The 57,671-nt window shown below is 66.9% G+C and carries 45 protein-coding genes and 1 pseudogene (1 of these 46 running past the window's edge); 25 read left to right on the forward strand and 21 right to left on the reverse strand.

Features of this window, described 5'->3' with window-relative positions; genetic code table 11:
• Positions 1–259: 259 nt before the first annotated feature.
• The 4 genes from hydA to AC1DT6_RS33790 all read right to left on the reverse strand — a co-directional run bounded on the left by hydA (position 260) and on the right by AC1DT6_RS33790 (position 5,132).
• A complete protein-coding gene (hydA, locus tag AC1DT6_RS33775; RefSeq protein WP_441630972.1) occupies positions 260–1,675 on the reverse strand; it encodes a dihydropyrimidinase in 1,416 nt (471 codons plus the stop codon).
• A 13-nt stretch (positions 1,676–1,688) separates the two neighbouring features.
• Positions 1,689–2,417, reverse strand: coding sequence for a maleate cis-trans isomerase family protein (locus tag AC1DT6_RS33780; protein ID WP_441630974.1), 729 nt, complete (start codon positions 2,415–2,417; stop codon positions 1,689–1,691).
• Between the two features lie 62 nt (positions 2,418–2,479).
• Complete coding sequence (locus AC1DT6_RS33785; protein WP_441630976.1) at positions 2,480–3,703, reverse strand: serine hydrolase domain-containing protein; 1,224 nt, start codon at positions 3,701–3,703, stop codon at positions 2,480–2,482.
• Between the two features lie 130 nt (positions 3,704–3,833).
• Positions 3,834–5,132, reverse strand: a complete 1,299-nt coding sequence (locus AC1DT6_RS33790) for an MFS transporter (protein WP_035865749.1) — start codon at positions 5,130–5,132, stop codon at positions 3,834–3,836.
• Between the two features lie 181 nt (positions 5,133–5,313).
• Between AC1DT6_RS33790 and AC1DT6_RS33795 the strand changes: the two genes are divergently transcribed.
• The 3 genes from AC1DT6_RS33795 to AC1DT6_RS33805 all read left to right on the forward strand — a co-directional run bounded on the left by AC1DT6_RS33795 (position 5,314) and on the right by AC1DT6_RS33805 (position 8,453).
• On the forward strand, positions 5,314–6,042 hold the full coding sequence (locus AC1DT6_RS33795) for a GntR family transcriptional regulator (RefSeq protein WP_441630980.1): 729 nt from the start codon (positions 5,314–5,316) through the stop codon (positions 6,040–6,042).
• Positions 6,039–6,881 carry a fumarylacetoacetate hydrolase family protein gene (locus AC1DT6_RS33800; RefSeq protein ID WP_441630982.1) on the forward strand — a complete coding sequence of 281 codons (843 nt, stop codon included), beginning with the start codon at positions 6,039–6,041 and terminating at the stop codon, positions 6,879–6,881. Before AC1DT6_RS33795 ends, AC1DT6_RS33800 begins: the two co-directional genes overlap by 4 nt.
• A gap of 303 nt (positions 6,882–7,184) precedes the next feature.
• Positions 7,185–8,453, forward strand: coding sequence for a M20 aminoacylase family protein (locus AC1DT6_RS33805; protein WP_441630984.1), 1,269 nt, complete (start codon positions 7,185–7,187; stop codon positions 8,451–8,453).
• 1,053 nt (positions 8,454–9,506) lie between these two features.
• On the opposite strand, the gene AC1DT6_RS33810 is transcribed toward AC1DT6_RS33805, so the two are convergent.
• The gene (locus tag AC1DT6_RS33810; protein ID WP_441630986.1) at positions 9,507–10,403 is read right to left on the reverse strand and encodes an AraC family transcriptional regulator; all 897 of its coding nucleotides are present in this window, start codon (positions 10,401–10,403) and stop codon (positions 9,507–9,509) included.
• Between the two features lie 110 nt (positions 10,404–10,513).
• On the opposite strand from AC1DT6_RS33810, the gene AC1DT6_RS33815 reads away from it, so the two are divergent.
• A complete protein-coding gene (locus AC1DT6_RS33815; RefSeq protein WP_441630988.1) occupies positions 10,514–11,773 on the forward strand; it encodes an MFS transporter in 1,260 nt (419 codons plus the stop codon).
• 169 nt (positions 11,774–11,942) lie between these two features.
• Here AC1DT6_RS33815 and AC1DT6_RS33820 read toward each other — a convergent pair whose 3' ends face one another.
• Both AC1DT6_RS33820 and AC1DT6_RS33825 read right to left on the reverse strand, forming a co-directional pair.
• Complete coding sequence (locus AC1DT6_RS33820) at positions 11,943–13,256, reverse strand: M20/M25/M40 family metallo-hydrolase (protein WP_477115313.1); 1,314 nt, start codon at positions 13,254–13,256, stop codon at positions 11,943–11,945.
• Positions 13,257–13,359: 103 nt separating this feature from the next.
• Complete coding sequence (locus AC1DT6_RS33825; protein ID WP_441630992.1) at positions 13,360–13,965, reverse strand: MarR family winged helix-turn-helix transcriptional regulator; 606 nt, start codon at positions 13,963–13,965, stop codon at positions 13,360–13,362.
• A gap of 122 nt (positions 13,966–14,087) precedes the next feature.
• Here AC1DT6_RS33825 and AC1DT6_RS33830 point away from each other — a divergent pair, with 122 nt between their 5' ends.
• The 3 genes from AC1DT6_RS33830 (at position 14,088) to AC1DT6_RS33840 (ending at position 16,510) form a co-directional block, all read left to right on the forward strand.
• Positions 14,088–15,071, forward strand: coding sequence for an EamA family transporter (locus tag AC1DT6_RS33830; protein WP_441630994.1), 984 nt, complete (start codon positions 14,088–14,090; stop codon positions 15,069–15,071).
• Positions 15,072–15,095: 24 nt separating this feature from the next.
• Complete coding sequence (locus AC1DT6_RS33835; RefSeq protein WP_441630996.1) at positions 15,096–15,419, forward strand: hypothetical protein; 324 nt, start codon at positions 15,096–15,098, stop codon at positions 15,417–15,419.
• A 101-nt stretch (positions 15,420–15,520) separates the two neighbouring features.
• Entirely contained in the window at positions 15,521–16,510 is a 990-nt protein-coding gene (locus tag AC1DT6_RS33840) for a Bug family tripartite tricarboxylate transporter substrate binding protein (RefSeq protein ID WP_441630998.1), read from the forward strand.
• Here the strand turns inward: AC1DT6_RS33840 and AC1DT6_RS33845 are convergent.
• Positions 16,497–17,273, reverse strand: a complete 777-nt coding sequence (locus tag AC1DT6_RS33845; RefSeq protein ID WP_477115314.1) for a response regulator transcription factor — start codon at positions 17,271–17,273, stop codon at positions 16,497–16,499. The two genes, AC1DT6_RS33840 and AC1DT6_RS33845, sit on opposite strands and share 14 nt — an antisense overlap.
• A 297-nt stretch (positions 17,274–17,570) precedes the next feature.
• Between AC1DT6_RS33845 and AC1DT6_RS33850 the strand changes: the two genes are divergently transcribed.
• Together AC1DT6_RS33850 and AC1DT6_RS33855 are read left to right on the forward strand one after the other, a co-directional pair.
• A complete protein-coding gene (locus tag AC1DT6_RS33850; protein ID WP_441631002.1) occupies positions 17,571–18,269 on the forward strand; it encodes a response regulator transcription factor in 699 nt (232 codons plus the stop codon).
• A complete protein-coding gene (locus AC1DT6_RS33855; protein ID WP_477115315.1) occupies positions 18,266–19,117 on the forward strand; it encodes a histidine kinase in 852 nt (283 codons plus the stop codon). Before AC1DT6_RS33850 ends, AC1DT6_RS33855 begins: the two co-directional genes overlap by 4 nt.
• An 81-nt stretch (positions 19,118–19,198) precedes the next feature.
• Here the strand turns inward: AC1DT6_RS33855 and AC1DT6_RS33860 are convergent, their stop codons facing one another.
• From AC1DT6_RS33860 to minC, 4 genes are all read right to left on the reverse strand, one after another.
• The gene (locus AC1DT6_RS33860) at positions 19,199–20,281 is read right to left on the reverse strand and encodes a porin (RefSeq protein ID WP_441631006.1); all 1,083 of its coding nucleotides are present in this window, start codon (positions 20,279–20,281) and stop codon (positions 19,199–19,201) included.
• A gap of 339 nt (positions 20,282–20,620) precedes the next feature.
• Positions 20,621–20,875 carry a cell division topological specificity factor MinE gene (gene minE / locus AC1DT6_RS33865; RefSeq protein WP_006164360.1) on the reverse strand — a complete coding sequence of 85 codons (255 nt, stop codon included), beginning with the start codon at positions 20,873–20,875 and terminating at the stop codon, positions 20,621–20,623.
• 15 nt (positions 20,876–20,890) lie between these two features.
• Positions 20,891–21,706: a septum site-determining protein MinD gene (gene minD, locus AC1DT6_RS33870; RefSeq protein WP_477115316.1), complete on the reverse strand. Its 816-nt coding sequence runs from the start codon at positions 21,704–21,706 to the stop codon at positions 20,891–20,893.
• Positions 21,707–21,768: 62 nt separating this feature from the next.
• Positions 21,769–22,587, reverse strand: a complete 819-nt coding sequence (gene minC, locus AC1DT6_RS33875) for a septum site-determining protein MinC (protein ID WP_441631010.1) — start codon at positions 22,585–22,587, stop codon at positions 21,769–21,771.
• Between the two features lie 219 nt (positions 22,588–22,806).
• Between minC and AC1DT6_RS33880 the strand changes: the two genes are divergently transcribed.
• The 10 genes from AC1DT6_RS33880 to AC1DT6_RS33925 all read left to right on the forward strand — a co-directional run bounded on the left by AC1DT6_RS33880 (position 22,807) and on the right by AC1DT6_RS33925 (position 37,459).
• Positions 22,807–23,778, forward strand: a complete 972-nt coding sequence (locus AC1DT6_RS33880) for a magnesium and cobalt transport protein CorA (RefSeq protein WP_441631012.1) — start codon at positions 22,807–22,809, stop codon at positions 23,776–23,778.
• A 301-nt stretch (positions 23,779–24,079) separates the two neighbouring features.
• Entirely contained in the window at positions 24,080–26,173 is a 2,094-nt protein-coding gene (locus tag AC1DT6_RS33885; protein WP_477103968.1) for a hypothetical protein, read from the forward strand.
• 263 nt (positions 26,174–26,436) lie between these two features.
• Positions 26,437–26,604 carry a hypothetical protein gene (locus AC1DT6_RS33890; RefSeq protein WP_200876704.1) on the forward strand — a complete coding sequence of 56 codons (168 nt, stop codon included), beginning with the start codon at positions 26,437–26,439 and terminating at the stop codon, positions 26,602–26,604.
• Entirely contained in the window at positions 26,604–26,693 is a 90-nt protein-coding gene (gene kdpF, locus AC1DT6_RS33895; protein WP_477115317.1) for a K(+)-transporting ATPase subunit F, read from the forward strand. Before AC1DT6_RS33890 ends, kdpF begins: the two co-directional genes overlap by 1 nt.
• A complete protein-coding gene (gene kdpA / locus AC1DT6_RS33900) occupies positions 26,693–28,513 on the forward strand; it encodes a potassium-transporting ATPase subunit KdpA (protein ID WP_441631016.1) in 1,821 nt (606 codons plus the stop codon). The genes kdpF and kdpA overlap by 1 nt, the downstream gene beginning before the upstream one ends.
• Positions 28,514–28,642: 129 nt before the next feature.
• Positions 28,643–30,865 (forward strand): potassium-transporting ATPase subunit KdpB, encoded by a 2,223-nt coding sequence (gene kdpB, locus AC1DT6_RS33905; RefSeq protein ID WP_477115318.1) that lies wholly within the window; start codon positions 28,643–28,645, stop codon positions 30,863–30,865.
• 36 nt (positions 30,866–30,901) lie between these two features.
• Positions 30,902–31,519: a potassium-transporting ATPase subunit KdpC gene (gene kdpC, locus AC1DT6_RS33910; protein WP_441631020.1), complete on the forward strand. Its 618-nt coding sequence runs from the start codon at positions 30,902–30,904 to the stop codon at positions 31,517–31,519.
• A gap of 159 nt (positions 31,520–31,678) precedes the next feature.
• Positions 31,679–34,582: a DUF4118 domain-containing protein gene (locus tag AC1DT6_RS33915; RefSeq protein WP_477115319.1), complete on the forward strand. Its 2,904-nt coding sequence runs from the start codon at positions 31,679–31,681 to the stop codon at positions 34,580–34,582.
• A 1-nt stretch (position 34,583) separates the two neighbouring features.
• Complete coding sequence (gene kdpE / locus AC1DT6_RS33920) at positions 34,584–35,279, forward strand: two-component system response regulator KdpE (RefSeq protein ID WP_441631024.1); 696 nt, start codon at positions 34,584–34,586, stop codon at positions 35,277–35,279.
• 137 nt (positions 35,280–35,416) lie between these two features.
• Positions 35,417–37,459, forward strand: coding sequence for a sensor histidine kinase (locus AC1DT6_RS33925; protein ID WP_477115320.1), 2,043 nt, complete (start codon positions 35,417–35,419; stop codon positions 37,457–37,459).
• On the opposite strand, the gene AC1DT6_RS33930 is transcribed toward AC1DT6_RS33925, so the two are convergent.
• From AC1DT6_RS33930 to AC1DT6_RS33940, 3 genes are all read right to left on the reverse strand, one after another.
• Positions 37,426–38,085, reverse strand: coding sequence for a response regulator transcription factor (locus tag AC1DT6_RS33930; protein ID WP_441631028.1), 660 nt, complete (start codon positions 38,083–38,085; stop codon positions 37,426–37,428). The genes AC1DT6_RS33925 and AC1DT6_RS33930 overlap by 34 nt on opposite strands.
• A 161-nt stretch (positions 38,086–38,246) precedes the next feature.
• On the reverse strand, positions 38,247–39,806 hold the full coding sequence (locus AC1DT6_RS33935) for a sulfatase-like hydrolase/transferase (RefSeq protein ID WP_477115321.1): 1,560 nt from the start codon (positions 39,804–39,806) through the stop codon (positions 38,247–38,249).
• A 158-nt stretch (positions 39,807–39,964) separates the two neighbouring features.
• Positions 39,965–40,912, reverse strand: a complete 948-nt coding sequence (locus tag AC1DT6_RS33940) for a tripartite tricarboxylate transporter substrate-binding protein (protein WP_051648081.1) — start codon at positions 40,910–40,912, stop codon at positions 39,965–39,967.
• Between the two features lie 283 nt (positions 40,913–41,195).
• Between AC1DT6_RS33940 and AC1DT6_RS33945 the strand changes: the two genes are divergently transcribed.
• The 6 genes from AC1DT6_RS33945 to AC1DT6_RS33970 all read left to right on the forward strand — a co-directional run bounded on the left by AC1DT6_RS33945 (position 41,196) and on the right by AC1DT6_RS33970 (position 50,991).
• The gene (locus AC1DT6_RS33945) at positions 41,196–41,795 is read left to right on the forward strand and encodes a MarR family winged helix-turn-helix transcriptional regulator (RefSeq protein ID WP_441631032.1); all 600 of its coding nucleotides are present in this window, start codon (positions 41,196–41,198) and stop codon (positions 41,793–41,795) included.
• Positions 41,796–41,887: 92 nt separating this feature from the next.
• Positions 41,888–42,628, forward strand: coding sequence for a tetratricopeptide repeat protein (locus AC1DT6_RS33950; protein ID WP_441631034.1), 741 nt, complete (start codon positions 41,888–41,890; stop codon positions 42,626–42,628).
• A gap of 168 nt (positions 42,629–42,796) precedes the next feature.
• Complete coding sequence (locus AC1DT6_RS33955; RefSeq protein WP_441631036.1) at positions 42,797–46,342, forward strand: transglutaminase family protein; 3,546 nt, start codon at positions 42,797–42,799, stop codon at positions 46,340–46,342.
• Positions 46,343–46,369: 27 nt separating this feature from the next.
• On the forward strand, positions 46,370–49,033 hold the full coding sequence (locus AC1DT6_RS33960; protein ID WP_477115322.1) for a circularly permuted type 2 ATP-grasp protein: 2,664 nt from the start codon (positions 46,370–46,372) through the stop codon (positions 49,031–49,033).
• Between the two features lie 8 nt (positions 49,034–49,041).
• Positions 49,042–49,980 carry a transglutaminase family protein gene (locus AC1DT6_RS33965; protein WP_441631040.1) on the forward strand — a complete coding sequence of 313 codons (939 nt, stop codon included), beginning with the start codon at positions 49,042–49,044 and terminating at the stop codon, positions 49,978–49,980.
• A gap of 78 nt (positions 49,981–50,058) precedes the next feature.
• Positions 50,059–50,991, forward strand: coding sequence for an alpha-E domain-containing protein (locus AC1DT6_RS33970; protein ID WP_441631042.1), 933 nt, complete (start codon positions 50,059–50,061; stop codon positions 50,989–50,991).
• A 116-nt stretch (positions 50,992–51,107) separates the two neighbouring features.
• Here the strand turns inward: AC1DT6_RS33970 and AC1DT6_RS33975 are convergent.
• The 6 genes and pseudogenes from AC1DT6_RS33975 to AC1DT6_RS34000 all read right to left on the reverse strand — a co-directional run.
• A pseudogene (locus AC1DT6_RS33975) lies at positions 51,108–51,866 on the reverse strand (ParA family protein); the annotation flags it as partial.
• A gap of 82 nt (positions 51,867–51,948) precedes the next feature.
• Complete coding sequence (gene rodA, locus AC1DT6_RS33980) at positions 51,949–53,091, reverse strand: rod shape-determining protein RodA (RefSeq protein WP_441631045.1); 1,143 nt, start codon at positions 53,089–53,091, stop codon at positions 51,949–51,951.
• 12 nt (positions 53,092–53,103) lie between these two features.
• The gene (mrdA, locus tag AC1DT6_RS33985; protein ID WP_477115323.1) at positions 53,104–55,428 is read right to left on the reverse strand and encodes a penicillin-binding protein 2; all 2,325 of its coding nucleotides are present in this window, start codon (positions 55,426–55,428) and stop codon (positions 53,104–53,106) included.
• Positions 55,429–55,500: 72 nt separating this feature from the next.
• On the reverse strand, positions 55,501–56,013 hold the full coding sequence (gene mreD / locus AC1DT6_RS33990; protein WP_035859668.1) for a rod shape-determining protein MreD: 513 nt from the start codon (positions 56,011–56,013) through the stop codon (positions 55,501–55,503).
• On the reverse strand, positions 56,010–57,050 hold the full coding sequence (gene mreC, locus AC1DT6_RS33995; RefSeq protein WP_045238331.1) for a rod shape-determining protein MreC: 1,041 nt from the start codon (positions 57,048–57,050) through the stop codon (positions 56,010–56,012). The genes mreD and mreC overlap by 4 nt, the downstream gene beginning before the upstream one ends.
• Positions 57,051–57,252: 202 nt before the next feature.
• On the reverse strand, positions 57,253–57,671 hold the 3' end of the coding sequence (locus AC1DT6_RS34000) for a rod shape-determining protein (protein WP_035859663.1). The gene runs 625 nt beyond the window's last position; only the last 419 of its 1,044 coding nucleotides appear in the window; its start codon lies off the right edge, out of view; its stop codon occupies positions 57,253–57,255.

The raw sequence follows: 57,671 nt of genomic DNA on the forward strand, positions 1-57,671 counted from the left end.
CAGGCAAAAAGAGCGGAAAAGAGGGGGCCATGTTTGAGTATCGCCTTAAGGCGATGCGAGTTTGGCCCCCGGCCGCTCTTTTTGCCTGACGACGAGGGGAAGTCGCCCCATCCGGCGCGCCTTCTTTGCCTACTTTCTTGGCAAGACAAGAAAGTAGGTCGCCCCCCGCAGGGGGGTGAAACCGCCTTTGGCTTTAAGCCTTTGACGTTGACTTTGAAGTTAGGCAGTTGAAGTTTGAAATCAAAACCACCACCAAACCTCAAACCAACGAAGGCGCCCCCGCCGGCAAGAACCGCCCCCGCCCCGGAACCGGCTCCAGATACCTCCCATCCTCCACCAGCAACTCCCCCCGCGAGAAGCAATGCACCGGCCACCCGGTCACCTCGATCCCCTCATAAGGCGTGTAATCCACCGCATGATGCAGATCGCTATTGGCAATCCGCACCTTCCGCGAAGGATCCCACAACGCAATATCCGCATCAGCGCCAACAGCGATCGTCCCCTTGCGCGGATACAACCCATACAGCCGCGCCGGCCGGTACGAAGTCAGCTCGACAAACTGATGCAGCGAAAGCCTGCCCTTGGCAATCCCATCGAACAACAGCGGCAGCCGCGTCTCGATCCCGGGCACGCCATTGGGAATGTGGTCAAACGGCTGCGCCGTGCCACCCAGCTTCTTCCCTTCCGGATCGTCATAGTTGAACGGCGCATGATCCGAAGAAAACACACTGAACACGCCGTTGGTAAGCGCACGCCACACCGCAGCCTGATTCTCCGGATCCCTCGGCGGCGGGCTGCAGACGCACTTCGCGCCTTCATACCCATCGTCGCCAGGCAATCCCATATCCTCGGCGGTGAGATACAGATACTGCGGACAAGTCTCCGCCAGAATCGGCAACCCCCTGCCCTGCGCCCACCGGATCTGCTCGATCGCTTCCTTGCCCGACACATGCACGATCAGGATCGGCACATCGACCAGCTCCGCAAAGGTAATCGCGCGATGCGTGGCTTCACGTTCCACCAGAGCCGGACGCGCCATGCCGTGGAAACGTGGCGAGATGCGTCCTTCCCCAACCAGCTTCTCGGTCAGCCACGAGATGCAATCCGCATTCTCCGCATGCACCATCACCAGCGCATCGTTGCGCTTGGCCACATCGAGCACGTCCAGCATCTCGCGATCCGACAGCTTCAGATCGTCGTAGGTCATATAGACTTTGAACGAGGTATAGCCCTTGCGGATCAACTCGGGCAATTCATGCTGCAACACTTCCGGCGTCGGATCGGCCACGATCAGGTGGAACCCGTAATCCGCCACCGCACGGCCCTCCGCGCGGCGATGGTAGTCCGCCACCGCAGCCTTGAGCGAGCCGCCCTTCTCCTGCGCCGCAAACGGAATCACCGTGGTCGTGCCACCGCAAACCGCGGCGCGCGTGCCGGTGAAGAAGTCATCCGCCATGCGCATGCCGTCCGGCATCGGCTGGTCGAGGTGGACGTGGCCATCCACGCCGCCGGGCAGCGCCAGCAGGCCGGTGGCATCCATTTCGCGCGTGCCGCGCGGCAGGTCATCGCCCAACATGGCGATACGGCCATCGCGCACGCCGATGTCGCAGGTGAAGCGGTCGGAGGCGGTGACCACTTCGGCGTTGCGGATGACGAGATCGAGTTCGGTGTTCATGCGCCCTGCTCCTTCATTCCACTTCGGCAAACAAGCGGCCCCAGCCGCGCAGCTCGCGCGTATCCACCCCAGCCAGCCGCAGCGATTTCCACACCACGGTGGAGATCGTGTCGTAGACGGGGATGCCCGTCTCGGCTTCCAGTTCTTCCACCAGGTGCGCCGCGCGCAGGTTGGTGCAGAAGGTCGTGATGGCTGCCGGCTTGTGCTGCGCCACTTCGCGCACCATGCGGCGGATGGTGTCTTCTTCCACTTCGGCGAAGCTGTAGTTCACATGCAGGTCGAGGTGGCGCTCCGCCGCGCAGCCAAAGCCGTTGCGCTTGTAGTTCTGCACGATGCGTTGCTGCACATCGTCGAGATAGGGCGTGACCAGGCCGAAGTCGCGCGCGCCGGTCTTTTCCAGGATTTCGTTCAGCGCCAGCACCGAGGTGGTGGCGGGGATGCCGGTGGCCTCGGTGATCTGGCGGCACAGCGCCTGGTCTTTCTCGAAGCCGAGCCAGCCGGACGAGGTGCCGTTCCACGCGATCACGTCCACGCGCGCGTCGGCCAGCAATTTGGCCGCGCCGATGATCTTGTCGAGATCGAACTGGCCCAGCGCCTGGTCGCGCAGCGAGATCTCGGTAACGGTGAAGCGCGAGAAATGCGCGCTGACGTTCGGCAGGCCGCTCACCATGGCGCTGGTGATGGGTTCCAGCGCGGTATTGGACGACGGCGTGAGCATGCCGAGAAGGGTGCGTTTGGTCATGGGAGTAAAGCTCTCAGGAAATGGCATGGCCCGGTGCGATGCGGTGCCCGGGGCCCTGCTCGTTATTGTTCGGGTTTGTCGTTGAAGGCGAGGGCGGTGCCGGGCTTGCCGTGGCTGGCGTGCGCCAGCGCAAGCTCTTGACGGAGAGCGGCTTGCCGCTCGGCGTCCGGCCTGACCTTGTTGCCGGCTTGCAGCGCAGGCAGCACGTAGTCGTTGACCATCTTGCGGTAGAGGTCCAGGTAGGCCGCATCACGCAGGCCGCCGGAGGTGGACATGATGCTGTTCATCACCACCACGGCGTTCTGCTGCGGCAGCACGGTGATGAACTGGCCCTTGAAGCCCATCGCGCTGAACTCGCGCTCGCTCTTGACGATGTTGTTGACCCAGCAGTAGTAGCCGTAGTCCGCGGCCGGCCCGGCGGGCGTGGTCATGCGCGCCACCCAGTCAGCGGGCACGATCTGCCGGCCCTGCCATTTGCCCTGGTTGAGCATCAGCAGGCCGAGCTTGGCCATGTCGATGGAGCGCAGGCGCAGCCCCCAGCCGCCCGAGACCGCGCCCTTGCCGTCGGCGCCGTCCCAGCGGTAATGCGACATGCCGAGCGGCTTGAACAGGCGCGCCTCGGCATAGCGTTGCTCCGGCTGGCCGCTGACCTGCGTGATGGTGGCGCCCACCAGCACGGGGTTGACGTCGATGTAGTCGAATTCGGTGCCGGCCTTGGTGCGCACGGCGGCGGACGCGGCGACTTTCAGCCGGTCCGGCACGCCGTAATAGAGCGTGTCGGTGCCTTCCACCAGCTTGTACGACAGGCCGCTGGACATCGACATCAGGTGGCGCAGTTCGATGTCCTGCTTGTCGGCCAGCGCCGGCGCCAGGTCCGGGCGCGCGGCGGCCAGCAGCGGGGCGGGCTTGTCTTGCGCGGTGAGCTTGCCGTCGCCCACCAGCGTGCCGACCAGCAACGCGCTGATGAACTTGGTGACGGAGTAAAGCTCATGGTTGTAGTCGCGGGCGAGTTCGTCGCCGTAGCGCTCGAAGACCAGCTTGCCGTCCTTGATGACGATCAGGCTGCGCACGTCGAGCTGGTCGCGGCGGATCCATTGCGACAGTTCGACCAGCTTGCGCGAATCGACGCCGACGGCTTCGGGCTGTGCCGTGGGCAGGTCCGCGGTGGGTTGCGTCGCCTTGGCCGCGTGTTGCGCGGCGGCGGGGGGCTGCGCGTGCGCGGTCCCGAGCAGCAGCAGGGCGGCTGCCGTGGCGGCGCCGGCCAGTTTGCGTGGGCTTGCTTTCATGAAGTGTCTCCTCCACCGCCCGGCGCGCGTGGCGCGGCCGGGACGGGAGCGGTTCAGGCCGTGCCGCTGCCGGCTTGTGCCGGCGCGGCGCGTACGGGGGGCAAGACTTGGTGTCGAGATCGGGCTGCGCTCAGACCGGCAGCTTCTTCTCGTAGTCGATCGCGGTCGATGCGAGGAACAGGCCCACGCCGGCGGCGGCGAAGAACATCAGGGCCAGGAAGTAGGAGCCGGTGAACTGCACGATCATGCCGACGATGATGGGCACGGTGATGCCGCCGATATTGCCGCCCAGGTTCATGATGCCGCCCAGCACGCCTACCTTGTTGCGGGTGCCGAGGATGGACGGGATGCACCAGAACAGGCCGCACCAGCGCAGGAAGAACAGCGTGCACGAGAGCAGGATCACTACCACTACCGGATCCTTCACATAGGCCACCGAGAAGATCGACACGGTGGCGACCACGGCGGCGATACCGAACAGGGTACGCATCACCAGGTTGGGCCTGCCGCCCGCGGCCTTCCACTTGTCCGCGATCCAGCCGCCGACCAGTTCACCCACGAAGCCGGAGAAGAAGATGATGAAGCTGGCGCCGCCCATCTGCTTGATGTCGAAGCCGTGCACCTTGTTCAGGTAGTTGGGCATCCAGGTCAGCAGGCCGTAGAAGACGCTGTTGAAGCACATCCAGCCGATCGCCATGCACCACACCGAGCGGTACTTGAGGAAATCGAGCGAGCGTCCGGACAGGTTTGCCGGCTCGGCGCGATGTTCGGTGGCTTGCGCGGCTTCGATATAGCTGGCTTCGAGCTCATTGACGCCACGGTGCTCGCGCGGGGAGTTGCGCACGTAGTACCACGCCGCCAGGCCTGCCAGCACGGTGCCCACGCCGGCCACCACGAAGGCGAGGCGCCAGGAGCCCAGCGCGGTGATCAGCCAAGTGATGATGATGGCGCCAAGCGCCGCGCCCAGCGGCGCGCCGCCGTCGAGCAGGGTGGCGCCGCGGCCGCGTTCGTTCTGCGTCATCCAGATCGCGTTGAGCTTGCCGCCGGCCGGGTAGATCGGCGCTTCGGCCGCGCCCAGGCCAAGCCGGGTCAGCAGCAGGGCGCCGGCGCTGGTGCATACCGCCGCCAGCGCCTGGAAGGCGCCCCAGAAGATGGTAGCGGTGGCGATCACGATACGCGGCTTGTACTTGTCCGCCAGCATGCCGCCGGGGATCTGCATGACCGCGTAGGTCCAGAAGAATGAACTCAGGATCAGGCCCTGCATGGTGGGGCTGAGGTCGAATTCCTTGGCGATCAGGGGCATCGCCACCGACAGCGACGCGCGGTCGATGTAGTTGATGGCGATGAGGAACAACATCATCAGGAAAATCTTCCAGCGTACGGAGCTCTTCGTCTCCGTTAGCGCCGCAGCCCGGCTTGTCGTTTGCATGACGCGTGTCTCCTTTGAGGAATGGTAGGGCGGTTTGTGTTTTGTGTCGCGCAACTGGAACGGAGTATAGGATACGTAATCTGTAATTACAACTCTCGTAAGTCATTGATTTTATTGTTAGGCAAACGCACAATTTCAGGGTGTGATAGCCTTCTTGTGGTGCATGTTCCCCATCTCGGTGATGTCTGTGACTCAAACGCTTCCTAAATCCACGCGCCTGCGCACGCTCGGCATGTCCGCCGAGATCGCCTCCCGTCTGCGCACCATGATCGAAGAGGGCGAACTGCCCCCCGGCGCGCGCATCGACGAACGCGCCTTCTGCGAAATGTTCGATGTGTCCAAGACGCCGTTGCGCGAGGCGCTCAAGGTGCTGGTGTCCGAAGGGCTGGTACTGCATCGGCAGTACATCGGCTACCGCGTGGCGCCGCTCGATCTGGACGAATTGCGTTCCACCTTCGAAACCCTGCACGGGCTGGAAGCCACCGCCGGCGAACTGGCCGCGGCGCGGCTGTCCGAGGTGTCGATGGCGCGGCTGGAGCGCAAGCACCAGGCCATGCTGGATGCCCACGCCGCGGGGCGGCGCACCGAGTACTTCCGCATTAACCAGGAAATCCACCAGCTCATCATCGACGGCGCCGCCAACCCGGTGCTGGCCGGCATCTACGCCACGCTGATGAGCAAGGTGCACCGTGCGCGCGGCGCCGCCAACGCGGATATGCTGCGCTGGCAGGAATCGCACGAGGAACACGAGGCCATCATGGCTGCACTGCGCGAACCGGGCCGCCCGCGGCTGCCACAGGTGCTGCGCCAGCATTCCGAGAACACCGCCAAAGAAGTCCTGACCGTGGTCGCGCGGACCCTGTCCGAGCCCGCCGGCCGCACTGTCACCGAAGCCAAGGGGAAACGATGAAACTAGTACGTGTGGGTAAGCCGGGCGCGGAACGCCCGGGACTGATCGATGCCGAAGGCCGCGTGCGCGACCTGTCCGGCGTGCTGGACGGACTGGGGCCGCAAGCGCTGTCCGACGAAGCGCTGGCACGGCTGGCCAAAGTGGACCCGGCCACGCTGCCGGTGGTGCAGGCCGACCGCTTCGGCGTGCCCTGGACCGGCATCGGCAAGATCGTGGCGATCGGCCTGAACTACGCCGACCACGCCGCCGAGGCTGGCATGCCGCTGCCGGCCGAGCCCATTGTCTTCCTCAAGGCCAACAGCTCGCTTAACGGCCCCTACGATGCGGTGATGCTGCCGCGCGGCTCGGAAAAGACGGATTGGGAAGTGGAACTCGGCGTGGTGATCGGCAAGGTGGCACGCGATGTCTCGCGCGACGAAGCGCTTTCCCACGTTGCCGGCTACTGCGTGGTCAACGATGTGTCCGAGCGCGAATTCCAGATCGAGCGCGGCGGCACCTGGGACAAGGGCAAGGGCTGCGATACATTCTGCCCGGTCGGCCCGTGGCTGGTCACGCGCGACGAAGTCGCCGACCCGCAGGCGCTGGCGCTCTGGCTGGACGTCAACGGCGAGCGCGTGCAGAAGGGCAGCACCGCCACCATGGTGTTCGACGTGGCCACGCTGGTGAGCTACGTCAGCCGCTTCATGACGCTGCACCCCGGCGACCTGATCTGCACCGGCACCCCGCCGGGCGTGGGCATGGGCTTCAAGCCGCCGCGCTTTCTCAAGGCGGGCGACACGATGCGCCTGGGCATCGACGGCCTGGGCGAGCAGGGCCAGACGGTGGTGGCCTACGCATAGGGCTGTTTGGTCAGGTTGAACGCCAGAAAGAGGGCGGCCAGCGATGGCCGCCCTTTCTGCTTCATGCGCCCTGCTTGTACCGCCAGCCGCACCTGCCGGCATCCGTGGCGCACTGAAGAAGGCAGGGCGTGTGATGCCCGCGCGGGAGTTCAGGCTTCCTCGATGACCCCTCGGGCGGAGGGATCGTCCCCCGTTCGCAACAGTTGTTCCCCTGATTTCGCTACAAAGGGTTAAACCGTTTGCGCTCTGCGCCCAGCGTGAAATACTGTTTTCTATACGCCTCGAAAAAACGAGCACACCGCCATGTCAGAACACGCACCCGAATTCATTGAGTCTCTTCTCGCCGACTCACCCGCGACCCCACCCGCTGTATCACCATCGGCACGCCCGCTGCGCATCTCCCACTTCTGCGAACTGTCCGACACGCTCGACAGCCGTGCCGAGCTGGAAGCCATCCGCCACAGCATCCACCAGCATCCCGAACTCGCCTTTGACGAAGTGCGTACCGCCGAGCTCGTCGCCAGCCAGCTTGAAGGCTGGGGCTACGAAGTGACGCGCGGCGTTGGTGGTACCGGCGTGGTCGGCACGCTGCGCCAGGGCGGCTCACGCCGCAGCATCGGCGTGCGCGCCGACATGGACGCGCTGCCCATTCACGAACGCACAGGCCTGCCATACGCCAGCATCCATGCCGGCAAGATGCACGCCTGCGGCCACGACGGCCACACCACCGTGCTGCTCGGCGCCGCGCGGCAACTGGCGCGCACGCGCCATTTCAACGGCACCGTCCACCTGATCTTCCAGCCCGCCGAAGAGATCGGCGCCGGCGGCGGCGCCGAACGCATGCTGGCCGACGGCTTGTTCGAACGCTTCCCGTGCGATGCGATTTTCGGGCTGCACAACCATCCTGGCGTGGAAGCCGGCATGTTCATGTTCCGCGCGGGCCCGTTCATGGCGGCTTGCGATACGGTGGCCATCACCATCCGCGGCAAGGGCGGCCACGCGGCGCGGCCGCACCAGTCGATCGACCCGATCCTGGTGGCGGGCAGCCTGGTGATGGCGCTGCAGAGCATCGTGTCGCGCAACATCGACCCGAACGAGACCGCGGTAGTGACGATCGGTACGTTGCATGCGGGGCATGCGCCTAATGTGATCCCCGAAAGCGCGAAGCTGGAACTGAGCGTGCGGTCGTTTAGTCCCGATGTGCGGCGCACGCTGGAGAACCGTATCCGGCAGTTGGTGACTTCACATGTGGAAGGCTATGGGGCTAGTGTGGAGATCGATTACATCCGCGGTTATCCGGTGCTGATCAATAGCGAGCGTGAGACGGAGTTTGCCCGGCAGGTGGCCGAGGAACTGGTGGGGCCGGAGAGGGTAGTGGCGAATTTTCCGCTGATCGCGGGGAGTGAGGATTTTGCTTACTTCCTGCAGCAGCGGCCTGGGTGCTTTGTCAGGATGGGGAATGGGGCGGGGCAGCCGTTGCTGCATAACGCTGGGTATGATTTTAATGATGAGAATTTGACGGTGGGGGCGGCTTATTGGGCTAGGTTGGTGGAGAGGTATTTGGAGGGGTAGGGGGGCTATAGGGACGTTGGTGCGCGGGGGGTGATGGGGTTGTTTTTGGGCGGTGTTGGTTGTTGGACCCAACAGCGTACGACATCCCCCTGCGGGGGACGCCGGTCACTTTTCTTTGCGTTCGGCAAAGAAAACTAACGAAAAGAAAGCCGACCCTGCCGGGAGCAGAGCAATCAGGCTATTTGGTGGCAGTGATTGCGTCGTGCGGGTGGTGGCTTCGGCTGGCATGCCCTACCGGCTTCAACAGCTGCTCCCCTGCGTACCACACGGGTTTCGTGGTGCGGCCCCTAGTGGCGGGCGCCGTGCCCATTCGGCCATCTGCCGTTCGCGATGCAACGGGCCACGATTCTTCGAGTCCTACTGGTTTCGTGGTTTTGTCTCTGACGGCAAGCGCGGTGATTGTTCGGTCCCTGCCGTTCTTGGGGGGTGGGCGCCGCGCAACTTTGCATTGATGGGTTTCGTGGTGGGCGCGGTGGCCCGTGCTCAGCCCCCATGCGGCTTCGTTCACGGATTGGTCGAGAACCGCGCACAACACCATCGTCAGATCCCTCCGTGTTCGCTGACCGGGCCACGGCGCCCACCACGTAACGAAGACGGCCGTATGCAGTCACGGCTAGCGCCGGTACGGCAGGGTGTAAATTTGCAGGGTATTCGCCGTCAGAGACAAAACCACGAAACCGGCAAATCCCGAAGATTCGTGGCCCGTTGCATCGCGAACGGCAGATGGCCGAATGGGCGGGGCGCCCACTATCAGGGGCCGCACCACGAAACCACTGGGTAATGCTATTGCGCTGCCCTTCGAGCCGGTAAGGCACGCCAGCCAAGACCTTGTGCCTGACGACGAAACCACCAACGTGCAATAGCCTGATTGTTCTGCTCCCGGCAGGGTCGGCTTTCTTTTCGTTAGTTTTCTTTGCCGAACGCAAAGAAAAGTGACCGGCGTCCCCCGCAGGGGGATGTCGTACGCTGTTGGGTGCAACAACCAACACCGCCCAAAAATAACCCCCCACCCCCCGCACACCAACGTTGTATGCCTTTCAACGCCCAAAAACCTCACCGAAAAAACCCACTAGGCGGCACCCCAAACTGCCTCCTGAACATAGTAGAAAACGCACTAGGACTCTCATACCCAAGATCCAGCGCCACATCCACCACCTTAGCCCCGGCGGCCAGCCCCTCCAACCCCGCCAGCAACCTCGCCTGCTGCCTCCACTGCCCAAACGTCATCCCGGTCTCCCGCGCAAACCGCCGCTGGATCGTCTTGGGATCCACGCCCAGCCGCTCCCCCCATTCAGCCAGCGTCAGCGCCGTATCCGGCGCACCGACAATCGCATCGCAGATCTGCCGCAACCCGGCATCGGCGGGACGTGGCAAGTGCAGGGGCAGCGTTGGCACCAGCATCACTTCATCCAGCAGCAACCGCATCAACCGTCCGTCGCGCGATTCGGCGGCGTAAGGCGTGGGAATGTCGATCGCGGCGAGGATGAGTTCGCGCAGCAGCGGCGTGATGCCGAGCACGGTGCAGCGCGTAGGCAGGTTGGCGGCGGCGTCCGGGCGGATATAGGCGGTGCGCATGCGCACGTGGCCAACCATGCGGATCCAGTGCACGGTGCCGCCGGGCATCCACATGCCGCGCGTGGGCGGGACGATCCATTGGCCTTCTGCGGTGGCTACCACCATCACGCCATGCACGGCGTGGATCAACTGGGCGTTCGGATGCTGGTGCGGCTTGGTGACATGGCCCGACACGTAGTCGGCTGCCATGGCGGTGACCGGCATCAGGCTGCGGTCGTAGCTGAGATAGGCGGGCACCGCCGCGTAGCTGTCGGCGCGGTCGGTGCCGGGAATATCGGCGGGATAGCGCGCGGCCGAGGGCGGGGCGATGGCGCCGTGTGGCGCGGACGGCGCAGCATCCACACCGGCGTTGCGGCGAGTCACGGGACGGGGCATGTCCTTTTCTCCAAGGTTGCGGCCCTATTCTCGCAGGACAGGCGGAATTGCGCCATTTACGATGGGCGCCAGGATTCCCCTCTTGTTTTCTCTCAGCCCCCGTTTCCATCATGAGCAGCCGCATCGATACCGCGCCAGGCGGCGCGAACGCCTCGCCGCAGGGCCCGGCCCCGAGTCTTCACACTACGCAGGCCGCCGCCGAGCGGACCGGTTTCCGCGTGCTGGGGGCGATCAGTTTTTCGCATTTCCTCAACGACATGATCCAGTCGCTGATCCTGGCCATCTACCCGATGCTCAAGGGCGGYTTCAATCTCAGCTTCACCCAGATCGGGCTGCTTACGCTGACCTACCAGATCACGGCTTCGCTGCTGCAGCCGGTGGTGGGGCTGTACACCGACAAGCATCCCAAGCCGCAGTCGCTGTCGATCGGCATGGGCTTCACGCTGTGCGGCCTGCTGCTGCTGTCGGTGGCGCCGACCTATGGCGTGCTGCTGGTGGCGGCCGCGCTGGTGGGCACCGGTTCGTCGATCTTCCATCCGGAGTCGTCGCGCGTGGCGCGCATGGCTTCGGGCGGCCAGCACGGGCTGGCGCAGTCGATCTTCCAGGTCGGCGGCAACGCGGGTAGCGCCACGGGGCCGCTGCTGGCGGCATGGATCGTGCACCAGCAGAGCAGCGTGGCCTGGTTCTCGCTCGCGGCCTTGCTGGCCATCGCCGTGCTGTGGCAGATCGGTATCTGGTACGGCCGCGAGCTGGCGCATACCACGCGCAAGCGCAAGGCGGTCGCCGCGCACGCACCGCTGCCGCGCAGCACCGTGGTGCGCGCCATGCTGGTGTTGATGGCGCTGGTGTTCTCCAAGTATTTCTACATGGCGAGCCTGAACACCTATTACACCTTCTACCTGATGGAGCGTTTCGGCCTGACGCGGCAGAGTTCGCAGCTCTACCTGTTCGTGTTCCTGTTCGCGGTGGCGGCCGGCACCATCCTGGGTGGTCCCATCGGCGACCGCATCGGCCGCAAGCGCGTGATCTGGGCGTCGATCCTGGGCGTGGCGCCGTTCACGCTGATGCTGCCGCACGCCAACCTGTTCTGGACCGGCGTGCTGTCGTTCATCATCGGCTTTATCCTGGCGTCCGCCTTCTCGGCCATCCTGGTGTTCGCGCAGGAACTGATCCCTGGCAAGGTGGGCATGGTGTCGGGCCTGTTCTTCGGCTTTGCCTTCGGCATGGGCGGCATCGGCGCCGCGGTGCTGGGCAAGCTGGCGGACACGCATGGCATCCAGTCGGTCTACGCGTTGTGCGCGTTCCTGCCGCTGCTTGGGCTGCTGGCCATCTTCCTGCCCGACCTCGGCGGGCGCAAAAAGCTGGCCTGAGCCCGCGTGCGGTGGCACGCGGCCGTACCGGTGTTCAATTCCATGCACCCTCGCGGTGCTTGTGCGCCACATTGCAGCAACCCCACGCGGTGCCCGGAGCACCTGTGGGGCTGCCATGTCAGCGCATCAGGCGTGTCCTGCCGGATGCCTGCCGCCGGCCGCGAGCAGATCAGCGGCCAGTCTTGTCCTGCGACACGTCCATGATCATGCGCGTGAGCAGGTACAGGCGCGGCGTGACCGAGTTGAGGTCGACATACTCGGCGTCGTTGGAGTGCGCGCCAAAGCCGCGCAGGCCGAAGCGCTCGATCACCGGCGCCTTGGTGGCGGCCGCGGCAAAGGCCGCATCGGTGCCGCCGCCTTCGGCGGTGTCGTACACGGCCAGCTTCTCGCCGATCTCGGCATATACGCCTTGCGCGTGCGCGGCGAGCTTGCGCGCGGCATCGGTGGCTTCCAGCGGCGGGCGGCGGCGCTCGAACTTCACTTCCACCCTGGTGTCCGGGATCAGCTGCTTCTTCACGCGCTCCTGCAGCGTGCGCTCCAGGTTGTCGTAGTCGGCGGTGCGCAGCACGCGCACATCGGCCTGTGCCGTGGCGGTAGCCGGGATCACGTTGCGGTTGGTGCCGGCCGACGAGATCGTCCAGTTCACCTTGAGCCCGCTGTCCGGGTTGGACAGGTCGCGCATCTGCAGGATCTGGTGCGAGAGTTCATACAGCGCGTTGCGGCCCTGTTCGGGCGAGCTGCCCGCGTGCGAGGCCTTGCCATGCACGGTCAGCGAGATCGCACCGATGCCGCTGGTGGCGAGCGACAGGCGGTCGCCGGTCACGCGCGTGGCTTCGCAGGAGAACACCGCGTCCTGCTGGCTGCCCATCTTGCTCAGCATGGCGCGCGCGCCGGGCGAGCTGATCTCCTCGTCTCCGTTGATCAGCACGGTCAGCGTCCCGTAGTCCTTGAAGCCCATCTTCTGCAGGATGGCTACCGTGTGCAGGATCACCGCCACGCCGTTCTTGTCGTCGGCGATGCCCAGGCCGTAGGCGCGTTCGCCGTCGATGCGGAACGGCTGCTGCGCCAGCATGCCGCGCAGGTAGACCGTGTCCATATGGGCGATCAGCATGATGTTGCGCTTGCCCGTGCCCTTGAACTGCGCCATCACCATCTTGCCGACCTGCCTGGGCGTGTCTTCCATGCGGTAGACCTCGGTGGGCTCGATCAGCTTCGCGTCGCCGCCCATGGCGGCCAGCCGGTCGCGGATCAGCGCGGCGATGCGGTCCAGCCCTTCGATGTCCTTGCTGCCCGATTCAATCGACACCAGGTCCTTGAGGGTGGCGATGAGCGCGGGCTTTTCCTGCTGGGAGAGCTGGTAGGCGGGCTCCACCGGCGCCGCCTGCGCCGCGGCGGCGCAGAGCAAAGCGGCAAGCGTGGCGGCGGCCTTCAGTGACGGGCGGCGGGAAAGGGCGCTGGCGCGCGGGCGAAGGTTCAAAAGCATGCGATAGTCTCCGGGATGCGGTGGGGGGCGTAATCGGCGCGGTCGAAGGGGTAACAGGCCGGGGGCCGGGAGCCCCGAAGCCGCGCCGGTGTATGGGACAGCGTTATTCGTCAGCCGGCTCGAAACCCTGCAGCCAGCGCCGCAGCAGTCCTGCCAGCTGCTTGCGCTCAGCGGCCGTCAGCGGCTCCAGCAGGCGATGCTCATTGGCCACGTGCACCTCCAGCGCGTGGTCGACGCGGTCGCGGCCGGGCTGCGTCAGCTCGATCAGCAGCCCGCGCCGGTCATCCGGATTGGGGCAGCGGCGCACCAGCCCGGCGCGTTCGAGATGGTCGAGCCGGTTGGTCATGGTGCCCGAGGTAATCATCAGCGAATCGATCAGCGCACCCGGCGACAGCGCATAGGGCGGCCCCGAGCGGCGCAGCGTGGCCAGCACGTCGAACTCCCAGCTATTCAGGCCGGCCGGCGCCAACGCCGCCTCCACCGCGCGATCGGTGTGGCGCGCCAGGCGCCAGACGCGGCCGATGATGCCCATCGGCGCGGCATCGAGGTCCGGGCGCTCGCGCGCCCACTGGGCCAGGATGCGGTCGACGCGATCGCCTTGCGCTTCGGCAGGTTGGGCCGGCTGGCTGGCTTGGGGAGACGCGCCGCCGCCGGCTTCGTCGGTGGGCGCCGTTGCGCCGTGTGCCTTGGGTTTGCCGCGGGTGGCCATGATGTACGCTGCGATTTGACTGAGTGACAAGAATCTTGACATCAAGCCTTTCACTTCGTAAAGTGGATTTTAAATCTTGATATCAAGATTCTTTTCATGAAGAAAAATAAAGGCATGACGACATGAAGCCCGACGCCCAGTCCGCCCTCCCGCTGTCATCCCGGCAGGTTGCTCCGGTCCCGCAGGCGCAGGTACGCGCGGCGGATATCCTGCTGACCGCCTCCGCCCCGCTGATCTGGGGCAGCACCTACCTGATCACCAGCCAGTGGCTGCCGCCGGGCCAGCCGCTGCTGTCCGGCGTGATCCGCGCGCTGCCCGCCGGGCTGGCGATGCTGGCCTGGGGCCGGCAACTGCCGCGCGGCAGTTGGTGGTGGAAGGCGGCGTTGCTGGGCGTGCTGAATATCGGCTTGTTCCAGGCCATGCTGTTTATTGCCGCTTACCGCCTGCCGGGCGGGGTCGCGGCCACCGTGGGGGCCATCCAGCCGTTGCTGGTGGTCTTGCTGGCCTGGCTGCTGCTGGGCGCGCGGCCGCATCTTGCCGCCTGGCTGGCCGGCCTTGGGGGCATCGGCGGCGTGGCTTTGCTGGTGCTGGGGCCTGCCGCGCGGCTGGATGCCGTGGGCGTGGCCGCCGCCGCGGCCGGCGCGGTATCGATGGCCTTGGGCACGGTGCTGGCCAAGCGCTGGCGCCCGCCGGTCTCGCCGCTGGTGCTCACGGCCTGGCAGCTCACCGCCGGCGCCCTGTTCCTGCTGCCGTTCGCGCTGGCCTTCGAAACCCTGCCGGCGCGCCTGACGCTGCCCAATGTACTTGGCTACACGTGGCTGTGCGTGGCCGGCGCCGGCGTCAGCTACGCATTCTGGTTTCGCGGCATCGGCCGCCTGCCGACCGCGGCGGTGTCCGCGCTGGGCTTGCTGAGCCCGGTGAGCGCCACGGTGCTGGGTTTCCTGGTGCTCGGCCAGACCCTGAGCACGGCACAAATGGCGGGGGCTTTGCTAGTGCTGGCAAGCGTGTGGCTGGGCCAGCGCGCGCCGGTGGCTGCGGTGCAGCCTGGGCAGGGGCCGCAGGCAGCCGATGGCGCGCGATTGCCGTTGCCGCACCGACAGGGGTGAAAGGCGCGCCGTTTTTACGGCATCATGGCGGGCATGACGTCTGCCGTGCCTCCCCCCAACGCGCCGCGGCCCGCCCGGCCTGCCTGTGACCACTGCCTCGCGCTCGCGGCGGATTCCCGCCGGCGTGAGCCGCATGCGCGCCTGGCGCTCAAGCACACCGCCCCGCTGGTGAGCCAGAGTGCGGCCGGCGTGCCGTTCAGCATGCTCACCTTCACTTGCCGCGAGTGCGGCACCGTATGGCGGCTGTACGACCGTGCCAATGAACTGTTCGTATCGTGGGTACCTGAGTGTCCGCTGGCTCCCCGCGGCCCGGCGGCGCCGGGAGGCGTGGCCGATCGGATAAAATAGCGCCCGTTCCTGCATTGAGGCCGGCACCCGTCCCGGGCCGCCCAGCGGCGCCAGCGCGGCCGGTCCCGTCTCCAACCGTCGTCTTCGCCGTTCCCCCATTCATGTCCGCTTCCCGCCGAATTCCCTTGCTGGCTGCTGTGCCGGTGGCTGCCGCCGCCCTGGCCAGCCCGCTCGCCGCCACTGCCGCCGACGCGTATCCCGCGCGCCCGATCCGCCTGATCGTCGCCTATCCGACCGGCGGCATCAGCGATGCCGTGGCGCGCGCGCTCGGCGAGCGCCTGTCGGCCCAGACCGGCGCCTCGGTGGTGGTGGAAAACAAGGCGGGCGCGGGTGGCAGCATCGGCATGGACGCCGTGGCCAAGGCCGCGCCGGACGGCTATACGCTGGGCTTCTCCTCGACCAGCCCGCTCACGCTCAACCCGCACGTCGGACACGTCAACTACGATCCGCAGCGCGATATCGCGCCGGTCATGAGCGTGATGTACTCGCCGGTGCTGGTGATCGCCACGTCAAGCTTCGGTGGCAAATCGTTCCAGGACCTGCTCGCACAGGCCAAGGCCCGGCCCGGCTCGGTGCGCTGGGCCACGTCGGGCCTGGGCACGGTCGGCCATGTCATGCTGGAGCAGGTCAAGGCGAAGTCCGGGGCCGACCTGACGCTGATTCCCTACAAAGGCGCCGGGCAACAGATGAACGACGCGCTTGGCGGCCAGTTCGAGGTGATGAGCACGAATGCCAGTCCCATGCTGACGCAGCACATGCAGGCCGGACGGCTGCGCGCGCTCGCGGTGGGGGCGCCCAGGCGCATCGAGTCGCTCCCCAATGTGCCGACCTTCGCCGAGCTGGGATACCCCAAGGCCAACCTGACTTCCACTTTCGGCATCTTCGCGCCGGCGCGCACGCCGGCGGCCATCGTCACGAAGCTGAATGCCGAACTGAACAAGGCCCTGGCCGAGCCCGAGGTGCGCGAGCGCCTGCTCAAGGGTGGCGAGGTGCCCACCGGCGGCACCGCCGCGCAGTTCGCCGCGGCGATCCGCGCGGAGTATGACGACAACGCCCGCATCGTGAAAGACGCGGGCATCAAGGCGGACTGAGCCGCCGGCTGGCTGGCCACTGGCGGCAACTGCCGCCGTTGCCGGCGCCGTGCGGGGGCCCTGATGGCCGGTCCGGCTGGTCGAGCAGATCGAGCCGGCAACCGCTCGCGTATACCGAGGACAGCAGCACGCCGTTGCGCGGACCCAGCGCGAGCTTGGTGCGCACGCGCGAGAGATGGCTGTCCACCGTGCGCGATGCCGGCGGCACGTCGCGCTGCCAGATTTCTTCCTCGATGGTCTGGCGCAGCAGCAACTGGCCGGCATGTCGGAACAGCAGCACGGCCAGTTCGTACTCCTTGGGCGCCAGCTTGACCGGGTGGTCGTTGACATAGGCGCGCCGCTCGCCGAGGACAAAGCGGTAGGCACCAAGCGTGAGTTCGCCGCAGGCCTGCGCCACCGGCACCATGCGCCGCAGCAGCGCCTCCACCCGCGCAGCCAGTTCGGCGTGGCGGATCGGGGCAGCCTGGAAGGCATCCGCGCCATGCGCGAAGCACTGGGCGATGTGGTCGTCGTCGCCGCTCTGGCTCAGCAGCATGACCGGCAGTTCGTCGCCGAGGGTGCGGCGTATCCACTGCAATATGTCCGGTGCCGGGATGCCGGGAATCTCCCAGGCCATTAGCAGCAGCTCGTAAGGCTCGTTGCGCAGGGCCTGCATCAGCGCGCCGCCTTCGCGAAAGCGCACCGAGTCGTGGCCGCTGAGGCTGAGTGCCTGCTCCAGCAGCATGGCACGGGCCGGGTTGTCCTCCAGTACAGCGATTCGCATGAAGTCTCTCCTCGCGCGCGGGCTTCGGCGCGCCTGCCTCCCGGGTCTGGTCGCCGCGCTGCGCATGGCGGCGCCGGGATGGCGCGGCACTGCTAGAGCATCTTAGCTTTGTGCCGCGCGCAGCGGAAAGCAAAAAGGCATCGCTAGCGAAATTTGAGAAAATTCCCATCCGAAAGCGTCTTCGCGCGGTTTTTAATAGCGGATAGCCCCGCAGCGTCGGGCCCCACTGGCGCCAGCGGCGCCAATCACAGCGAGACCGGCGGGCCACCAAGCCGTACCGGCCAACCAAGCATGGGAATGAAGATCGCTTCTCTCGAAGACGAACCGGCCGAGGCGGCCCTGATCCGGCAGATACTCGGCGAGGCCGGGCATGTCTGCATGACCTTCAGGCGCAGCCGCGAACTGCTGCTGCACCTGCGCGAAGAAAACTTCGACCTGCTGCTGCTCGACTGGCAGATGCCGGATCTTTCCGGCAAGGAGGTGCTGATGTGGGTGCGCACCAACCTGGACCGGCGCGTGCCCGTGATGTTCCTGACCTGCCGCAATGCCGAGGAAGACGTCATCGAAGGCCTCGCCGCGGGCGCCGACGACTACATGCTCAAGCCGGTGCGGCGCGGCGAGCTGCTGGCGCGCACGCAGTCCCTGCTGCGGCGCGCCTACCCGGACCCGGCCGCGGGCGGCGAGCACGTCAAGCTGGCCGACTATGTCATCGACTGCGCCGCGCGCACGGTGGCCCACCGGGCCCGGCCGCTCAGGCTGACCCCCAAGGAATTCGACCTGGCCGTGCTGCTGTTCCGCAACGAAGGACGCATCGTGTCGCGGGACCATATCGTGGCGGCCGTGTGGGGGCGCGAGCTTTCGCAGCTGTCGCGCACAATCGATACGCATATATCGCGGGTGCGCAGCAAGCTGGCCCTGCATCCCGAGCATGGGCTGCGGCTGCAGCCCGTCTACACGCTCGGCTACCGGCTCGAACTGACCGGAGGCGAGCGATGAGGGCGTGGCTTGGTAACGGGCTTGCGCGGCTGGCGGCGTGCCTGCGCGCGGCGGAGCAACGTATCGGGCGTCTCGCTGTCGACATGGGGGCGGGGCGGGAGGAGCGGGAGGAGCGGGAGGAGCGGGAGGAGCGGGAGGAGCGGGAGGCCGACGCACGCGCCGCCGTCATGCGCCTCCTGCCGGCCAGCGCCGGCGCCATCGATGTGGCGGCGTATGACAGCGAGGCGCTGGCGTCCTGGCAAACCGGCCTGCGCGCCCTGTCGCACGACTTGCGCGCGCCGCAGAGTGCCATCCTGGCACTGGCCGAGCTGCAACTGTTCGCACCCGAGGCGCTTGCGCACGATGTGTTCGCGGCGCAGGCGGCAGGCCATGCGCAGGCTTCGCTGCGTCTCACCGACGGCATTGCGCGGCTGTTGCGCGAGCTGGTCCACGGTTATCGCATGGAGGTGCTTGACCTGACCGCGCTGCTGCGCGAGGCCGCCGACGCGCTGTGGCAGGCGGCCAGGCCCGGCACCGAACTCCATCTGGCGGGGGCCAGGGTCTGGATACGGGGTGACACGGCGATGCTGTCCGAAGCCCTGCGCGTGCTGCTGGCCCTGGCACTGGACGCCGCCGGGGACACGCGGCCGCTGGTGCGCCAGCAAGTCGACGGACGCATCTGCCGCTTGTCCGTCGCCTTCGTGCCCGGAGCCGAGTCCGCGCAGGCGGCGGAGCCGGTTGCGACGCAGTTCTGCCGCCGCGTGCTGTTGCGCCATGGCGGCACACTCGACATCGGCGGCAGCGCGGATGCGGACGACCATGCCGGCCGGCCGGTCACCTGGCAGCTGCGCCTGCCCGTGCTGTCATGAAAAACAAAAAAGCACCCGAAGGTGCTTTTTTGTCGTTTGGCGTCACCCCCGCGCGAGCAGAGGTCAAGCCTGAAAGGACAATCAGAAAATGTGGCGGATACCTGCGGCCACACCGGTCTGGTTGTTCTTGCCCGGCAGTTCGGTCTTCGTGCCGCCAGTCAGCTTGTTGTAGTCCACGGTGCCGTAGACCTGGGTGCGCTTGGACAGCGAGTACTCGGCCAGCAGCACGCCGGTGTAGCGGTTGCCCTGGTTGTTGGACACGCCGTTCGTGTTCTGGACGTGGTCGCCGTAGAACACGCCGGTCAGGGCCAGCGCCGGGGTGACCTGGTAGGTCAGGCCCAGGTAGCCGGTCATGTCCTTGCGCGGGTTTGCCGCGAAGTTGCCGGTCGGGACCGGATTGGCGGTACCGGCTGCCAGTGCGTCGCCGTTCAGGCTGGCGTCGACGCTGCCGGTGCGGTCCAGGCCGCCGATGTAGCCCAGGAAGATCTTTGCCGGGCCGATGCTGTACTTACCTGCCGCGCCCCACATTTGCTGCTTGTTGCCAGCCGTGTCGCGGGTGAGTTGGTATACGCCACCGAAGCCGAACGGGCCAACGGTGTATGCAGCGCGGAAGCCATAGTATTGCGACGAGGTGAAGGAGCCGGCCTTTTCGCCGAAGCCATAGCTGCCGCCCACGTTCAGGCCGCCGAACTTGCCGTCGTAGCTGACTACGTTGTCATTGCGGAAGTTCGTCAGGAAGAACGGCCAGGCGTTGGCGGTGTAGTTACCGATGGTCAGCGGATCGAAGTCGCCGAAGAAAGTAAAGCCCTCGGTGTACTGGCGGCCCAGCTTCACGGTACCGAAGTCGCCGGACAGACCCACATATGCCTGACGGCCGAACAGACGGCCACCCTGGTTTGCCCTGCCGGTATCCGGATCGAAGCCGTTTTCCAACTGGAAGATTGCCTTCAGGTTGTTGCCCAGGGCTTCGCTGCCCTTGATGCCCCAGCGGCTGTTGGTGATCGCGCCGTTGGTCAACTGGTACAGGCTGTCGTTGTTGGCGTTCGAGTTGTTGGTGTAGCGCAGGCTCTGGTCGACGATGCCGTACAGGGTCACCGACGATTGAGCGTAGGCGCTGCCGGCCAGCAGCGTACCAATGGCAAGGGTGAGGGCTGATCTCTTCATGTGGCTCCTTTTCTGTTCTGTATTTGTCTGCGGCCGGATCACGGCGGCGAACGAGGTTTACGTTTCGTGTAAACGCTCGCGGAAATTTAACAAAACAGAAAAGATTTAGACACTAATGCACACTGTTGACGGGCCCTTTGCCGGCAATTGGTGCAAAAGCGTTGCGACGCCGCGACAGAACCATTAAATGGTGCATAGCGAGATGGCGTCGGCGTCATCTCGCTTTCCCCGCGGTCGTGGGGCGCACCGGTGGCGCGCAGGCGTGTGGCTGGCCACGGTATGGCCAGGGAGCTGCGGCATGACGGCCCGCCGCCCGGACTTCGGGCGAGGGGGCGCGGCTTAACCCTGCGGGATCTCGATCTTGACCTCGAGCACCTCGAGGTTGTCCTGGCGCTCCAGGCTCACGCGCAGATCCTGGTCGCTGATCTTCACGTACTTGGAAATCACCGCGACCAGTTCACGCTGCAGGGCGGGGAGATAGTCGGCCGGCGCGGAATGGCCGGTGCGTTCATGGGCGAGGATGATCTGCAGCCGCTCCTTGGCAACCGAGGCGGACTTTTTCTTCTCGCCGAGCAGGAAGGACAGAATCGACATGATGGTGGACCCTCCTTACTTGTTGCCGAAGATGCGCGAAAGCAGCCCCGGCTTCTGGTAGTCGGTGAAGCGCATCGGCTTGTCCTTGCCCAGGAAGCGGTCCACCACGTCGCCATAGGCATCGGCTACGTCGGAGCCTTCCAGGTGGATGGCGGGCGTGCCCTGGTTGGATGCGTGCAGCACCGCCTCGGATTCCGGCACCACGCCGATCAGCTTGATGCGCAGGATTTCCTGGATGTCGGTCAGCGACAGCATTTCGCCGCCATGCACGCGCTTGGGGTTGTAGCGGGTGATCAGCAGGTGTTCCTTGACCGGATCGCCACCGTCCACGGCCCGCTTGGTCTTGGACGAGAGGATGCCGAGGATGCGGTCCGAGTCGCGCACCGAGGACACCTCGGGGTTGGTCACGACCAGTGCCTCGTCGGCGAAATACATCGCCAGCAAGGCGCCGGATTCAATGCCTGCCGGCGAGTCGCAGACGATGTACTCGAAGCCCATCTCGACCAGGCCATTGATGACCTTCTCCACGCCTTCCTTGGTCAGCGCGTCCTTGTYGCGGGTCTGCGAGGCCGGCAGGATGAACAGGTTCTCGCACTTCTTGTCCTTGATGAGGGCCTGGTTCAGGTTGGCCTCGCCTTGCACCACGTTGACCAGGTCATACACGACGCGGCGCTCGCAACCCATGATCAGGTCGAGGTTGCGCAGGCCGACGTCGAAGTCGATCACGGCAGTCTTGTGGCCACGCAAGGCCAGGCCGGCGGAAAAGCTGGCGCTGGTGGTGGTCTTGCCTACGCCTCCCTTGCCGGAGGTCACAACGATGATTTTTGCCATGGCTCTTGGATCCAGTAATGGTTGAAGCTTGCGCTGCTGTGGTTTGGGCTCTGCGGCGGGTGTTACTTCATCCGGAGCGGTTCTAGTATCAGTTTCTCGCCGGCCAGCCGCACCTGGGCCGATTTGCCCAGCACATCGGCGGGCAACGGCAGTTCGGCGGTGCGGTAGATGCCGGCGATCGACAGCAGTTCGGGCTCCAGGCAGGTGCAGAAGATGCGCGCCTGCGCGTTGCCCTTGACGCCCGCCAGCGCGCGGCCGCGCAGCGGGGCATAAATATGGATATTGCCTTCGGCGATCACCTCGGCGCCGTAGCTGACCAGGTCGAGTATCACGACGTCGCCGGCGGCGTAGATCTGCTGGCCGGAGCGCAGCGGCTTGTCGATCAACATGGTGGCCATGCCGCGCGAAGCGGCTTCGGCCAGCGCGGCGGCGGCCGCGGCTTCCACCTCCGCTGCCGCGGCTTTGGCTTCGGCATGCGCCTTCGCTTCGGCCTGTGCCTCGGCCTGGGCTTCGATCCCGGCCGGTGCCGCTACGGCCTGCGGCGCTTCGTCGCGTCCGCCGCGCCGGCTCTGGCTGTCCAGCAGGGGCAGGCCGAACGACTCGGCCCAGCCGCGCTGCGCCTCGCGCGCAACCACGCCGATGGCGCGGGCCTTGAGCAGGGCCAGGGTTTCGATCACGGTGTCCAGTGCGACCCTGTCGTCGCCTTCCAGGCGGCGCAGGTCCAGGGCGACCACATCATTGGAGAAGAAATCGGGGGTCGATTCGAAGCGGGACAGAAGATCGTCCCGCAGCGCTGCGATGTCAGCGGTCTTGAGAGCGAGTAGGAGGGCGTCGACATTGCCACTGCGCAGCTCGAAGCGTGGCGATTTCTTCTGGGACATAGTCGGTGACCGTGGAAATGGGACATTCTAACTTCGTCTGGGTGCAGAACTGTAACAAATGACCGATGCAGGCAGGCCAGTGCCGGATGCGGCGCGTTGATGGCCCGTTTTCCCGGGCGGATGCATTGTCTTCGGCGCCGCGCGCAGGCGGCGGCACACCGGCGCGCCGTTCCGCCGTCGCTCTTGTTACGATTGCGCCATCTGAACAACGGAGTGCTCATGGGCGCGATCGTCAATAGTGTGGCCTACCGGGGCGGCAAGCGGGTGGGCGACGTGGCCGTGGACGAAATCAGCGAGTCACTCGCCGTGCCCGGCACCTTTGTGTGGCTGGGACTGCACGAACCGGACCTGGCGCTGCTGCGCAAGGTGCAGCAGGAGTTCGGCCTGCACGACCTGGCGGTGGAGGATGCCCTGGACGCGCACCAGCGGCCCAAGCTGGAAACCTACGGCGACTCCATCTTCATCGTGCTCAACACCGCCCAGCTGGTGGACGAGGAAGTGGTGGTGGGCGAGACCCACCTGTTCGTCGGTCCCAACTATGTGATATCGGTCCGCCACGGCGTGAGCAGCAGCTACGCGCCGGTGCGCGAGCGCTGCGAGAGCGATCCGCGCGCGCTGGCCAACGGCCCGGGCTATGTGCTCTACGCACTGATGGATTTCGTGGTCGATCACTACATGCCCATCGTCACCCGGCTCGAGGACGCCTTCGAGCGGCTTGAGGAAGGCATTTTCCGCGACGAGTTCGACCGCGCCGCGATCGAACGCCTGTACCACATCAAGCGCCAGGTGCTGCGCCTGCGCAATGCGGTTTACCCGATCGAGGAAATCTGCGGGCAACTGATCCGCTTGCACGAGGAGCTGGTGCCCAAGGAACTGCGCGCGTACTTCCGCGATATCGCGGACCATGCCAGCCGCCTGGTGCGCACCCTCGACGTGGTGCGCGAGATGCTGACCACCGCGGTGCAGGTGAATCTGGCGCTGGTCACCGTGGGCCAGAACGAGGTGGTCAAGCGCCTTGCCGGCTGGGGCGCCATCCTGGCCATTCCCACGGTGGTGTTCAGCCTGTACGGCATGAACTTCAGCTTCATGCCTGAGCTGCAGTTCCACTATGCGTATCCGGTGGTGGTCGGTGTGACGGTGCTGGCCTGCGGCGGCCTCTGGCGCAAGCTGCACAAGTCGGGCTGGATCTGAGGCGCGTGGCGCGGCCGCCCGGCCGCCGGCACCACGCCGGCCGGCAGCCCACGGGGGCCGCCGCGACTCCGGTCACACCGCCTTCCTCCCTTCCCCCTCCCGCGTCCCGATGCTTTGGCGGCACGCCATGCCATGTTTATGGGATTCCCTCCTTCCGGCGCGCTGGATAGTCTGGCCCCCGGTCCGCGCCCGTGCGTGGGCCGGGTTGGCGTGGGTCGCGCCACCGGACGCGCCATGGCGCGGCAAACAAGGTCACTAGAACACAAGAAGTGCAGCATCCATTCTCAGGGGGAGAAATCCAATGAAGCTTCAATTTCAGACATTCGGGGTCGCGCTGAGCGGCGCGGCGCTGCTGGCGCTGGCCGCCTGCGGCGGCGGAAGCAGCGATAGCGCCAGCAGCGGTTCCACCAGCGACAAGCCGGTCGTGGCCGTGGCCGCGTCCGCGGTGACTGGCACGGCCGCCACCGGCGCCGCCCTCGCCAACGCCAAGGTGGCCATTACCGACAGCGCGGGCGCCTCGCCCTGCCAGGAAGCCGCGGTCACCACCAGCGCGCTGGGCACCTACACCTGCACCCTGAAGACGGGCGTGGTGGCGCCGTTCTTCGTGGTCGTCACGGACCCCACCGGCAACACCGCCCCGCTGGTCAGTGTGAGCACCGTCACGCCGGCCGCCGGCGCCAAGCTGACGCTCAACGCCACGCCGTTGACCACGGCCATCGTGGCGCAACTCGCCGCCGACGGCAATCCGCTGACTGTCGTCAGTGGCAAGACGGTGGACGCCGCCGCCTTGCAAAAGGTCACCGCCAATGTGGTCGCGCAGCTCGCCAGCGTGCTCGCCGCCATCGGCGCGCCCGCCAGCTACGATCCGTTCTCGACCGCCATTACCGCTGCCACGGCGGCTGGCGTGGGCAATACCGCCGACCAGGTGCTCGACATCGTCAAGGTGGTCACGGACCCGGCCACCGGCAAGCTGGCGCTGACCACCGTCGACAACCCGACGCCCATAGCCATTGCTACCGCCACCAGCACCGGCGGCACGCTCGCCGCGCCGCCCGCCGCCGTCGCGGCCCTGCCGCAGGCCGCACAGGCCGTGGCCAAGGGGCTCTCGGCCTGCTTCGCGCTGCCCGTCGCGCAGCGCGTGACGTCCTCCAATGCCAACCTGAGCGCGTCGCAGGGCGGCCCGGAGGTCGACGGGGTGGCGTCCGCATGCCAGAACATCGCTGCCGACAGCAGCAACGCAGCCGGTATCGATTTCCTGCAAAACGGCTTCTACTTCGGGCAATTGCTCTACGGCATCCTGACCAGCGATACCATGACGGGCGCACAGTTCAGCGTGCCGGAAATCATGGCGTTCTATCCCGCCGCGTCGACGGCCTCGGGGCGTGACGAAGCCATCTTCAACATCCGGTACCTGGACGCCGGCGGCAACCCCGGCAACATCATCACGACGGCACGCAATATCGCCAACGGCGCGACCAGCGCGCATCCGTCGAACTGGTGGCTGGTCGGCAACCAGCAGCCTGTCGATGTGACCGTCAAGCTCCAGATCCGGCGTGTCGAACAGCTCAACCCCGGCTTCAGCAAGAACAACAATAACTACAGCCACTTCCAGAGCGGCATACAGTTCATGATCAACGCCACGGGCCCGGGCAGCGTCGTCAACAACGCCCCCCTGAGCTATGCGCGCGTGACCGGGCCCGGCTTGCCGAGCAATGGCATTGTCTATATTGCGCCGGTCCCGGCCGAAGTAGGCCAGACCTACATGGACGTGAGCAACAAGACCGGTACGGTGCCCGTCACCGCCCAGTGCGGCAACGAGTTCAGCCCGCCCTCGCCGTCGTACAACTGCCCGAACTTCTGGTTCTCGCGGACTGCGGGCCTCAGCGGCAGCGCGGCCAGCACGCTGGCGGGCAATCCCGCCGGCCTGGCGTGGGCGCAAGCAGCGGACAACGCCGATGCCTCCAAGGTGGTCAAGGGTGCGAAGTACCGCATCGAGCTGTTCCATGGCACCAACACCACGCCGACCTACAGCTACAACAAGACCCTGCTGAGCGACCTCGTGCCGGCCACCCAAGGGGTGAACCTGCCGTGGAACACGCTGGGCAGTCAGTCGCTGGCCGCGCTGGACCCGTCCAACGCCAGCCTGGCTGGCGCGCAGACGTCGCTGACGGCGGACTGGGTGCAGAATGTCTCCGCCCAGCAGATCGGCAGCGTTGCCGTCTCGGTCGACAGCAACGGCACCTGGAGCACATCCATGCCAGCGCCCAAGGGCGCGACCTCGATCGTGGTCAATGCGGCGGTGCCGGCCTTCTCGGCCAATACCACGCGCGGCCTGCTGTTCGGGTACCGGATGCTGGACAACAGCAACAAGTCGGTGGTCTACACCTACAACTGATTCCAGGAATCAGGCGCTCCTGACGCGGCCGGCGCCACAGCCGGCTTCGGCGTCCTGCATAGCCCCGCAAGGTCAAAAGGCCTGCGGGGCCTTTTTTTCGCCCCGGCACGCCGCGCCACGGCCGCGGAGGAGGCTGCAGCGCACTTGCGCGCCGTCTTTACGCGATCTTTATATCTTCTTTACACCCCCGCCTCCCCTCTCTACCCCGTTTTTACCGCGCCATCCCTAATCTGCCATCTGTGAATCACTCACGGTGTGTTGCCATGGACGGGATCTATTTCATTGGTTTGTTGCTGTTCGGTGCGCTGACTGGCGCACTGCTGGCCTTATGCGCCGCGCTGGGAAGCAAACCGCCCGGCGCGGCCGAGGGGCCGGGCGCGGAGGGTGCCGAAGTGCGCCGCAAGGACAGCGCCACCGACAGGAGGCTGTGATGGGCTGGGCTGACCTGCTGGGCGGCGTGCTCGCCGTCGCTGTTTTTATCTACCTCCTGATCGCCCTGTTCCGGCCGGAGAAATTCTGATGTCAACCGAATTCCTGGGACTTCTGGTCCTCTACCTGGCTATCCTGCTGGCGCTCGCGCCCTTCGTGGGGCGCTATATCCGCCGCGCGATGGAGGACGAGCGCTACCTCGCCACAGCCTGGGGCCGACCGCTGGAGCGCGTGCTGTACCGCGTGGCCGGCGTGCGCGCCAATGCCGAGATGGGCTGGAAGCAGTACGCCGTCGCGGTCATCGCCTTCAATATGCTGGGCGTGGTGGCCGTCTACGTGCTGCAGCGCGTGCAGGTCTGGCTGCCGCTCAACCCGCAAGGCTTTGGCGCCGTCACGCCGGACTCCGCCTTCAACACAGCCGTCAGCTTCGTCTCCAACACGAACTGGCAGGGCTATGCGGGCGAATCCACCATGAGCTACCTGACGCAGATGCTGGCGCTCACGGTGCAGAACTTCTTCTCGGCGGCCACCGGCATCGCCGTGGTATTCGCGCTGATCCGCGGCTTCGCGCGGCAGAGTGCAACCACCATCGGCAACTTCTGGGTGGACATGACGCGCTGCACGCTCTACGTGCTGGTGCCGATCTCCGCCGCCATCGCGCTGGCGCTGGTCAGCCAGGGCGTGATCCAGAATTTCGACAGCTATAAGGAAGTCACGCTGGTGACGCCGGTCGAGTACAGCCAGCCCAAGGTGGACGCAGCTGGCCAGCCCGTGCTCGACGCCAAGGGCGCGCCCGTGACGGAGGCCATGAAGACCGACAAGCAGACGCTGGCAATGGGGCCGGTGGCTTCGCAGGAAGCCATCAAGATGCTCGGCACCAATGGCGGCGGCTTCTTCAACGCCAACTCGGCCCATCCCTACGAGAACCCGACGGAGCTCGCCAACCTGATCCAGATGCTGGCCATCTTCCTGATTCCGGCGGCCTTGTGCTTCACCTTCGGCGAGATGGTCAAGGACCGCCGCCAGGGCGTTGCGATCCTGGCCTCGATGGCGGTGATCTTTATCGTCATGGCGTGCGTGGCGGCGCTCTCCGAGCAGATGGCCAACGCCGCGCTGGCGGGATTGCCGATCGACCACGCGGCCAGCGCGTTGCAGGCCGGCGGCAATATGGAAGGCAAGGAAACGCGCTTCGGCATTGCCGCCACCGCGTTGTTCGCCACCATCACCACGGCGGCATCGTGCGGCGCGGTCAACGCCATGCATGACTCCTTCACCGCCATCGGCGGCCTGGTGCCGATGCTGCTGATGCAGCTTGGCGAGGTGGTGTTCGGCGGCGTCGGCTCGGGCCTGTACGGCATGCTGGTGTACGCGGTGCTGGCGGTGTTCATCGCAGGATTGATGATCGGCCGCACGCCGGAGTACCTGGGCAAGAAGATCGAGACCTACGAGATGAAGATGACTGCCGTGGCGATCCTCGTCACGCCCTTGCTGGTGCTCCTGGGCACGGCGGTGGCGGTGATGGTGGAGCCGGGCCGCGCCGGTGTGTTCAACCCTGGCACGCACGGCTTCTCGGAAATCCTCTATGCGTTCTCGTCGGCCGCCAACAACAACGGCAGCGCCTTTGGCGGCTTATCGGCCAACACGCCCTTCTACAACGTGGCGCTGGCCGCGGCGATGTGGTTCGGGCGCTTCTGGATCATCGTGCCGATTCTCGCCATGGCGGGTTCGCTGGCGGCCAAGCGCCGGCTTCCGGTCACCGGCGGCACCATGCCCACGCACGGTCCCCTGTTTGTGGTGCTGCTGGTTGGCTCGGTGCTGATGGTGGGCGCGCTGACCTATATCCCGGCGCTCGCGCTGGGTCCGGTGGCGGAGCAATTGCAGCCCCCCGCGGTGACGGCGGCGGGCAAGTGACGGAGCGCCTGCCGCGCGGCGACCCGCGCGGCATGGCGAGGCAGCAAACCAGCAAGCAATGAGGGCTGCCGTCCGCGCAGGCGGCGCCGGCCCTCAAGAAAAGCGTATCAGCGTATTGCGGAGAAACGCATGCAACAAGAATCCATGGTGACGCGCGGCAAGACTGCCGGCGCGGCACCGGCAAACACGACGCCGGCGACCAGCGTGGCCACGCCGGCCCACGGATCCGGCAAGGGCGGCGGCCATCATCGTCCGGCGCGCGGCGGCATGTTCGCGCCCGAGCTGGTCAAGCCGGCCCTGCTCGACTCGGTGAAGAAGCTCTCGCCGCGCGACCAGTTGCGCAACCCGGTGATGTTCGTGGTCTACGCGGGCAGCATCCTGACCACTATCCTGTTTTTCCGTGCCTTGTTCGCGCCAGCTACGGCGGGCGGCGAGAGCGCCGGCTTCATCCTTGCGGTATCGGTGTGGCTGTGGTTCACCGTGCTGTTCGCCAACTTTGCCGAAGCGCTGGCCGAAGGGCGCAGCAAGCAGCAGGCCGAGGCGCTGCGCGGGCTCAAGACCACGGTCACCGCCAAGCTGATCAAGGAAGGCCGGCGCGACTACCGCGCCGCCGGCGCCACGGAGCCGCGCGGCGCCGCCGCGCTGCGCCGTGGCGACGTGGTGCTGGTCGAGGCCGGCGACATGGTGCCTGGCGACGGCGATGTGATCGAAGGCGTGGCCTCGGTGGACGAGAGCGCCATCACCGGCGAATCGGCGCCGGTGATCCGCGAGTCGGGCGGAGATTTCTCTTCAGTCACGGGCGGCACGCGCGTGCTGTCCGACTGGATCGTGGTGCGCATCACCACCAATCCGGGCGAGAGCTTTATCGACCGCATGATCACCATGGTCGAAGGCGCCAAGCGCCAGAAGACGCCCAACGAACTGGCGCTGACCATCCTGCTGGTCGGGCTGACCATCGTGCTGCTGCTGGCCACCGCCACGCTGCAGCCGTTCTCGGTGTTCAGCGTACTCGTGGCCAAGGCCGGCATGCCGGTCACCATCACCGTGCTGATCGCGCTGTTGGTGTGCCTGATCCCGACCACCATCGGTGGCCTGCTGTCGGCCATCGGCGTGGCGGGCATGAGCCGCATGATGGAAGCCAATGTGATCGCCACCTCGGGCCGCGCGGTGGAAGCCGCGGGCGACGTGGACGTGCTGCTGCTCGACAAGACCGGCACCATCACGCACGGCAACCGCCAGGCCTCGCGCTTTATCGCCGCGCCCGGCGTGTCGGCGCAGCAACTGGCCGAAGCCGCCTGGCTGTCGTCGCTGGCCGACGAAACGCCGGAAGGCCGCAGCATCGTGACGCTGGCGCGCCAGCAGGTCGGCGCGGCTACGCCCGATATCAGCGCGCTGCGCCCGATCTTCGTGCCGTTCACCGCGCAGACCCGCATGAGCGGCGTGGATGCCGGTGGCCGCAGCGTGCGCAAGGGCGCCGCCGATGCCGTGCGCAAGTATGTGACCGAGCGCGCCGGCAAGTTCCCCGACGCGGTGATGCAGGCCGTGGATGATGTGGCGCGCGCCGGCAGCACGCCGCTGGTGGTGGCGGAATCCAGCGCCGATGGCGAGAACGTGCGCGTGCTCGGCGTGGTCGAGCTCAAGGACATCGTCAAGGCCGGCATCCGCGAGCGCTTCGGCGAGCTGCGCAAGATGGGCATCAAGACCGTGATGATCACCGGCGACAACCGCCTGACCGCGGCGTCGATCGCCGCCGAGGCCGGCGTCGATGACTTCCTTGCCGAAGCCACGCCCGAAGCCAAGCTCAAGCTGATCCGCGACTACCAGGCCGAAGGCCGCCTGGTGGCGATGACCGGCGACGGCACCAACGACGCCCCCGCGCTGGCGCAGGCCGATGTGGCCGTGGCGATGAACAGCGGCACGCAGGCGGCCAAGGAAGCCGGCAATATGGTCGACCTCGACAGCAATCCGACCAAGCTGATCGAGATCGTCGAGATCGGCAAGCAGATGCTGATGACGCGCGGCTCGCTGACCACCTTCAGCGTGGCCAACGACGTGGCGAAGTATTTCGCCATTATCCCGGCCGCCTTCGCCACCACGTATCCGCAGCTCAACCAGCTCAACGTGATGGGTTTGTCGACGCCGGCCTCGGCCATCTTGTCGGCGGTGATCTTCAACGCGCTGATCATCGTGGTGCTGATTCCGCTGGCCTTGCGCGGCGTGGTGTACCGCCCGCTCGGCGCCGCCGTGCTGCTGCGGCGCAACCTGCTGGTGTATGGGCTGGGCGGCATCCTGGTTCCGTTCGTCGGCATCAAGGTGATCGACATGATCCTGGCGCTGTTCGGCTGGGTCTGAGCGCGTCGAACGCGTGGCATGTTAACGGAGCAATCAATGAATACGAAAGTCCAGACCGCGCAGCCTGTTGCGCCCATCCAGGGTGGCCTGCTGCGGCCCTTGCTGACGGTGTTTGTCGTGCTGTCGGCCGTCACCGGGCTGTTGTATCCCGGCGTGATCACCGGCATTTCGAGTGCGGTGTTTCCGCATGAGGCGGCAGGCTCGCTGATCGTCAAGGACGGCAAGGCCGTTGGTTCGGAACTGATCGGCCAGCCGTTCTCTGACCCCAGGTACTTCTGGGGCCGCTTGTCGGCTACCGCGCCCATGCCGTATAACGCGGCTGCATCCGCCGGCTCCAACCTCGGCCCGAGCAATCCTGCGCTGACCGATGCGGCGCGCGGCCGCATCGAAGCGCTGCGCGAGGCCGATCCCGGCAACCAGGCGCCGGTACCGGTGGATCTGGTGACCGCTTCAGGCAGCGGGCTCGATCCGCACATCAGCCCGGCCGCGGCGCAGTATCAGGCGCCACGCGTGGCCCGGCTGCGCGGCCTGCCCCTGGAGCGCGTGCAGGCGCTGATTGCGGCGAACACGGACGGGCCGCTGCTGGCGGTGATGGGCGATCCGGTGGTGAATGTGCTGAAGCTGAATCTCGCGCTGGATGGCGAGAAGCGGTGAGGTTGGGGGGCCATTGGCGCGCTGGCAATGCCCGCTGGTTTGCGCCCCTCTCCAGGAGGGGAGAGCGAGTGACAGCCGTCGGCATGGCAAACGGTTCTTGCGCACCAGGCGTGGCACAATCGTTTGTATCCATCCCTCTCCCGGGCAATGACCCCCACCATGCCTGACACCGCCACGCGCGACGCCCCCGGCCGGCCCGATCCCGATGCCTTGCTGCAACGCATGCAGGAGGAGGGCGAGCGCGCCGCACGCGGCAAGCTGCGTGTGTATTTCGGCGCTTCCGCCGGCGTCGGCAAGACCTTCGCCATGCTGACCGCCGCGCGGGCGCTGCGCGAGCAAGGCAGCGACGTGGTGATCGGCGTGGTGGAAACCCACGGTCGCGCCGAGACCGAGGTGCTGATCGTGGGGCTGGAGCGGCTGCCGATGAAGGCCATGCCGCATCACAAGCTCGACGACCACGTGCTGCAGGAGTTCGACCTGGACGGCGCCCTGGCCCGGCGCCCGGCGCTGATCCTGGTCGACGAGCTGGCGCATTCCAACGCGCCCGGCAGCCGTCACCCCAAGCGCTGGCAGGACATCGAGGAACTGCTGTCGGCCGGCATCGATGTCTGGACCACCGTCAATGTCCAGCATCTGGACAGCCTCAACGAGGCGGTGGGCGGCATCACCGGCATCCGCGTGTGGGAGACCGTGCCCGACACGGTGTTCGACGACGCCGACGAAGTCATCCTGGTGGACCTGCCCGCCGACGAACTGCTGCGGCGGCTGCGCGACGGCAAGGTCTACCTGCCGGAACAGGCCCGGACCGCGGCCAGCAACTTCTTCCGCAAGGGCAACCTGATCGCGCTGCGCGAACTGGCGCTGCGCCGCACCGCCGACCGCGTCGACGACGATGTGCGCGCCTACCGGCACGCCGAATCGATCCGCCCGGTGTGGCGCACGCGCGAAGCGGTGCTGGCCTGCATCGGCACCGGCGACGATGCGGCGCAGGTGGTCAAGAGCGCGCGCCGGCTGGCCGGGCAGCTCGATTGCGACTGGCATGTGGTGACGGTGGCCACGCCGCGGCTGGCGCGGTTCGCCGAACAGGAGCGCGCGAACATCGAGGAGGCGATGCGGCTGGCCGAAGAGCTCGGCGCCCGCACCGAGACCCTGGCCGGCAGCGATATCGTGCAGGCGGTGGCGGGCTATGTGCGGCGCCACAATCTCACCAAGGTAGTGGTCGGACGTGCGCCAGGAACCTGGCACCATAGTGGCGGCAGCCCGCTGGCGCGCGCAAGGGAGCTGCTGGCACTGGGCCTGTCGCCGTTCCTGGGCGCGCGCGCCTGGCTGTTCGGGCGCCATAGCTTTGCCGATTCGCTGGCGCTCGGCTGCCCGGAGATCGATGTGATCCGTGTCGCCGCCGATGCCATGGGCGCCGACACGCGCGGCCGTGCGCAACCGGTGTCCGGGCGCGCCGACGTGCGCGAGGATCCGGCGCGCAATGACGACAGCAGCGCGGTGGCGCGCCGCATCGACTACCTGTGGGCGGTTGCGTGGTGCGGCGGCGCCAGCTTGTTGTCGGCGCTGACGCGGCCTTGGTTCGACCTGGTCAATATCGCGATGTTGTTCCTCGCGGCGGTGGTCGGCGTGGCGCTGCGCCACGGCCGCGGCCCTGCCGCGCTGGCCTCGGTGCTATCGGTGGCGGCTTTCGATTTCTTCTTCGTGCCGCCGCGCATGTCCTTCGCGGTCAGCGACGTGCAGTACCTGGTGACGTTCGTGGTGATGCTGGCGGTGGGCCTGGTGATCGGCCAGCTGACAGCCGGGCTGCGTGAGCAGGCCCAGGTTTCGGTTGAGCGCGAGACCGATGCCCGCACCCTCTACGAGCTGGCGCGCGAGTTGTCCGCCGCGCTGATGCCAGAGCAGATCATCGAGATCAGCGGCCGCTTCCTGCACGCCGCGCTGGGGGCGCGTTCGGCGTTCTTCCTGGTGTCGCCCAAGGGGCGGCTGATGCCGCCGGTAATCGATCCGGCGCAGCGCGGCAGCGACGCCATCGACCCGGTGCTGGCGCAATGGGTATTCGATCATGGCCAGCCCGCAGGCACCGGCACCCACACGCTGCCGGGCAGCACCGTGCTCTACCTGCCGCTCAAGGCGCCGATGCAGACGCGCGGCGTGCTGGCGGTGGAGCCGCAGGAGTGGCGCGCCTTCGCGCGGCCCGAGCGGCGCCGGCAGATCGATGTGTTCGCCACGCTGATCGCGATCGCCATCGAGCGCCTGCACTATGTGGAGGTGGCGCAGCAGGCGCTGGTGTCGATGGAGTCGGAGCGGCTGCGCAGCTCGCTGCTGGCCGCCGTCTCGCACGATCTGCGCACGCCGCTGACCAGCCTGATCGGCATGGCCGAAACCATGCAGCGCACCGAACCGCCGCTGCCTCCGCCGCTGTCCGAAACCGTGGACGCGATGCGCGAGCAGGCCCTGCGCATGCGTACCATGGTGGTCAACCTGCTCGACATGGCGCGCCTGCAAAGCCGCGATGTACGCATGCAGAAGGAGTGGCAATCGCTTGAAGAGCTGGTGGGCGCGGCGCTGGCCGGCATGCGCGACGCGCTCTCGCGGCACCGCGTGTCGGTGGCCGATCTGTCGGCGTTGCCGCTGGTGGAGTGCGACGCGGTGCTGATGGAGCGGGTGCTGTGCAACCTGCTGGAGAATGCCGCCAAGTACACGCCGCCGGGCACCGGCATCCGCATCGCCGGCGAGGTGGCTGACGCGGAGGTGCGGCTCGTGGTGGAGGACGACGGCCCCGGCGTGCCGCGCGGACAGGAGCTGTCGATCTTCCAGAAATTCACGCGCGGCGAGCGCGAGTCGGCCACCGCCGGCGTGGGCCTGGGGCTCGCCGTTTGCGAAGCCATCGTGCAGGCGCACGGCGGGCGCATCTGGGTGGAAAGCGCCGGCGTGGCGCGTGCCGGTGGCACGCAGGGTACCGGCGCGCGATTCGTGGTGGCGCTGCCGCGCGGCAATCCGCCGGCGATCGAGCCGGAGCCGCCCGAGCTCGCGCACGAAGCAGCAAACAAGGAATCCAACTGAAATGACGTTTGAATTTTCGCCCACGGTATTGCTGGTCGAAGACGAGCCGCATATCCGGCGTTTCGTGCGCGAGGCATTGCAGGCGGAGGGCTGCACCGTGCATGAGGCCGAGACGCTCAAGCGCGGCCTGATCGATGCCGGCACGCGCCAGCCCGACGTGGTGATCCTCGACCTGGGCCTGCCCGACGGCGACGGCATGACGCTGATCCGCGAGATGCGCACCTGGACCGAAGTGCCGGTGCTGGTGCTGTCGGCGCGCACCGGCGAAGCCGACAAGATCGCCGCGCTCGATGCCGGCGCCGACGACTACCTGACCAAGCCCTTCGGCGTGGGCGAGCTGATCGCGCGCGTGCGCGTGCTGCTGCGCCGGCATGCCAAGATCAATCCGCAAGGCACGCCGCTGGTTACCTTTGGCGAAGTGCGGATCGACCTGGCCAACCGGGTAGTCACGCGCGCCGGCGACGACGTGCATCTCACGCCGATCGAATACCGCCTGCTGGCCGTACTGATCGCGCATCGCGGCAAGGTGATGACGCATCGCGAGCTGCTGCGTGAAGTGTGGGGGCCCGCGCATTCCGAGAGCAGCCATTACTTGCGGGTGTACATGGGGCACCTGCGGCATAAGCTGGAAACCGATCCCGCGCAGCCTTCGCATCTGATGACGGAGGTGGGGGTGGGGTACCGGTTCGTGGGGTGACAGGGCGGCCGTACGCAACAGGTTTGAAATCACTGAAAAAAACTGACAAAAGCTGACATGGCCCGGGGAAGCGAAAAAGCCCGGTCGGCGGTGGGATATAGTCATGCCCTTTCCGCCAAACGCCAGCTGAGGGGGCAATGGTTCGGCTCTTCCTGATTGTTCTCTTGTGCTGGGTGGGCCAGTCCGCGGCATGGGCGGAAGTGCGTTTGCCGCAGTCGGGGGAGGTCTCCCTTGGCCAGCATTGGGAACTGCTGCGCGATCCGCAGGATGCGCTGACCGTGGCGCAGCTATCCCGGCCCGAGACCGCGGCCGCCTTCCAGCCCCAGGACTCGCCTCCCGCCCTTGGTTACGTGAAGGGGACCGTCTGGCTGCGCATCACCCTGACGCGGCCGGCGCAAGCCGCACCGATATGGCTGCTGCAGTTGCGCTCGGCGCTGCTGGACGACGTCACCCTGTTCCTGCCGCAGCGTGGGGGCGGGTACGAGCAGCGGGTGGCTGGCGACAGGCAGCCGGTCGCGGGGCGTGACGTGAATTACCGCAGCCCGGTGTTCCGGCTCGACCTGCCGGCGGACCAGCCGGTCACCCTGTATCTGCGCGTGCGCAGTACCAGCACACTGAGCTTTCCCCTGGTGGTGTGGTCGCCAGAAGCGTTCATTTCCTTTATCGGCACCGAACTGCTTCTGTTTGGCTTGTTCTACGCGGCGCACCTGGTCTTGCTGATCACCAGCGTCTGGTTCTATTGGGTGACCCGCAATATTTCCTTCGGGCTGTTCAGTCTTACCGTGCTGGCCAATCTGTTTATTTCGCTGGGCGCCGAAGGTTTCACCTATCAGTATCTGCTGCGCGAATGGCCGCTTGCGAGCGAAACCCTTTACGTGCTGAGCTGGTTTTCCGTGACGCCACTTGGCGTCATGTTCACGGCGCACTATCACGGCCTGTTCGAGGCGCCCTGGCGGCGTTGGGCGGTCGGCTTCTCCCTGCTGACCTGGGGTGTGGCCCTGGTTTCGGCATCCTGGCTGCTCCTGGGCAATGTCTGGTGGATACGTCCACTGGCCCTGCTGTGGGGTATCGCCATCATGGTGATACAGCTGATCGTTGCCACGGTGATGGCCTGGCGCGGCCAGAAGGCCGCGCGGGTGCTGGTGTTTGTCCTGGTTCTCCTGCTGGGCGGCACGGTGTTGCGCCTGGCGCGCAATGTCGGCTGGATCGATCCCGGCTCGTTCGTCGACAACGCCAACTACCTGGGCATGGTGGCTTTCCTGCTTATCATGAATTCGGCCATCAGCTGGCGATACACGGATATGCGGGCCGAAAAAGAAGCCGCGCAGGCCGAAGCCTTGCGCGTGGCCCATCAGGCCGAGCGCGATCTGGAACTCAAGGTTGCCCTGCGCACGCAGGCGCTCAGAGATGCCATGGCGCAGGTGGAGGCGTCCCTGTCGCTGGAGCGCCGGGCGCAGGAAGAGCAGCGGCAGTTCCTGTCCACGGTGTCGCATGAACTGCGCACGCCGCTGGCCGTGATCGATGCGACGGCCCAGAACCTGGACCTGGACGATGCCCACGATGATCCGCGGACCTCGGCCCGGTACCAGAAGATCCTGCGTGCCACGCAGCGCCTGACCATGCTGCTGAATGACTCGTTGCATGAGGATGGCTTCGAGCTGCTGCGGCATGGCTCCCGGCCTTCGCGCACCAGTCTGCCGGACTTGCTGGAGGATGCCGCGGCGGCAGCCCGTTTGCTTTCGGAGGGGCACCAGCTGGAGGTTGACGGGAGCCGCTTGCCGGAGGCCTTCCTGTGCGATGCCAGCCTGTTGCGGCTGGCGTTGCGCACGCTGGCCGACAATGCGGTGAAGTACACACCCGTGGGCAGCCGGGTGGTCCTGGGCGGCAGGTTGGTGGCCGCAGGCGTGGAGCTGGAGGTGCGGGACAACGGGCCGGGCATCGATCCGGCGGACCTGCCGCGCATATTCGATCGCTTTTATCGCGGCCAGAATGCCGGGCAGAAGCCCGGGACCGGGCTAGGCTTGTCGCTGGCCCGGCGCATGGTGGAAATGCAGGGCGGCACATTGGCTTTGGAAAGCATGCCGGGGCAGGGCTGTCGCGCGAGGATTTTCCTGCCGTCGGCGCAGCCGGGCCTGCAGGCCGGCAATCAGGCCAGCGAGATGGGCGCGGTGAACGTGTAGCCTTTCCGGTGGGCGGTCCTGAGCGGCAACTCGGTTCCCGATTCGCTCCGCCAGCGCTGCCGGAGACGGCTGACCATGGTTTCCAGCCGGCGTTCGTCGTAGCTCAGCCAGTCGAAGCCGAAGCCTTCGGCGATCTGGCGGCGATTGACGGGCTGGGCCGGGTTGCGTGCCAGCATCTCGAGCAATTTGCTCTCATTGGAGGAGACGGCCAGGCGGTCTCCGGCCGGCGCGACCAGCGTGCAGGCCTGGCGGTCGAGCCGCCAGTTGGCAATCACCCGGCGGCTCAGGGCGCGAAGGATGGCGTCGAATTCCAGCAGTTTGACGGGCTTGACCAGATAGTGGTCCGCCCCGCCGTTCAGGCCGTGGATCTTGTCCTGCGATTCGCCGCGGGCCGTGAGCATGACGATGCCGCAGCCGGGCCGTTCCTGTCTTAGCCGGCTTGCCGCATCAAAACCGGTTCCGTCGGGCAGCATGACATCGATGACGGCAATTTCCGCCTGCGCGGCCAGCGGCAGGAATTCCGCCAGGCTGCCTGCCTGGCTTACCATCCAGCCGCGCTTTTGCAGGAAAGCCGCCAGTTCCTCGCGTAGCTCGATCTCATCCTCGAGCAAGATGACATTGCCCATCCCAATACCTTGCAGCGGTTACCTTAAATGATCGTGGCCAGGGCAGGTTTCAGCCTGCTCCTGCGATATTACGGTAAGAATGGGTGGAATCTTAACCCCTGGGCTGCATCTCTGCCTAATCGACCCTGCCCCCGCTGCGAGGCCCGCTTACAACTGACCGCTCACCACACGCCAAAGAACACGCCCGCCTGCTTATACACATTGGTCTTCGCCGCCACTTCCGCACTGCTGACCGTGGTGCGTGGCTTCAGCGTGCAGAACCATTCCAGCAGATGCCCCCGCATGGCCGAGCGGATCGGCTCATGGCCGGCATCCCCGCCCAGGTCGAAGAACTCATCGGGGTCGCGCTCCAGGTCGAACAGCTGCGGGCGGAAGCCCTGCCAGTGAACATACTTCCAGCGGGCGTTGCGGACCATCCAGGCTCGGCATTCGCCCGGGTGCCGGCCCAGCGCCACGCGCGCGCCGCGATAGGCGTAGTCCAGCTCCGACACCACGAAATCGCGCCACGGACCGGCGCTGCGCGCGCGCGTGAGATCCAGCAGCGAGCGGCCTTCGACGCGATGGTCGGCCGGCGGCAGGCCCAGGGCGTCCAGCACGGTCGGCACCACGTCCACGGCGGAGACCATGCGCGCATCGACGCTGCCGCGCGTGGCATCGGCGTCGGGCGATGGGTCGTAGACGATCAGCGGGATATTCTGCACGGTGTCGTAGAACTGCTCCTTCTCGCCGAGCCAGTGATCGCCGAGGAAGTCGCCGTGATCGGCGGTGAAGACGATCAGCGTATCTTCCCAGCGGCCCAGGCGTTCGAGCTGCTCCCACAGCTCGCCAAGCCGGTCGTCGATCTGCTGCACCAGCCCCTGATAGGCGGGGCGAACCGTGTCCGAGACTTCGCTGCGCATGAAGTTGGCGCATTCCTCCTGCGTGCGGTATGCGTCCAGCACCGGGTGCGGGTCCTCCAGCTCCGCGTCGTGGCGCTTGAGCGGCAGGCAGTCGTCCAGCGAGTAAGCCGCGTGGTAAGGCGCCGGTGCCATATAGGGCCAGTGCGGCTTGACCAGCGAGAGATGCAGTACCCACGGATCGGCGCCACGCGTGGCGATGTACTGCATGGCCTGGCCTACCGTATAGGCCGTCTCCGAATGCGGCTCCGCCACGCGCGCCGGCAGGCCTGCATTGCGCATCTGCCAGCCCGACACGATCTCGCCCTGCGCGTTCTCCGCGCTGATCACGTAATCGGTCCAGGGATCGGCGCTGTCGTAGCCCTGCTGGCGCAGCCAGTCGGCATAGGCGCCGCGGGGCTCGGCATGATGGCCGTCATGACGGTCGACTTCGACAAAATGCCCGCTGCGCAGCAGCGTTTCCAGCTCGCTGCCGCCGTCGAGGTGCAGGCGTTTCATGTTGGCGTTGTCGGGCATGACGTGGGTCTTGCCGGCGAGCGCCAGTGAGCGGTGACTGTCCTTCAGGTACTCGCCCAGCGTTACTTCGCCGACCGACAGCGGCACGCGATTCCAGGTGGCGCCGTGGCTGCTGGGGTAGCGGCCGGTGTAGAAGCTCATGCGGCTCGGGCCGCACACGCCGGAGGTGACGAAGGCCTTGGTGAAGCGCACGCCGCGCGCGGCGAGGGCGTCGATGTTCCTGGTGCGCAGGGTGGGGTGGCCGTAGCAGGTCAGGTGGTCCTGACGCAACTGGTCGCACATGATGAAGAGGGTGTTTCTCGTGGACATGGCTTTCCTGACGATCTGCCTGGGGTCGGACGATTGCCGCCCGACCCGGATTCCATCAACTCAACAAATAACAGAATGGGATTCGACGATGACTACATCAGTCAAGAAGATGATATTGATCTGATGAATAATCATGGCGATATTTTCTGGGGGAATTTTCAGTCCCCCGTATAACCGGATGCCTTGACCACCGGCCCCCAGCGCCCGGCGTCCGCCGCCAGCACCTTCCCGAACTGCTCCGCGCTCCCGGTCAGCGGCTCCAGTCCCAGCTTCAGGAAGCGCTCCTTCAGGTCCCCTGACTGCACCGCGTGCACAATCGCCGCGTTCAGCCGGTCGATGGCCGCCTTCGGCAAGCCAGCCGGCGCCAGGAAGCCGTACCTGCCTACGCCCTCGATATCCTTATAGCCAAGCTCGGTAAACGTGGGCACATCCGGCAGCGCCACCGACCGCTGCGTTCCCGAACTCGCCAGCACGCGAATCTTTCCGGCCCGGTGCATCTCGGTCAGGTCGGCCAGCGTATCGACCGACGCCGGCACCTGCCCGCCCACCAGCGCATTCATCAGCGGTGCCGAGCCATTGAACGGCACATGCAGCATCTCGACGCCCACCTGCCTGCCGACCAGCAAGCCAAAGAAGTGCGGGATGCTGCCAAGCGCCGGCGACGCGTACGAGTTGTTCTTCGCAGGATTGGCCTTGAGCCAGTCGATGTACTCCTTCAGCGTCTTCGCCGTCGTGCCGGGGCCGGCGGCCAGCGCCAGCTGGAAGTTGGCGGCCTGCGCCACCGGGGTGAAGTCGCGCTGGATGTCGTAATTGAGCTTGCGGTAGACCAGCGGGGCGATGGTCATTACCGCCGAGTTGGCGATTACCAGCGTGTTGCCGTCGGCGGGCAGCGTGCGGGCGTAGTCCATCACCAGGCGGCCGCCGGCGCCGGGCTTGTTCTCGATGACCACGGTCTGCCTGAGCTCGTCGCGCAGCTTGTCGCCGATCAGGCGCGCGGCCAGGTCGGCGGTGCCGCCGGCGGGGTAGCCCACGAGGATGCGCAGAGGACGGTCGTTCTGGGCGCTGGCCGGTGCGCTGGGCAGGCAGGTGGCGGCCAGCACGGTCATGGTGGCGAGGGTGGGAACTAGCGCGCGCAGCAGTTTGGCGGGTTTCACGGATTCTCCTGTTGGTTCGGCATCGGCGGGAAGCCGGCCAATTTATCGATACGGTCGTGGTGAGCCAAAGAAGGGTTTCGCGGATCGATCCGCGCGTTTCGTTCCTTGTCGCCGGGTGCCCGGCCGTACCCCGGCGGCTGCGTTGTCCATGCGGCTCGCCAGTTCTTGTGCAGCGGCACAGACGCTAACACCCACCCATATAATTGACAAAATCAACTAAATTTGCGGGTGCGGCATGAGCGCTGACGAAACGGGCAGGCAGGGCAGCGGGAACGCCGGGGAGCTGGCGGACGAACGGGAACGGGATGCCGGCGAGACGCTGCAGCATCCCGCCCGGCTGGCCGACTTCCTGAACTACCGCCTCTATCACCTGAGCCGTGTCGCCCTGCAAGCCAGCGGGCATCACCTGCGCGTCGCGGTCGGGGTGAGCCGGCGCGAGTGGCGCATGCTGTCCTTCCTCGGCGAGCAGCCGGGCACGCGCCTGACGGAGCTGGCGCAAAGCGCCGGGCTGGACAAGGTGCTGGCCAGCCGCGCCGTGCATGCCTTGATGGCGCGTGGTCTGGTGCTGCGCGCCACGCGCGAGACGGACCGGCGGGCGGCGGCGTTCGTGCTGAGCGAGGAGGGCGAGGCGGTCTACCGGCAGGCCTTTGCGCAGGCGCAGGCCTTCAACGCGCGCCTGGCCGCCTGCCTGGCTCCGGAGGAGGCGCGGGTGCTGGGGCGTTGCCTGTCCCGCCTGCAAGCCGAGGCCGAAACCTTGCTGGCGCAGGCGCAAGCGCTGCCCGACACCGTACCCGCGCCTGCGCAGTTGCCCCAGGATTGGTGGCGCCAGCCGTAAGGTCCGGCCGCTGGCTTCCGACTGCACCCTGCGACTTCCTGCTCCTACACTTGTAGACTTGGAGTCAGCGCGTGCACTGCCTGGAGCCTGCCATGCCGCTTGTTCGTCTCTTTTCGCCCCGGCTGCGCGCCGCCACCGCCGCGGCGCTGGTGCCCGCCTGCCTGCTCGCTGCCCCGCTTGCCCTTGCCGCGCCCCAGCCTCCCGCACCGGCGCAAGCGCTGACGCGCCAGGCGGTGGCCGCCTACGACGCAGGCGCCTTCGATGCGGCCTTGCGCGACTTTGCCAAGGCGGCCGAGCAGGGCAACCGGCTGGCCCAGTTCAATTACGCGATGATGATGCTGCGCGGCGAGGGCACGCCGGTGCGCCCGCAGGAGGCGCTGGTCTGGCTGCGCCGCGCCGCCGACAACGACATGACCCACGCCCAGTTCACTTTTGGCGAGCTGTACGAGCACGGCGAACTGGTGCCGCGCTCGCTGGAATCCGCCAACGAGTGGTACCGCCGCGCGGCGGAAGGCGGCCATGTGCAGGCCCAGGTCGAGCTGGCGACGAACTACTTTACCGGGCGCGGCGTGGCGCGCGACTACGGCAAGGCATTCCAGTGGTACAGCCGCGCCGCCAGCGCCGGCGACGGCGGCGCGCAATACATCGTCGGCAGCTACTACGAGCGTGGCGAGCCCGGCGTGGTGGAAAAAGACATCGAGCAGGCCAAGATCTGGTACGCCCGCTCCGCCTCGCACGGAGACCCCGGCGCGCTGGCCAAGCTGCGCTCGCTGCTGGAGCAGGGGCTGAAAGACAAGGCGAAAGCCAATCCCAAAGGAGCCGGCGCCATGTAATGCCCCGGTCGCATTGCCATGGTGCCATATCAGGTGGAGTAGCCGCGGCCAGGCTGACGCCGGCCGGAGCAGAGCGTAATCAAGGGGGAAGCCGCGCCTCGTCGAGCCCGGGGCGGTACAACTCTTGCTTGTAAGCACAACACAAAACCTGCGCAATGGGAGGCCCGAGTGGCAACGCACGTCGCACTGAACCACGTCACCCACTACCGGTATGACCGGCCGGTGAAACTCTCGCCGCAAGTGGTACGGCTCCGGCCCGCCCCACACTGCCGCACCCCCATTCTTTCGTATTCGCTGCGCATCGAGCCCGAGCAGCATTTCATCAACTGGCAGCAGGACCCGTTCGCCAACTACCTGGCCCGGCTGGTGATCCCCGAGCCCACGACCGGGTTCAAGATCACCGTCGACCTGGTGGTCGAGATGGCGGTCTACAACCCGTTCGACTTCTTCCTGGAACCCTACGCCGAGCGTTTCCCCTTCAGTTACGAGGCGGGCCTGGCGCACGAACTGGCGCCCTATATGGTCAAGGGCGAGCCGACGCCGCGCTTTGCCGCCTTCGTGGAGAGCATCCCGCGCACGCCGCAGGTCACCATCGATTTCCTGGTGGGCCTGAACCAGCGCCTGCAGGAGGACATCCGCTACCTGATCCGCATGGAGCCCGGCGTGCAGACGCCCGAGCAGACGCTGGAATCCGGCGCGGGCTCCTGCCGCGATTCGGGCTGGCTGCTGGTGCAGACGCTGCGCCACCTGGGTCTGGCGGCGCGCTTCGTATCCGGCTACCTGCTGCAACTGGCGCCCGACGTGAAATCCATCGACGGCCCCAGCGGCACCGAGGTGGACTTCACCGACCTGCACGCCTGGTGCGAGGTGTACCTGCCCGGCGCGGGCTGGGTCGGCCTGGATCCCACCTCCGGCCTGCTGGCCGGCGAGGGCCATATCCCGGTGGCGTGCACGCCCGAGCCCAGCAGCGCGGCGCCGGTCAGCGGCGCGGTGGACGAGAGCGAGGTGAGCTTTCACCACGAGATGTCGATCACCCGCATCTATGAATCGCCGCGGGTGACCAAGCCCTATACCGAGGAGCAGTGGCAGGCCGTGGCCGCCACCGGCGCCGAGGTCGATCGCTTGCTCAACGCGCAGGACGTGCGCCTGACCATGGGCGGCGAGCCTACCTTTGTCGCGGTCAGGGACCGCGACGGCGCGGAGTGGAACACGGACGCGCTCGGTCCCACCAAGCGCGCCTATGCCACCGAACTGGTGCATAAACTGCGCGGCCGATACGGCGAGGGTGGTTTCCTGCACTTCGGCCAGGGCAAGTGGTACCCCGGCGAGCAACTGCCGCGCTGGGCCTTGTCGATCTGCTGGCGCGCCGATGGCCAGCCTTGCTGGCAGGATCCGTCGCTGTTCGCCGACGAGCGCGAGCCGGGCGACTACACGGAGGCCGACGCGCAGCGTTTCCTCGACAGCCTGGCCGGCCGGCTCGGCCTCAATCCGGACTTTGTGCAGCCCGGCTATGAAGACACCTGGTATTACCTCTGGCGCGAGCGCCGGCTGCCGGTCAACGTCGACCCCATGGACGCGCGGCTGGACGACGAGATGGAGCGCATGCGCCTGCGCCGCGTGTTCGATGGCGGGCTGTCGCGGCCGACCGGCTACGTGCTGCCGCTGCGCCGCACCGGCGAGGAGGATGGCCCTGCCTTGTCCGGCCAGCGCTGGATCAGCGGACCGTGGTTCTTCCGCGACGACCGCATGTACCTGCTGCCCGGCGATTCGCCGATGGGCTATCGCCTGCCGCTCGATGCCCTGCCCTGGGTCAGCGAGGCGGACTACCCCTGGCAGTTCGACCAGGACCCGTTCGCGGTACGCTCGCCGCTACCCACCGGCGCACAGCTGCGCACGCAGTTGCCGGGCCTTGCCGGCTCGGGCGCCGAGACTGGCCAGGGTCACGGGATTCGCGCCAGCACCGCGGCTTTCCCGGCACCCGGCTCCGCGATGGCAAGGAGCGCAGTTGCCGGTGCCGGCAGGGCCGCGGGCATTGCCGTCGGTGCCGGCACGCCCGGCGGCCAGGCGGCCGACCTGGCGCGCGTGCCCGGACGCGGCGAATCCGCGGGCTGGATCACCCGCACCGCGCTCTGCGTGGAGGTGCGCCACCCCAGCCGCGCCGCGGGCCCCAAGGCCGAGAGCAAGGCTGCTGGCGACAAGCGCGGCATGCTCTATGTTTTCATGCCGCCGCTGACCGTGCTGGAGGATTACCTGGAACTGCTGGCGGCGGTGGAAGCCACCGCCGCCGGGCTGGGCGTGAAGATCGTGCTCGAAGGCTACCCGCCCCCGCGCGACGTGCGCCTGAAGGTGCTGCAGGTCACGCCCGATCCCGGCGTGATCGAGGTCAATATCCATCCCGCGGCCAACTGGGACGAACTGGTCGACCATACCGAGTTTCTCTACCAGGCCGCCCACGAAACCTACCTCAGCACCGAGAAGTTCATGCTCGACGGCCGCCACACCGGGACCGGCGGCGGCAACCACTTCGTGCTGGGCGGCGCCACGCCGGCCGACAGTCCCTTCCTGCGCCGCCCCGATGTGCTGTCCAGCCTGATCGCGTACTGGCACAACCATCCCTCGCTGTCCTACCTGTTCTCGGGCATGTTCATCGGCCCCACCAGCCAGGCGCCGCGTGTGGACGAGGCACGCAACGACCAGCTGTACGAACTCGAGATCGCCTTTGCCGAACTGCAGCACCAGCTCGACCGCCTGAGCGGCACGCAAGGGGCGGCGGGCGCCAATGGCGCGCACGTGCCGCCGTGGCTGGTCGACCGCGCGTTGCGCAATATCCTGATCGATGTCACCGGCAACACCCACCGCAGCGAGTTCTGCATCGACAAGCTCTACTCGCCCGACGGCCCTACCGGCCGGCTCGGCCTGCTGGAGCTGCGCGCGTTCGAGATGCCGCCGCACGGGCGCATGAGCCTGGTGCAGCAACTGCTGCTGCGCGCGCTGGTGGCACGCTTCTGGCGCGAGCCGTATCGCGCGCGGCTCACGCGCTGGGGCACCGAGTTGCACGACCGCTTCCTGCTGGGCACCTTCGTGCAGATGGATTTCGACGACGTGCTCGCCGAGATGCGCGAGGCGGGCTTCGCCTTCGACAACGCCTGGTTCGCCCCGCATTTCGAGTTCCGCTTCCCGCGCGTGGGCGAACTGGCGGCGGGCGGGCTGGCGCTGACGCTGCGCGCCGCGCTGGAGCCGTGGCACGTGATGGGCGAGGAGGGCAGCGCCGGCGGCACCGTGCGCTATGTGGATTCCTCGCTGGAACGCATCGAAGTGCGCGTGCTGGGCCTGAACGACAGCCGCCACGTGGTTACGGTCAACGGCCGCGCGGTGCCGCTGCAGCCCACCGGGCGCGTGGGCGAGTTCGTGGCGGGGGTGCGCTACCGGGCCTGGGCGCCGCCGTCCGCGCTCCATCCCACCATCGCGTCGCACGCGCCGCTGACTTTCGACGTGGTGGACACCTGGATGGGACGCAGCATCGGCGGATGCCAGTATCATGTTTCGCATCCGGGCGGGCGCAGCTACGAGACCTTCCCGGTCAATGCCTACGAGGCCGAAAGCCGGCGCCTGACACGCTTCTTCACACTCGGACACACACCGGGCGTGATGCGCGTGGAGGAACCCCGCCGCGGCCTCGAGTTTCCGTTCACGCTGGATTTGCGGCAACGCTGATCCGGCTCGCCCCCAAGCCGCGCCCCCGTGCCTCAACAGCCATCACTGCCTTTCGATGAATCCACCCCCGCGGCAGACGCGGTGATGCACCGCGCGCGGCCGGTGCCGCCCGGCCACCTTGACGAACTGGGCGCGTGCGGCGACGGGCTGCGCGCGCCGTGGGCGAGCTTCTTCCAGGTGCTGGGCGAGGAAGGCATCGACGGCCTCGACCAGCAGGCCGCCGCCATGGCGCGCCAGATCCGCGACAACGGCGTGACCTACAACGTGTACGCGGACAACGCCGACAAGGCTGGCGCACGCGCCTGGGCGCTGGACCTGCTGCCCTTCCTGGTCGCCGAGGACGACTGGGAGCGGATCGAGCGCGGCGTGATCCAGCGGGCCGAGCTGGCCAACGCCGTGGTGGCCGACATCTACGGGCCGCAGACCCTGCTGTCCAAGGGCTTGCTGCCGGCCGGCCTGGTCTTCGGCCATCCCGGCTACCTGCGCCCGCTCAAGGGCTACCAGCCGCCGGGCGGCAATTTCCTGCATATCGTCGCGGTGGACCTGGCGCATACCGTGGCGGGCGGCTGGACCGTCATGGCCCACCGCACGGAAACGCCTTCGGGCATGGGCTACGCGCTGGAAAACCGGCTGATCATCTCCAGCCTGTTCACCGATGCGTTCCGCGAGCTGCGCGTGCGGCGCCTGCCCGCCGCGTTCACGCAACTGGTGGCCACGCTGGCGCAGCAGCCCGCGGCGCAGCCACCCGCGCCCGAATCCGCTGCCGGCATGGCGGTGGCGGTCAGCAAGCACATCGTGCTGCTCACCCCGGGCCCCTATAACGAAACCTATTTCGAGCACACCTTCCTGGCCCGCTACCTCGGCATCACGCTGGTCGAGGGCAAGGACCTGACCGTGCGCAACGACGTGGTCTACCTGAAGACCCTGGCCGGGCTCGAACGCGTCGACGTGGTACTGCGCCGCCTGGACGATGCCTATTGCGATCCGGTCGAGCTGCGGCAGGACTCCACGCTTGGCGTGCCCGGCTTGCTGCAGGCGATGCGCGCGGGCAATGTGCTGGTCTCCAACGCGCCCGGCTCGGGCTTCCTGGAAACGCCGGCCATCCACGGTTTCCTGCCCGCCATCGCCCGCGAACTGCTGGGCGAGCCGTTGCTGCTGCCCGGCGTGCCGAGCTGGTGGTGCGGCGAGGCCACCGCGCGCGCGGAAGCGCTCGCGCAATTCAGCGAAGCCTTCCTGATGCCGACCTATCCGCGCGGCATGGCGCAGCCGTGGGAAGGGCCACGGCTGGGCATGGAGCGCGGCCTGCAGCGGCTGGCCGACTGGCGCGAGCGCATCGAGCAGGTGCCCGATCTGTTCACCATCCAGGCCGATCTGCCGCTGTCGCACGCGCCGCGCTGGGAAGGCCCGCATATCGGCTCGCGCATGGCCATGCTGCGGGTCTACGCCATCGCCGACGGGCGCGGCGGCTGGCAGGTGATGCCGGGCGGCTTTACCCGGCTCGCGGGAGAAGGGCAGCCGGCGGTTTCGATGCAGCTCGGCGGGTCCAGCGTCGATACCTGGGTGCTGTCGAGCCAGCCGGCACAGCCGGTGCCGATGCCGCCGCCGTTCCCGATGGGCAGCACGGGCCTGGGGCCAGCCCCCAAGCCGCTGGCGGTATCGAGCCGCGCCGCCGAGAACCTGTTCTGGGCCGGCCGCTATGCCGAGCGTGCGGAGAACAATGTGCGCCTGTGCCGGCTAGTGCTGGGCTCGATCGAGAGCAGCGACGACCGCGACGACAGCGCGCTCGACGTGATCGGCGAACTGGTGCAGGCCTGCGGCCTGCTGCCGACCGGCGCCCCGCAGCCGCGGGCCTCGCTGCGCGTGTTCGAGCGCAGCCTGGTATCCGCGCTGGCGGAAGACGCCGGCTGGACCAGCGTGGGCCAGAACCTGGCCAGTCATGTGCATGCCGCCACCGAGATCCGCAACCGGCTGTCCAACGATCACTGGCGCACCATCCTGGCCGCGCGCAACGATTTCGGCGACGCGATGGCGGCCGCTTGTGGCGGCAGCCCGGGCGCGGCGGGCAGCGACGCCGGCTACTACGACCGGCCGCGCGTGCTGGCGGCGCTGGATCGCCTGGGCATGCAGCTCGCCGCCATCAGCGGCGCCCAGGGCGACCGCATGACCCGGGATGAAGCCTGGCGCCTGCTGTTCATCGGCCGCCATATCGAACGCGTGGCCACGCTGTCGACCTTCCTGCAGGTGTTCGCGCACAACGGCGCGCTGCTGCACCGGACCTGCTTCGACCTGGTGCTGCACCTGTTCGACAGCACGCTGACCTTCCGCGCGCTCTATCCCGGCCGCTCCGATGTGCCGGCGCTGGTCGACCAGATCGTGATCGAGCCCACCAATCCGCGCGGGCTCTATGGCGTGCTGGCGCGGCTGCGCGTCAAGCTCGGCCAGGTCACGCCCCCGGCCAGTCCGGCAGGCACCGGGCGTTTGCCGCTGCCGCAGTTCCTGCCCACGGTGGAGACGCTGCCTGGCTGGGAGGCGCTATGCGAGCGTGATGCCGACGGGCAATACACCAATCTGGTGCAATTGTGCGGGCAACTGACGAGCATGATGGTGCAATTGTCCGACGAAATCAGTGCGCGCTACTTCAGCCATGCCGGCATGGCCGGGACGGGTGCCTGGGCCGGGGTGCAGCCATGACCGCGGCGATGAACGAGACGACCGCCGCCGCCGCCGTCGCGCCCGCGACACCCGCGCCGCGCGCCGCATCCGTGCTGACCGTCCACCACAAGACCATCTACGACTACACCGCGCCGGTGGAAAACGCCCAGCAGCGCGCCGTGGTGTTCCCGGTCACTTGCCCGTGGCAGGCGGTGCTCTCGCACAGCACGCTGATCGAGCCGGCGCCGTCGCACCAGCGTGCCGACACCGATGCCTTCGGCAACAACGTGCTGTACTTCACCATCGACGTGCCGCACGACTTCATGCAGCTCGCCTGCGAGAGCACGGTCAGCCTGACGCCGCGCTGGGAGGCGCTCGATCCCGCCGCCAGCATGCCGTGGGAAGCCGCCGTGGCAGCGCTGCGCTTTCGCGCCGGCCAGCCCTTCATGCCGCAGAGCGAGTTCTGCTTCGCCTCGCCCAACATAGCGCTGCATCCGGACCTCAAGGCCTACGCGCTGGCCAGCTTCGCGCCCGGCACGACAGTGGTGGCGGGCGCCATCGACCTGATGCACCGCATCCATGCCGACTTCGAATACCACGCCACCGCCACCGAGGTCGATACGCCGGCGCTGCAGGCCTTCGGCCTGCGCAGCGGCGTGTGCCAGGATTTCGCCCAGGTGATGATCGGCTGCCTGCGCTCGCTTGGCCTCGCCGCGCGCTATGTCAGCGGCTACTTGCGCACCGAACCGCCGCCCGGCCAGCCCAGGCTGATCGGCGCCGACGCCTCGCACGCGTGGCTGTCGGTCTACTGCCCGCTGGCCGGCTGGGTCGACCTCGATCCCACCAACGATGTGCTGGCCGACACCGGCCACGTCACGCTGGCATTCGGGCGCGACTACAGCGATGTCTCGCTGCTGCGCGGTGTCATCTTCGGCGGCGGCGCGCACGATGTCGAAGTGGAGGTCAGCGTGTTGCCGCTCGTGTAGCGACGCCGCAGCGGTCAGCGGCTGGCAAGCCAATTGCTTGTCGGTAGCCTGGGTTTGCCGAGAAAAGGGGGAATCATCATGCTAAGCCGCACCGCCGACCACCTGTTCTGGATGGCCCGCTACACCGAGCGTGCGGAGAACACCGCACGCATGCTCGACGTCAACTACCAGGCCTCAATGCTGCCGCAGTCGCCCGACGTGGCCCGGCAAGGCTGGCTGGCGATGCTCGATGTGACCGAACTCACGCCGGTATTTGCCGCGCATCACGGCGCGGTGGCGCACGGGGAGGTGATCGACTTCATGGTGCGGGACCTGAGCCATCCCGCGTCGATCATGTCGTGCCTGCGCGCCGCCCGCGAAAACGCCCGTGCGGTGCGCGGCGCGCTTACCACGCCGCTTTGGGAGACCATCAACACCACCTGGCTCGATGTGCAGCAGATGGTTGCCGACGGGATCCTGCGGCACGACCCGGCGCAGTTCTTCGAGTGGGTGAAGTTCCGCTCTCACCTTACGCGCGGCGTGGAAGCCGGGACCATGCTCAAGGACGAAGCCTATTGCTTCATGCGCCTGGGGACGTTCCTGGAACGGGCGGATAACACGGCCCGCATTCTCGATGTCAAGTTCCAGGCTACCGACCTGGGGCAGCAGCAGGACGACTTCTATCAGTGGGCTGCCGTATTGCGTTCGGTGTCGGGGCTGGAGATGTATCGCAAGGTTTATCGATCGGTGGTTACGCCGGAACGCGTGGCGGAGTTGCTGATCGTGCATCCGGATATGCCGCGGTCGCTGGCGGCGAGTTTGCGGGAGGTGGTTTCGTTGCTGGCGCAGGTCAGGAATGCGCAGTCAGTGGAGACGGAGAGGCGGGCGGGGAAGCTGCATGCCGAGCTTAAATTCACTCGGATCGAGGATATTTTTTCTGTTGGGATTCATGGGTGGCTTAGTGATTTTCTTCGCAGGATCCATGAGTTGGGGGGTGGGGTTAGTCGGGATTTTTTGATGAAGGGGGTGTAGGGGTAGGGGTAGGGGCAAACCATTGGCTTTTTTGTCGGTGCTTGGTCTTTGATTTGAGCGGTGTTGGCTCTTGCACCCAACAGCGTACGACATCCCCCTGCGGGGGACGCCGTACGCAGTTGGGTGCGCAAAGCCAAATACTCCAACGCCAGCTTATGCCGCGGATCCAGATGAATCATCGGCATCGCATGCTGATGCGACTCCCGGATCTTCACGGACGACGACAACCGTGAATTCAGCACCGGCAACCCCTCGCCAACCAGCTCCTCAACCAGTTGCAACGGCAGGCTGGCCCTCGGCTGGAACTGGTTGATCACAATACCCTCGACTTCGAGATCCGCATTGTGGTCATGCTGGATCTCCTTCACATTGTCGAGCAGCGTATAAAGCGCACGGCGCGAGAAGTCGTCGCAGTCGAACGGAATCAGGCAGCGCTCGACAGCGATCAACGCGGAGCGGGTGTAGAAATTCAAAGCCGGCGGCGTGTCGATGTAGATCGCGTCGTACACCGCTTCCAGCTCGATCAGCGCATCGCGCAGCTTGTAGATCTTGTAGCGGGATTCGAGCTTGCCGTGCAGCGCGTCGAGCTCGGGATGGGCGGGCATCACATCGAGGTTCTCGAACGGCGTGGCATGGATGAACGAGGTGACTTCCACCGGCTTGAAGCTGTACGTCAGCGCGGTGTTGAAGAAGTCTGCCACGGTCGGGGTGGCTTCCGCGGCCTGCGTGCCGAGCAGGTACTGGCTGGAGTTGCCTTGCGCATCCAGGTCGATGACCAGGGTGCGCAGGCCTTCGCTGGCACTGATGGCGGCCAGGTTGCAAACGATGGTCGACTTACCGACACCGCCCTTCTGATTGAATACGACGCGCCGCATTTGAGCCCTTGGATGTGAACGTGCCAAAGGGAAGAGRATACCCTAGCGCGGTGTCATTTCAGCGGCCAAATCGCGCGACAGGCTACGTCTGTATCAGCCGCTTCTGACGCGAGATACTCATCAGTATCCCGATCCCCATGCCCAGCGTCACCAGCGCCGTCCCGCCATAGCTCATCAACGGCAACGGCACCCCCACCACGGGCAGGATGCCGCTCACCATCCCCATGTTGACGAACGCGTAGGTGAAGAAGATCAGCGTGATCGCCCCCGCCAGCAGCCGCGAGAACAGCGTCGGCGCGTTGGCCGCGATATACAGCCCGCGGAAGATCAGCAGCAGGTACAGCACCAGCAGCACCGCATTGCCCACCAGGCCGAATTCCTCCGAGAAGACCGCGAAGATAAAGTCGGTGTGCTTTTCCGGGATGAACTCCAGGTGCGTCTGCGTGCCCTTCAGCCAGCCCTTGCCGAAGACGCCGCCGGAGCCGATGGCGATGATCGATTGGATGGTGTGGAAACCCTTGCCGAGCGGGTCGGTGGTGGGATCCAGCAGCGTGCAGATGCGGTGCTGCTGGTAGTCGTGCAGGATCGGCCAGTTCACGCCGGGGGCGCACATATCGTGCTCGAAGGTGACCAGCGCGGTGATGGCCACCACCACGATGGCAAGCAGCGGCAGGATGATCTTCCACGACAGGCCGGCGAAATAGATCACATAGAGGCCGGCGGCCATGACCAGCAGGCCGGTGCCGAGGTCGGGCTGCTTGGCGATCAGGCCAACGGGCACGAGCAGCAGCACCAGCGCCAGCACGAAATCGAACCACCTGACCGAGCCCTCCCGTTTCTGGAAGTACCACGCCAGCATCAGCGGCATGGCGATCTTCATGATCTCGGAGGGCTGGATCACCATGCCGACGTAGAGCCAGCGGCGCGCACCCTTGCGGATCAGGCCGAACATGGCCACCGCGACCAGCAGGGCCACGCCTACCGTGTAGAGCGGCACCGCCACCCGCATCAGCGTCTGGGTCGGCAGGTAAGCGATGGCCCACATCACCACATAGGACAGCAGGATGTTGCGCAACTGGTCCTCGACCCGCCCGGGCATGTCGATGGCGGCGGAGTAGAGCGCCACGATGCCGGTGGCGAACAGCAGGAAGACGATCAGCGCCAGCGGCTTGTCGAAGCCGGTGATGGCCGTCTTGATGAACGATAGGACGCGGCGGCGATCCATGGCGCGTCTCCTTCAGCGTGTAGCGTTGGCGTTGCCGCCGGCCGCGGCGGGCGCGGTTGCCGGCTTGGCGCGGGGTTTGGAACTGGCCGGCCCCACCACGGCCTGCGCGGCAGGGGCGGGGGCCGGAGCCGGGCGGCTGTGGCCAAGGGCCTGCGCCATGCGCTCGTCCAGCGTCTGTACCGCCGAGGCCGGCGCGATGGCGGCGGGGTCGATCACCGGCGCCTGCACGGCGGAAGCGGCCGTGGCGGCAGCACCGGCACGGGCTGCGACGCGCGCGGCCGGCGCGCTGGCGCCTTCGCTGGTGGCGGCGGCCTCGCTGGCGCCCATGACCGTGGCGCTGGCGATGCTGGCGGTGTGGCCGGTGGTGAACACGCTGGGCGTATCCACCGGCGGCTTGCCGCCGGCGCGCTCCGATGCGGGCGGGGCGATGTTCTCCAGCTCTGCCGGCCACTTGCCGAGCAGGTAGTAATCCATCACCTTGCGCGCGATCGGCGCGGCCACGGCGCCGCCGAAGCCGGCGTTTTCCACGATCATCGCCAGCGCGATCTTCGGGTTGTCCGCCGGGGCGAATGCCGTATAGAGCGCATGGTCGCGCTTGCGCTCGTCCAGCGCGTGGTGGTTGTACTTCTCGTTCTTGCCCATGGTGAAGGTCTGGGCGGTACCGGTCTTGCCGGCCGACTCGTAGGCTGCGCCGGCAAAGGCGCGCGCAGCCGTGCCCGAGTGCGTCACGCCGACCATGGCGCGCTTGATCACGTCGATATCGGCCTGCTTGAACGGCAGCCGGTAGCTTTCCTTGGGCACCGTGAGCTCGCGGTCGCGGGTTATGGAATCCTCCACCGCCTTGACCAGGTGGGGCTTCATCGCGGAGCCGTTGTTGACCAGGATGGCGGTGGCGTTGGCCAGCTGCAGGATGGTGAAGCTGTTGTAGCCCTGTCCGATGCCAAGGGAGATGGTTTCGCCGTCATACCACTTCCGCTGCTCGGGCTTGCGGTAGGCGCGCTGCTTCCATTCGGTCGACGGCAGGATGCCGCGGCTCTCGCCTTCGATGTCGATGCCGGTGATCTGGCCGAAGCCCAGCGGCTTCATGAAGTCATGAATGGCGTTGACGCCCATGTCGCGCGCCAGCATGTAGTAATAGGTATCGCACGACTGCACGATGGAGGCGTTCATGTCCACCCAGCCGTGGCCGCCCGGCTTGTCGTCGCGGAAGGTATGGTTGCCCAGCGTGAATGAGCCCGGATCGTGCATGCCCCAGGCTGCGGTGCGCTTGCCGGTGGTGAGCGCCGCCAGCGCCATGAACGGCTTGTAGGTCGAGCCGGGCGGGTAGGTGCCGCGCAGCGGACGGTTCAGCAGCGGCTTGTCGGGCGAGCCGTTGAGTTCGTTCCAGGTATTGGTGTCGATCCCTTCGACGAACAGGTTGGGGTCGTAGGTCGGCTTGGAAACAAAGGCCAGGATGTCGCCGGTGGCCGGCTCGATCGCCACCAGCGCGCCGCGCTTGTCGCCAAAGAGCGCCTCGGCCAGCTGCTGCAGGCGGATGTCGAGCGACAGGATCAGGTTGTTGCCGGGCGTGGCGGGGGAGGTGGACAGCGTGCGGATGGGGCGTCCGCCCGCGCTCACTTCCACTTCCTCGAAGCCGGTCAGGCCGTGCAGTTCGGTCTCGTAGCTCTGCTCGATGCCGATCTTGCCGATGTAGTTGGAGCCCTTGTAGTTGTCGGCGTCCTTGCGCGGATCGTACTTGGCGCCTTCGGCGCTGTTGGCCTCGTCCATGGCCTCGATGCGTTCCTGGTCGCGCTGCGAGATGCGGCCGAGGTAGCCGATCACGTGCGAGGCGGACTCGCCCATCGGGTACTGGCGGAACAGCCGCGCGCGCACGTCCACGCCGGGAAAGCGGAAGCGCTGCGCGGAGAAACGCGCCACTTCCTCGTCGGTGAGCTGGCTGCGGATCGGCAGGCTCTCGAAGCTGCGGGATTCTTCCATCAGCCGCTTGAAGCGGCGGCGGTCGCGCGGCTGGATGTCGATCAGCTGGGCTAGTTCCTCGATGGTGTTGTCGAGCGTGTCGGACAGCTTGGACGGCGTGATTTCCAGCGTGTAGGCGGAATAGTTGCGCGCCAGCACCACGCCGTTGCGGTCCATGATGATGCCGCGGTTGGGCTCGATCGGCGCCACCGAGATGCGGTTGTCCTCGGCCTTGGCCGAGTACTGGTCATGCTTGTACCACTGCAGCCAGAGAAAGCGCGTGAACAGCAGGCCGAAGCAGATCACGGCAAACAGGCCCGCCGCCGCTACGCGGATGCGGAAGCGGCCGAGCTCCTGTTCGACATTGCGTATTTCGGTCATGGTACTGCGTCAGCCTTGCGGTTTGCCGCGCACCCCAGGGGGCCGCGGCGGGACATCGGTTGGGGTAAAGCGTCAGATCGGCCGGGTTTCGTCCACGTCCGCGCTGCGGCGCTGCGGCGCCAGCAGCATGCCGGTGGCCAGCGGCCACAGCAGCGCCTCGATGCCCGGCGCCAGCAGCAGCTGCCAGCCGGGCAGCGGCGCGCCCATGGCCAGGCGGATCACCACCGGCACCGCGTGGGCGACGAACAGCAGCGGCAGCACGTGCAGCGCCTGGGTATAGACGGTGAACCACAGCACGCGCCGATGGATGGTGATGGCGAAGTACGCCAGCAGCGAGTAGGCCATGGCGTGCTCGCCCAGCAGGCGCGCATCGTGCACATCCATCAGCAGGCCGAGCGCGAACGCCACGCCCATGCCGACCTTGCGCGGCTGGTGGATGTTCCAGAACACCAGCACCAGCGCCACCATGTCGGGCACCCACAGCGTGGTGCCCCAGGGCATCAGGTTGAACAGGAAGGCCAGTACGAAACTCAGCGCGATAAACGCGGGGTTGACCGGGCGCAGCAGGTATTGGGGATTGGTCAACGCTTGACCTCCTTGGCGGCGGCGGGCTTGTCCGCGGGTTTTTCCGCCGCCTTGTCGGCAGGTTTGTCGGCCGGCTTTGCGGCGGGCTTCGCCGCCGGCTTGGCGTCGGCGCGTTCGGCGTCCTTCACGCCCGGCCGGTCGGCCCTGACGATCCTGGCTTCCTTGGCGTCGCGCGGGCCGTCGATGGATTCGCGCGGCGGCAGCTGGGCTTCGTAGCGGATCACCAGCAGCTGGCGGTGCGAGCGCACCCCGGCCACCGGCTCGCAGTACACACGCGAGAAGGCGGTATCCGCCTTGCGCTCGATCTGCACGATCCGGGCAACCGGCAGGCCGGGCGGGTAGGTGCCGTCCAGGCCCGAGGTGACCAGCAGGTCGCCCTGCTGCAGGTCGGCCGAGGCGGCCATGAAGCGCAGGTCCAGCAGGCCGGCGCGGGCGCCGCCGAAGGCTACGCTGCGCAGGCCGTTGCGCACGACCTGCACCGGAATGGCCTGTTCCTTGTCGGTCAGGAGCGTGACTTCGGACTGGAACGGCGACACGCGCGTCACCTGGCCGATCACGCCGCGTTCGTCGATCACCGGATAGCCCGCGCGCAGGCCGTGCTGGCTGCCGCGGTCGATCACGATGCGCTGGCTGTAGGGGTCGCGGGCGTCGTACAGGATCTCGGCCGACGTCACCGGCGTGGCCGACTGCTGCACCAGGCCGAGCAGCTTGCGCAACTGATTGTTCTCGGCTTCGAGCTGGGACTGGCGCACCGAGCCCTCGGCCTCGGCCACCATGCGGCGCCTGAGTTCGCGGTTCTCGCTGGCCAGGGCGGCCGCTGACTGGGCGTAGTCGAAGGTGGCGCGCAGTGCATCGCGCGGCACCAGCACGGTGCGCTCGACCGGCATCAGCACGGTGGCGGCAACCTGGCGCACCACGCGCAGGGCGTCAAAGCGCGCATCGACGATGAGCAGCGCCAGCGCGATCGTCACATAGAAGACGAGGCGCGCGACGGCGGAAGTGCCCTGCTTGAAGAGCGGCGGCGGAGTGTAATCCATTTACCCGTGCGCTGGCAGAAAGGTCTCCCGGTCCCGTAGGCACGACAGCGCCGCGGCGCGCCAGCCAGCGTGGCTGGGGCGTCGCGGCGCGGTGTGTTGCACGGGCTCGGGCCGGGTCGGGAGGGTGGCGCGGCACGGCGCGGCCCCGACCAGGTAGTCCGGCAGGCCGCGTCGCGCCACGAGCGATTCCTCTGCTGATTCTTTATTCGTAAGAGAAGATGCTGCCCAGCTTGTCCATGCGTTCGAGCGCCATGCCGGAGCCGCGCACCACGCAGGTCAGCGGGTCTTCGGCAACCAGCACCGGCAGGCCGGTTTCCTCGGCCAGCAGGCGATCCAGGTCGCGCAGCAGCGCGCCGCCGCCGGTCAGCATCATGCCGCGCTCGGCGATGTCGGCGCCGAGTTCCGGCGGGGTCTGTTCGAGCGCGATCTTGACTGCCGACACGATCTGGTTGAGCGGATCGGTCAGGGCTTCCAGGATCTCGTTGGAGGACACCGTGAAGGCGCGCGGGATGCCTTCGGACAGGTTGCGGCCCTTGACTTCCATTTCGCGGACTTCGGAGCCGGGGAAGGCCGAACCGATGGCCTTCTTGATGGCTTCGGCGGTCTGCTCGCCGATCAGCA

Source organism: Cupriavidus sp. 01L45, assembly GCF_056399885.1.

Excerpts from the sequence above, each read along its gene's own strand:
- kdpC (WP_441631020.1), top strand. The coding sequence starts at position 30,902 with ATGAATACGAAAGTCCAGACCGCGCAGCCTGTTGCGCCCATCCAGGGT.
- AC1DT6_RS33780 (WP_441630974.1), bottom strand. The coding sequence starts at position 2,417 with ATGACCAAACGCACCCTTCTCGGCATGCTCACGCCGTCGTCCAATACC.
- mreC (WP_045238331.1), bottom strand. The coding sequence starts at position 57,050 with ATGGATTACACTCCGCCGCCGCTCTTCAAGCAGGGCACTTCCGCCGTC.
- hydA (WP_441630972.1), bottom strand. The coding sequence starts at position 1,675 with ATGAACACCGAACTCGATCTCGTCATCCGCAACGCCGAAGTGGTCACC.
- rodA (WP_441631045.1), bottom strand. The coding sequence starts at position 53,091 with ATGGATCGCCGCCGCGTCCTATCGTTCATCAAGACGGCCATCACCGGC.
- AC1DT6_RS33950 (WP_441631034.1), top strand. The coding sequence starts at position 41,888 with ATGCCGCTTGTTCGTCTCTTTTCGCCCCGGCTGCGCGCCGCCACCGCC.
- AC1DT6_RS33890 (WP_200876704.1), top strand. The coding sequence starts at position 26,437 with ATGGACGGGATCTATTTCATTGGTTTGTTGCTGTTCGGTGCGCTGACT.
- AC1DT6_RS33845 (WP_477115314.1), bottom strand. The coding sequence starts at position 17,273 with ATGCGAATCGCTGTACTGGAGGACAACCCGGCCCGTGCCATGCTGCTG.
- AC1DT6_RS33855 (WP_477115315.1), top strand. The coding sequence starts at position 18,266 with ATGAGGGCGTGGCTTGGTAACGGGCTTGCGCGGCTGGCGGCGTGCCTG.
- AC1DT6_RS33810 (WP_441630986.1), bottom strand. The coding sequence starts at position 10,403 with ATGCCCCGTCCCGTGACTCGCCGCAACGCCGGTGTGGATGCTGCGCCG.
- kdpA (WP_441631016.1), top strand. The coding sequence starts at position 26,693 with ATGTCAACCGAATTCCTGGGACTTCTGGTCCTCTACCTGGCTATCCTG.
- AC1DT6_RS33825 (WP_441630992.1), bottom strand. The coding sequence starts at position 13,965 with ATGGCCACCCGCGGCAAACCCAAGGCACACGGCGCAACGGCGCCCACC.
- AC1DT6_RS33860 (WP_441631006.1), bottom strand. The coding sequence starts at position 20,281 with ATGAAGAGATCAGCCCTCACCCTTGCCATTGGTACGCTGCTGGCCGGC.
- AC1DT6_RS33935 (WP_477115321.1), bottom strand. The coding sequence starts at position 39,806 with ATGTCCACGAGAAACACCCTCTTCATCATGTGCGACCAGTTGCGTCAG.
- kdpB (WP_477115318.1), top strand. The coding sequence starts at position 28,643 with ATGCAACAAGAATCCATGGTGACGCGCGGCAAGACTGCCGGCGCGGCA.
- AC1DT6_RS33830 (WP_441630994.1), top strand. The coding sequence starts at position 14,088 with ATGAAGCCCGACGCCCAGTCCGCCCTCCCGCTGTCATCCCGGCAGGTT.
- AC1DT6_RS33785 (WP_441630976.1), bottom strand. The coding sequence starts at position 3,703 with ATGAAAGCAAGCCCACGCAAACTGGCCGGCGCCGCCACGGCAGCCGCC.
- AC1DT6_RS33945 (WP_441631032.1), top strand. The coding sequence starts at position 41,196 with ATGAGCGCTGACGAAACGGGCAGGCAGGGCAGCGGGAACGCCGGGGAG.
- kdpE (WP_441631024.1), top strand. The coding sequence starts at position 34,584 with ATGACGTTTGAATTTTCGCCCACGGTATTGCTGGTCGAAGACGAGCCG.
- AC1DT6_RS33925 (WP_477115320.1), top strand. The coding sequence starts at position 35,417 with ATGGTTCGGCTCTTCCTGATTGTTCTCTTGTGCTGGGTGGGCCAGTCC.
- minC (WP_441631010.1), bottom strand. The coding sequence starts at position 22,587 with ATGTCCCAGAAGAAATCGCCACGCTTCGAGCTGCGCAGTGGCAATGTC.
- AC1DT6_RS33965 (WP_441631040.1), top strand. The coding sequence starts at position 49,042 with ATGAACGAGACGACCGCCGCCGCCGCCGTCGCGCCCGCGACACCCGCG.
- AC1DT6_RS33790 (WP_035865749.1), bottom strand. The coding sequence starts at position 5,132 with ATGCAAACGACAAGCCGGGCTGCGGCGCTAACGGAGACGAAGAGCTCC.
- AC1DT6_RS33930 (WP_441631028.1), bottom strand. The coding sequence starts at position 38,085 with ATGGGCAATGTCATCTTGCTCGAGGATGAGATCGAGCTACGCGAGGAA.
- AC1DT6_RS33970 (WP_441631042.1), top strand. The coding sequence starts at position 50,059 with ATGCTAAGCCGCACCGCCGACCACCTGTTCTGGATGGCCCGCTACACC.
- AC1DT6_RS33800 (WP_441630982.1), top strand. The coding sequence starts at position 6,039 with ATGAAACTAGTACGTGTGGGTAAGCCGGGCGCGGAACGCCCGGGACTG.
- AC1DT6_RS33850 (WP_441631002.1), top strand. The coding sequence starts at position 17,571 with ATGAAGATCGCTTCTCTCGAAGACGAACCGGCCGAGGCGGCCCTGATC.
- AC1DT6_RS33820 (WP_477115313.1), bottom strand. The coding sequence starts at position 13,256 with ATGCTTTTGAACCTTCGCCCGCGCGCCAGCGCCCTTTCCCGCCGCCCG.
- AC1DT6_RS33915 (WP_477115319.1), top strand. The coding sequence starts at position 31,679 with ATGCCTGACACCGCCACGCGCGACGCCCCCGGCCGGCCCGATCCCGAT.
- AC1DT6_RS33940 (WP_051648081.1), bottom strand. The coding sequence starts at position 40,912 with ATGACCGTGCTGGCCGCCACCTGCCTGCCCAGCGCACCGGCCAGCGCC.
- AC1DT6_RS33880 (WP_441631012.1), top strand. The coding sequence starts at position 22,807 with ATGGGCGCGATCGTCAATAGTGTGGCCTACCGGGGCGGCAAGCGGGTG.
- AC1DT6_RS33835 (WP_441630996.1), top strand. The coding sequence starts at position 15,096 with ATGGCGGGCATGACGTCTGCCGTGCCTCCCCCCAACGCGCCGCGGCCC.
- minE (WP_006164360.1), bottom strand. The coding sequence starts at position 20,875 with ATGTCGATTCTGTCCTTCCTGCTCGGCGAGAAGAAAAAGTCCGCCTCG.
- AC1DT6_RS33795 (WP_441630980.1), top strand. The coding sequence starts at position 5,314 with ATGTCTGTGACTCAAACGCTTCCTAAATCCACGCGCCTGCGCACGCTC.
- mrdA (WP_477115323.1), bottom strand. The coding sequence starts at position 55,428 with ATGACCGAAATACGCAATGTCGAACAGGAGCTCGGCCGCTTCCGCATC.
- kdpF (WP_477115317.1), top strand. The coding sequence starts at position 26,604 with ATGGGCTGGGCTGACCTGCTGGGCGGCGTGCTCGCCGTCGCTGTTTTT.
- AC1DT6_RS33840 (WP_441630998.1), top strand. The coding sequence starts at position 15,521 with ATGTCCGCTTCCCGCCGAATTCCCTTGCTGGCTGCTGTGCCGGTGGCT.
- AC1DT6_RS33885 (WP_477103968.1), top strand. The coding sequence starts at position 24,080 with ATGAAGCTTCAATTTCAGACATTCGGGGTCGCGCTGAGCGGCGCGGCG.
- AC1DT6_RS33805 (WP_441630984.1), top strand. The coding sequence starts at position 7,185 with ATGTCAGAACACGCACCCGAATTCATTGAGTCTCTTCTCGCCGACTCA.